The organism is Pseudomonas sp. HMWF032 (assembly GCF_003060885.1).
Lineage (GTDB): Bacteria > Pseudomonadota > Gammaproteobacteria > Pseudomonadales > Pseudomonadaceae > Aquipseudomonas.
The window spans coordinates 1-53,238 of record NZ_QAIG01000006.1; the positions used below are offsets into that span (position 1 = coordinate 1).

Annotated in this window: 46 protein-coding genes and 3 pseudogenes; 35 read left to right on the plus strand and 14 right to left on the minus strand. The window is 58.9% G+C overall.

Annotation, left to right across the window (positions count from 1 at the left end; translation table 11 throughout):
* The first annotated feature begins 36 nt into the window (after nt 1-36).
* The 3 genes from aat to infA all read left to right on the plus strand — a co-directional run bounded on the left by aat (nt 37) and on the right by infA (nt 1,799).
* Entirely contained in the window at nt 37-717 is a 681-nt protein-coding gene (gene aat, locus DBR00_RS09890; protein WP_108538051.1) for a leucyl/phenylalanyl-tRNA--protein transferase, read from the plus strand.
* Between the two features lie 55 nt (nt 718-772).
* Nucleotides 773-1,480 (plus strand): arginyltransferase, encoded by a 708-nt coding sequence (locus tag DBR00_RS09895; RefSeq protein ID WP_108488262.1) that lies wholly within the window; start codon nt 773-775, stop codon nt 1,478-1,480.
* A 100-nt stretch (nt 1,481-1,580) separates the two neighbouring features.
* Nucleotides 1,581-1,799, plus strand: coding sequence for a translation initiation factor IF-1 (gene infA / locus DBR00_RS09900; RefSeq protein ID WP_002553999.1), 219 nt, complete (start codon nt 1,581-1,583; stop codon nt 1,797-1,799).
* Between the two features lie 100 nt (nt 1,800-1,899).
* Here the strand turns inward: infA and clpA are convergent, their stop codons facing one another.
* A complete protein-coding gene (clpA, locus tag DBR00_RS09905) occupies nt 1,900-4,170 on the minus strand; it encodes an ATP-dependent Clp protease ATP-binding subunit ClpA (RefSeq protein ID WP_108488263.1) in 2,271 nt (756 codons plus the stop codon).
* A 29-nt stretch (nt 4,171-4,199) separates the two neighbouring features.
* Nucleotides 4,200-4,562 carry an ATP-dependent Clp protease adapter ClpS gene (gene clpS / locus DBR00_RS09910; RefSeq protein ID WP_108488264.1) on the minus strand — a complete coding sequence of 121 codons (363 nt, stop codon included), beginning with the start codon at nt 4,560-4,562 and terminating at the stop codon, nt 4,200-4,202.
* Nucleotides 4,563-4,788: 226 nt separating this feature from the next.
* Here clpS and cspD point away from each other — a divergent pair, with 226 nt between their 5' ends.
* Entirely contained in the window at nt 4,789-5,052 is a 264-nt protein-coding gene (gene cspD / locus DBR00_RS09915) for a cold shock domain-containing protein CspD (protein WP_108488265.1), read from the plus strand.
* A gap of 76 nt (nt 5,053-5,128) precedes the next feature.
* Here the strand turns inward: cspD and icd are convergent, their stop codons facing one another.
* Nucleotides 5,129-6,385, minus strand: coding sequence for an NADP-dependent isocitrate dehydrogenase (gene icd, locus DBR00_RS09920; RefSeq protein ID WP_090253672.1), 1,257 nt, complete (start codon nt 6,383-6,385; stop codon nt 5,129-5,131).
* A gap of 324 nt (nt 6,386-6,709) precedes the next feature.
* Here icd and DBR00_RS09925 point away from each other — a divergent pair, with 324 nt between their 5' ends.
* The 13 genes from DBR00_RS09925 (at nt 6,710) to DBR00_RS09990 (ending at nt 19,737) form a co-directional block, all read left to right on the plus strand.
* Entirely contained in the window at nt 6,710-7,150 is a 441-nt protein-coding gene (locus DBR00_RS09925) for an NUDIX hydrolase (RefSeq protein WP_108488266.1), read from the plus strand.
* Between the two features lie 62 nt (nt 7,151-7,212).
* Nucleotides 7,213-8,331 (plus strand): tRNA 2-thiouridine(34) synthase MnmA, encoded by a 1,119-nt coding sequence (gene mnmA, locus DBR00_RS09930; RefSeq protein ID WP_108488267.1) that lies wholly within the window; start codon nt 7,213-7,215, stop codon nt 8,329-8,331.
* Nucleotides 8,328-8,948, plus strand: a complete 621-nt coding sequence (gene hflD, locus DBR00_RS09935; RefSeq protein ID WP_108488268.1) for a high frequency lysogenization protein HflD — start codon at nt 8,328-8,330, stop codon at nt 8,946-8,948. Before mnmA ends, hflD begins: the two co-directional genes overlap by 4 nt.
* Nucleotides 8,949-8,952: 4 nt before the next feature.
* On the plus strand, nt 8,953-9,813 hold the full coding sequence (locus DBR00_RS09940) for a DMT family transporter (protein WP_108488269.1): 861 nt from the start codon (nt 8,953-8,955) through the stop codon (nt 9,811-9,813).
* 76 nt (nt 9,814-9,889) lie between these two features.
* Nucleotides 9,890-11,260 (plus strand): adenylosuccinate lyase, encoded by a 1,371-nt coding sequence (gene purB, locus DBR00_RS09945; RefSeq protein WP_108488270.1) that lies wholly within the window; start codon nt 9,890-9,892, stop codon nt 11,258-11,260.
* Nucleotides 11,261-11,338: 78 nt separating this feature from the next.
* Nucleotides 11,339-12,505 (plus strand): cupin domain-containing protein, encoded by a 1,167-nt coding sequence (locus DBR00_RS09950; protein WP_108488271.1) that lies wholly within the window; start codon nt 11,339-11,341, stop codon nt 12,503-12,505.
* A complete protein-coding gene (locus DBR00_RS09955; RefSeq protein WP_090253657.1) occupies nt 12,498-12,923 on the plus strand; it encodes a GNAT family N-acetyltransferase in 426 nt (141 codons plus the stop codon). The genes DBR00_RS09950 and DBR00_RS09955 overlap by 8 nt, the downstream gene beginning before the upstream one ends.
* A gap of 8 nt (nt 12,924-12,931) precedes the next feature.
* Complete coding sequence (locus DBR00_RS09960; protein WP_108488272.1) at nt 12,932-13,573, plus strand: histone acetyltransferase HPA2; 642 nt, start codon at nt 12,932-12,934, stop codon at nt 13,571-13,573.
* A complete protein-coding gene (locus DBR00_RS09965) occupies nt 13,570-14,379 on the plus strand; it encodes a secretin N-terminal domain-containing protein (protein WP_108488273.1) in 810 nt (269 codons plus the stop codon). Before DBR00_RS09960 ends, DBR00_RS09965 begins: the two co-directional genes overlap by 4 nt.
* Nucleotides 14,380-15,009: 630 nt before the next feature.
* Nucleotides 15,010-16,605: an isocitrate lyase gene (locus DBR00_RS09975; protein ID WP_108488274.1), complete on the plus strand. Its 1,596-nt coding sequence runs from the start codon at nt 15,010-15,012 to the stop codon at nt 16,603-16,605.
* Between the two features lie 266 nt (nt 16,606-16,871).
* Entirely contained in the window at nt 16,872-18,872 is a 2,001-nt protein-coding gene (locus DBR00_RS09980) for a PhoX family phosphatase (RefSeq protein WP_108488275.1), read from the plus strand.
* Between the two features lie 91 nt (nt 18,873-18,963).
* Entirely contained in the window at nt 18,964-19,452 is a 489-nt protein-coding gene (locus tag DBR00_RS09985) for a DUF4442 domain-containing protein (RefSeq protein ID WP_108488276.1), read from the plus strand.
* Between the two features lie 69 nt (nt 19,453-19,521).
* A complete protein-coding gene (locus tag DBR00_RS09990; RefSeq protein ID WP_108488363.1) occupies nt 19,522-19,737 on the plus strand; it encodes a hypothetical protein in 216 nt (71 codons plus the stop codon).
* Between the two features lie 49 nt (nt 19,738-19,786).
* Here the strand turns inward: DBR00_RS09990 and mnmH are convergent, their stop codons facing one another.
* Nucleotides 19,787-20,890, minus strand: a complete 1,104-nt coding sequence (mnmH, locus tag DBR00_RS09995) for a tRNA 2-selenouridine(34) synthase MnmH (protein ID WP_108488277.1) — start codon at nt 20,888-20,890, stop codon at nt 19,787-19,789.
* Entirely contained in the window at nt 20,890-21,924 is a 1,035-nt protein-coding gene (gene selD, locus DBR00_RS10000; protein WP_108488278.1) for a selenide, water dikinase SelD, read from the minus strand. Before selD ends, mnmH begins: the two co-directional genes overlap by 1 nt.
* A gap of 220 nt (nt 21,925-22,144) precedes the next feature.
* Between selD and DBR00_RS10005 the strand changes: the two genes are divergently transcribed.
* From DBR00_RS10005 to DBR00_RS21020, 3 genes are all read left to right on the plus strand, one after another.
* Nucleotides 22,145-23,788 (plus strand): VRR-NUC domain-containing protein, encoded by a 1,644-nt coding sequence (locus DBR00_RS10005; protein WP_108488364.1) that lies wholly within the window; start codon nt 22,145-22,147, stop codon nt 23,786-23,788.
* A complete protein-coding gene (locus DBR00_RS10010) occupies nt 23,785-26,058 on the plus strand; it encodes an ATP-dependent DNA helicase (RefSeq protein WP_108488279.1) in 2,274 nt (757 codons plus the stop codon). Before DBR00_RS10005 ends, DBR00_RS10010 begins: the two co-directional genes overlap by 4 nt.
* 107 nt (nt 26,059-26,165) lie before the next feature.
* Nucleotides 26,166-26,492: a hypothetical protein gene (locus tag DBR00_RS21020; RefSeq protein ID WP_108488280.1), complete on the plus strand. Its 327-nt coding sequence runs from the start codon at nt 26,166-26,168 to the stop codon at nt 26,490-26,492.
* Nucleotides 26,493-26,639: 147 nt separating this feature from the next.
* On the opposite strand, the pseudogene DBR00_RS21025 reads toward DBR00_RS21020, so the two are convergent.
* From DBR00_RS21025 to DBR00_RS10030, 3 genes and pseudogenes are all read right to left on the minus strand, one after another.
* Nucleotides 26,640-26,762 (minus strand): annotated as a pseudogene (locus DBR00_RS21025) (ATP-binding cassette domain-containing protein); the annotation flags it as partial.
* Nucleotides 26,763-27,058: 296 nt separating this feature from the next.
* Nucleotides 27,059-30,163: an efflux RND transporter permease subunit gene (locus tag DBR00_RS10025; protein WP_108488282.1), complete on the minus strand. Its 3,105-nt coding sequence runs from the start codon at nt 30,161-30,163 to the stop codon at nt 27,059-27,061.
* Entirely contained in the window at nt 30,160-31,251 is a 1,092-nt protein-coding gene (locus tag DBR00_RS10030; protein ID WP_108488283.1) for an efflux RND transporter periplasmic adaptor subunit, read from the minus strand. Before DBR00_RS10030 ends, DBR00_RS10025 begins: the two co-directional genes overlap by 4 nt.
* Before the next feature lie 192 nt (nt 31,252-31,443).
* On the opposite strand from DBR00_RS10030, the pseudogene DBR00_RS10035 reads away from it, so the two are divergent.
* Together DBR00_RS10035 and DBR00_RS10040 are read left to right on the plus strand one after the other, a co-directional pair.
* A pseudogene (locus DBR00_RS10035) lies at nt 31,444-31,818 on the plus strand (site-specific integrase); the annotation flags it as partial.
* Nucleotides 31,819-31,830: 12 nt separating this feature from the next.
* Nucleotides 31,831-33,417: an ABC-F family ATPase gene (locus DBR00_RS10040; RefSeq protein ID WP_108488285.1), complete on the plus strand. Its 1,587-nt coding sequence runs from the start codon at nt 31,831-31,833 to the stop codon at nt 33,415-33,417.
* Between the two features lie 74 nt (nt 33,418-33,491).
* Here the strand turns inward: DBR00_RS10040 and cysS are convergent, their stop codons facing one another.
* On the minus strand, nt 33,492-34,874 hold the full coding sequence (gene cysS / locus DBR00_RS10045) for a cysteine--tRNA ligase (protein ID WP_108488286.1): 1,383 nt from the start codon (nt 34,872-34,874) through the stop codon (nt 33,492-33,494).
* 62 nt (nt 34,875-34,936) lie between these two features.
* Nucleotides 34,937-36,601 (minus strand): glutamine--tRNA ligase/YqeY domain fusion protein, encoded by a 1,665-nt coding sequence (locus DBR00_RS10050; RefSeq protein ID WP_108488287.1) that lies wholly within the window; start codon nt 36,599-36,601, stop codon nt 34,937-34,939.
* Between the two features lie 306 nt (nt 36,602-36,907).
* Here DBR00_RS10050 and DBR00_RS10055 point away from each other — a divergent pair, with 306 nt between their 5' ends.
* The 3 genes from DBR00_RS10055 to DBR00_RS10065 all read left to right on the plus strand — a co-directional run bounded on the left by DBR00_RS10055 (nt 36,908) and on the right by DBR00_RS10065 (nt 39,561).
* Nucleotides 36,908-37,402 carry a peptidylprolyl isomerase gene (locus DBR00_RS10055; protein ID WP_108488288.1) on the plus strand — a complete coding sequence of 165 codons (495 nt, stop codon included), beginning with the start codon at nt 36,908-36,910 and terminating at the stop codon, nt 37,400-37,402.
* Nucleotides 37,399-38,127 (plus strand): UDP-2,3-diacylglucosamine diphosphatase, encoded by a 729-nt coding sequence (gene lpxH / locus DBR00_RS10060; RefSeq protein WP_108488289.1) that lies wholly within the window; start codon nt 37,399-37,401, stop codon nt 38,125-38,127. The genes DBR00_RS10055 and lpxH overlap by 4 nt, the downstream gene beginning before the upstream one ends.
* Before the next feature lie 99 nt (nt 38,128-38,226).
* Complete coding sequence (locus tag DBR00_RS10065; RefSeq protein ID WP_108488290.1) at nt 38,227-39,561, plus strand: SPFH domain-containing protein; 1,335 nt, start codon at nt 38,227-38,229, stop codon at nt 39,559-39,561.
* 50 nt (nt 39,562-39,611) lie between these two features.
* Here DBR00_RS10065 and DBR00_RS10070 read toward each other — a convergent pair whose 3' ends face one another.
* Entirely contained in the window at nt 39,612-40,217 is a 606-nt protein-coding gene (locus DBR00_RS10070; RefSeq protein WP_108488291.1) for a tRNA-(ms[2]io[6]A)-hydroxylase, read from the minus strand.
* A gap of 243 nt (nt 40,218-40,460) precedes the next feature.
* Between DBR00_RS10070 and DBR00_RS10075 the strand changes: the two genes are divergently transcribed.
* On the plus strand, nt 40,461-41,324 hold the full coding sequence (locus tag DBR00_RS10075; protein WP_108488365.1) for a universal stress protein: 864 nt from the start codon (nt 40,461-40,463) through the stop codon (nt 41,322-41,324).
* 56 nt (nt 41,325-41,380) lie between these two features.
* On the opposite strand, the gene DBR00_RS10080 is transcribed toward DBR00_RS10075, so the two are convergent.
* On the minus strand, nt 41,381-41,857 hold the full coding sequence (locus tag DBR00_RS10080; RefSeq protein ID WP_108488292.1) for a DUF1289 domain-containing protein: 477 nt from the start codon (nt 41,855-41,857) through the stop codon (nt 41,381-41,383).
* A 407-nt stretch (nt 41,858-42,264) separates the two neighbouring features.
* On the opposite strand from DBR00_RS10080, the gene acnB reads away from it, so the two are divergent.
* The 5 genes from acnB (at nt 42,265) to alaC (ending at nt 48,550) form a co-directional block, all read left to right on the plus strand.
* Nucleotides 42,265-44,874: a bifunctional aconitate hydratase 2/2-methylisocitrate dehydratase gene (gene acnB / locus DBR00_RS10085; RefSeq protein WP_108488293.1), complete on the plus strand. Its 2,610-nt coding sequence runs from the start codon at nt 42,265-42,267 to the stop codon at nt 44,872-44,874.
* A 133-nt stretch (nt 44,875-45,007) separates the two neighbouring features.
* Nucleotides 45,008-45,217, plus strand: coding sequence for a YgdI/YgdR family lipoprotein (locus DBR00_RS10090; protein ID WP_108488294.1), 210 nt, complete (start codon nt 45,008-45,010; stop codon nt 45,215-45,217).
* A 192-nt stretch (nt 45,218-45,409) separates the two neighbouring features.
* Nucleotides 45,410-46,606 (plus strand): CmpA/NrtA family ABC transporter substrate-binding protein, encoded by a 1,197-nt coding sequence (locus DBR00_RS10095; protein WP_108488295.1) that lies wholly within the window; start codon nt 45,410-45,412, stop codon nt 46,604-46,606.
* 1 nt (nt 46,607) lies between these two features.
* Nucleotides 46,608-47,186, plus strand: coding sequence for an ANTAR domain-containing response regulator (locus DBR00_RS10100; protein ID WP_108488296.1), 579 nt, complete (start codon nt 46,608-46,610; stop codon nt 47,184-47,186).
* Nucleotides 47,187-47,323: 137 nt separating this feature from the next.
* The gene (gene alaC / locus DBR00_RS10105) at nt 47,324-48,550 is read left to right on the plus strand and encodes an alanine transaminase (RefSeq protein ID WP_108488297.1); all 1,227 of its coding nucleotides are present in this window, start codon (nt 47,324-47,326) and stop codon (nt 48,548-48,550) included.
* Nucleotides 48,551-48,589: 39 nt separating this feature from the next.
* Here the strand turns inward: alaC and DBR00_RS10110 are convergent, their stop codons facing one another.
* Nucleotides 48,590-48,982: a hypothetical protein gene (locus tag DBR00_RS10110; protein ID WP_108488298.1), complete on the minus strand. Its 393-nt coding sequence runs from the start codon at nt 48,980-48,982 to the stop codon at nt 48,590-48,592.
* A gap of 211 nt (nt 48,983-49,193) precedes the next feature.
* Here DBR00_RS10110 and DBR00_RS10115 point away from each other — a divergent pair, with 211 nt between their 5' ends.
* The 4 genes and pseudogenes from DBR00_RS10115 to DBR00_RS10130 all read left to right on the plus strand — a co-directional run bounded on the left by DBR00_RS10115 (nt 49,194) and on the right by DBR00_RS10130 (nt 52,938).
* A complete protein-coding gene (locus tag DBR00_RS10115) occupies nt 49,194-49,511 on the plus strand; it encodes a transcriptional regulator (protein ID WP_108488299.1) in 318 nt (105 codons plus the stop codon).
* A gap of 446 nt (nt 49,512-49,957) precedes the next feature.
* Nucleotides 49,958-51,242: pseudogene (locus DBR00_RS10120) on the plus strand (CmpA/NrtA family ABC transporter substrate-binding protein).
* A gap of 13 nt (nt 51,243-51,255) precedes the next feature.
* Complete coding sequence (ntrB, locus tag DBR00_RS10125; RefSeq protein ID WP_108488300.1) at nt 51,256-52,107, plus strand: nitrate ABC transporter permease; 852 nt, start codon at nt 51,256-51,258, stop codon at nt 52,105-52,107.
* Nucleotides 52,108-52,146: 39 nt separating this feature from the next.
* Nucleotides 52,147-52,938: an ABC transporter ATP-binding protein gene (locus DBR00_RS10130; protein ID WP_108488301.1), complete on the plus strand. Its 792-nt coding sequence runs from the start codon at nt 52,147-52,149 to the stop codon at nt 52,936-52,938.
* On the opposite strand, the gene DBR00_RS20790 is transcribed toward DBR00_RS10130, so the two are convergent.
* Nucleotides 52,935-53,238: hypothetical protein (locus DBR00_RS20790; RefSeq protein ID WP_256582977.1), on the minus strand; the 304-nt coding region annotated here is incomplete at its 5' end. The genes DBR00_RS10130 and DBR00_RS20790 overlap by 4 nt on opposite strands.

Below are 53,238 nucleotides of genomic sequence, written 5' to 3' on the forward strand. Positions count from 1 at the left end.
GCCCTGCCCTCCCCCTGTCCAATTCCGGCCCTGCCCATGCTGACGTGGTTGCAACGCGAGTCACTGGACTTTCCTCCACTCAATAGCGCCCTGCGCGAACCCAATGGGCTGTTGGCGGCGGGTGGCGATTTACATCCCGAACGCCTGATCAAAGCCTATCGCCATGGCTGCTTCCCCTGGTTTCAGGATGGTCAACCAATTCTCTGGTGGTCGCCCGATCCGCGTACGATTCTGCTACCCGATGAGCTGCATATCTCGCGCAGCTTGGCCAAGGTATTACGCCAAGGCCGCTACCAAGTGAGCTTTGATCAGGCGTTCACCGATGTCATTCGCGCCTGCGCAGCGCCACGCACTTATGCGGCAGAAACCTGGATTACCAGCCCAATGCAGGACGCTTACCTGGAACTGCACAGACGCGGCATCGCTCATTCGATCGAGGTCTGGCGTGGTAATGAACTGGTTGGAGGGCTGTACGGCCTGGCCATGGGCCAACTGTTCTTTGGTGAGTCGATGTTCAGCCGTGCGGACAACGCTTCCAAGGTGGGTTTTGTCACGCTGGTTGAACACTTGAAACGCTGGGGCTTTGTGTTGATCGATTGCCAGATGCCGACCGAGCACCTGCTCAGTCTCGGCGCTCAGACGATTTCCCGTGCAGCGTTTACCGGTTACCTGAGTGACCACCTTGACCAACCCAACCAGGCTGACTGGGTTGCCTAGGCGAGTTTGCCAGCCTGGCTTACACTTGGTTGAAGACTGATCCTGAGAGTCGATCATGACCGAGCTGGCCCGCCTGAAGTTTTATGCCACTCAACCACATCCCTGCAGCTATCTGCCCGACGAACAGGCTACTACGCTGTTCCTCGACCCCAGTCAGCCCATGGATGCACAGGTGTATGCCGAACTCTCGGAAATGGGCTTTCGCCGCAGCGGCGACCATCTCTATCGTCCGCACTGCCAACGCTGCACCGCCTGCGTCCCGGCGCGCATTCCCGCAGCTCAGTTCACCCCCAACCGTCAGCAGCGACGGATTTTCAAGCGCAATCAGGATATCCAGGTGCGCCAGGTACGCCCGGCCTTTACCGAAGAGTATTACGCGCTGTACGTGCGCTACATTGAGCAGCGGCACGCCGACGGCGATATGTACCCGCCCAACCGCGAACAATTTTCGACCTTTCTGGTGCGCGATCTGGCTTTTTCGCGCTTCTATGAGTTTCGTCATGACAACCGCCTGCTGGCAATTGCCGTGACCGATGTACTGCCCAATGGGCTGTCCGCGGTTTACACCTTTTATGAGCCAGGCGAGGAAAGGCGCAGCCTCGGGCGCTTTGCCATCCTCTGGCAAATTGCCGAAGCGGCGCGTTTGGGGCTGCATGCGGTTTATCTAGGCTACTGGATCAAGAACTGCCGCAAGATGAGTTACAAGACCCAATATCGGCCGATTGAGCTGTTCGTCAATCAACGGTGGGTCAGCCTTAACTGAAGCCCTTGGCGCAAACCCCAAAATTCGGGCACAATGCACGCCGCTTTTGCCTGGCGCCAGTTGCACCGGGCCATTCATTGGATACCGAGGGCTTTACTGCATGTCGAAAGAAGACAGCTTCGAAATGGAAGGCACTGTCGTCGACACCCTGCCCAACACCATGTTCCGTGTGGAGTTGGAAAATGGGCACGTCGTTACTGCGCACATCTCCGGAAAGATGCGCAAAAATTACATCCGCATTCTGACCGGCGACAAAGTTCGCGTTGAACTTACGCCTTATGACTTAAGCAAAGGCCGGATTACTTACCGCGCCCGTTAACAGATCAGCGAAAACTCAGTTTTCCGGCATCTGTTACACCAAGCTCCTGTAAAAACGCCCGGCGATGCCGGGCGTTTTTGTGCGCGTTAGAAAATGACGCTTAGGCCATTTCTGCCGTGGTTTCGAAATCGAAAGTCAACTCACCGCCTTCAATATCGATATGCACCACACCACCGTGCTCAGCCAGCTCACCAAACAGGATCTCTTCCGCCAATGGCCGCTTGATCTTGTCCTGAATCAGGCGACCCATAGGTCGAGCACCCATCTGTACGTCGTAACCGCTCTCGGCCAACCAGTTACGCGCGGCATCGCTGACTTCCAGCGTGACACGCTTATCCTCAAGCTGTGCCTGCAGTTCGGTGAGGAACTTGTCGACAATGCTTTTGATCACTTCATGGCTTAAGCGGCCGAACTGGATGATGGTATCCAGGCGGTTGCGGAACTCCGGCGTAAAGCTTTTCTTGATCACTTCCATAGCATCAGACGAATGGTCCTGATGGGTGAAGCCAATGGATGCACGCGCCGCGGTTTCAGCACCGGCGTTGGTGGTCATAATCACGATCACGTTACGGAAGTCCGCCTTGCGCCCGTTATTGTCGGTCAGCGTCCCATGATCCATGACCTGCAGCAGTAGGTTGAAGACTTCCGGGTGAGCCTTTTCGATTTCATCGAGCAGCAGTACACAATGTGGCGTTTTAGTAATGGCCTCGGTGAGCAACCCCCCCTGATCAAAACCGACATAGCCAGGTGGAGCGCCGATTAGTCGCGACACGGTATGCCGCTCCATATATTCGGACATATCGAAGCGAATCAGCTCGACCCCTAGCGCTTTGGCCAACTGCCGCGCGGCTTCGGTTTTACCGACACCCGTCGGGCCGGCAAACAGGAAGGAGCCCACCGGTTTGTCCGGTGCTTTGAGACCTGCACGCGACAGTTTGATTGCGGTAGACAGCGAGTCAATCGCAGCATCCTGGCCAAACACCGTGAGCTTGAGATCGCGCTCTAGGTTACGCAGCAATTCTTTATCCGAGCTGCTGACGTGTTTTGGCGGGATACGTGCAATCTTCGCTACGATATCCTCGACCTGCGCCACATCGATGCGAGTCAGGCGCTTGTCTGCCGGCTGCAGGCGCTGGTATGCACCGGCCTCATCGATGACATCAATGGCCTTGTCCGGCATATGCCGGTCATTGATGTAGCGCGACGCCAGTTCGGCCGCTGCGCGTAGGGCCTCATCGCTGTATTCAATACTGTGGTGCTGCTCAAAACGACCTTTCAGGCCGCGCAGAATGCCAATGGTGTCTTCCACCGAGGGCTCAACCACATCGACTTTCTGGAAGCGCCGCGCCAAAGCCCGATCTTTCTCGAAGATGCCGCGAAACTCCTGGAACGTGGTTGAACCGATGCAGCGGATTTCTCCTGAAGACAGCATTGGCTTGAGCAGGTTGGACGCATCCATAACCCCACCAGAGGCGGCACCGGCACCGATAATGGTGTGAATTTCATCGATAAACAGAATCGCATGAGGGCGTTTACGTAGCTCGTTAAGCAGCGCTTTTAGGCGTTTCTCGAAGTCCCCCCGGTATTTGGTGCCTGCCAGCAGTGCACCGAGATCCAGCGAGTAGACCACGCTATCCGCCAGCAAATCGGGCACCTGACCGTCGACAATGCGCTTGGCCAGCCCCTCGGCGATTGCGGTTTTACCCACGCCGGCCTCGCCCACCAGCAAGGGATTGTTCTTACGCCGACGCGCCAGAATCTGCGCAACGCGCTCGACCTCCTGCTCGCGACCAACCAGAGGATCAATTCGTCCCTGGCGCGCTAACTCATTCAGGTTGCTGGCATAGGCATCCAGCGGATTACTGGAGCTGGAAGACTCACCGCCTTCCTCATCCTGCATTTCCTGTTCGGTTTCTGAATGACCACTATGGCCTGGCACCTTGGAGATACCGTGGGCAATAAAATTGACCACATCAATGCGCGCCACGCTCTGCTGTTTAAGCAGGAACACTGCCTGACTTTCCTGCTCGCTGAAAATTGCCACCAGCACATTGGCGCCAGTCACTTCACGCTTGCCGGAACTCTGCACATGGAACACCGCGCGCTGCAAAACTCGCTGGAACCCCAACGTAGGTTGAGTTTCGCGCTCTTCATCGTGCTGCGGAATGAGCGGCGTGGTGGAGTCGATAAACTCCTGCAGATCATGCCGCAACTTGTCCAAGTTGGCCCCGCACGCGCGCAATACGCTGGCGGCAGCCTCGTTATCCAGGAGGGCCAGCAGCAAGTGCTCAACCGTCATAAACTCATGACGCTTGGTACGAGCCTCCTTGAAAGCCAGATTGAGGGTGACTTCGAGCTCTCGATTTAACATAGCTTCACCTCATGCCCAAGTGTCCGGCGTTAACCGTCCTTCTCTATTTCACAGAGTAGCGGATGCTGGCTCTCTCTCGCATATTGATTCACCTGCGTCGCTTTGGTTTCAGCAATATCGCGGGTAAATACTCCACACACTGCCCGCCCCTCTGTATGGACGGTCAGCATGATCTTGGTTGCCAGCTCTCGATTCAGATTGAAAAACACCTCGAGCACCTCGACCACGAAATCCATGGGCGTGTAGTCATCGTTAAATAACACCACTTTATACATGGGGGGGGCCTGCAAGGCGGGCTTGGATTCCTGAACGGCCAGGCCGAAGGAATCGTCCTCATGCTCTGCGGGGCGATCCTGATTGAATGTTAGTCGAATCTGGCTACGTGCATGCATGCTGAATAGCTTCGTTTAATGGGCGAATAGTTTGTGCTAGACAGAGTTTGACCGGCTTCTCAGCCAATTACAGCATTGCCTTGACTATCGGCAAAACGGTGTTACAAACAATGAATACCCAGCGTGGGTATTAGGGGTTTCACACGCGGCCCGTCTTGGAAAACCGGGTGTGGAATTGAAGTGGATGATACTCCAGTGATGGAGTCCTTTGCAGAGGGATATCAGCATGGTTAGCGGTAAGGTCAAGTGGTTCAACAACGCCAAAGGCTATGGATTTATCCTGGCCGATGGTCGAGATGAGGACCTGTTCGCCCACTACTCGGCTATCCAGATGGACGGCTATAAAACGCTGAAGGCTGGCCAGCCGGTAAGCTTCGATATTATTCAAGGTCCAAAAGGACTCCACGCCGTAAACATCAGTGCGGCTAATGCCGTCAGTGAAGTGCCCGCCGCAGTCAAGCAACATCAGGGCTCAACGGTTGAAGTCTGAATAGAGTCACTCGGGCAGTTAATCGCCCATAAAAAAGGCCGGTCACTTGACCGGCCTTTCTTTATTGCTGCTTTGCTTACATGTGCGAAATCAGCGCATCACCGAATGCCGAGCAGGACAGCAGCTTGGCACCGTCCATCAGGCGTTCGAAGTCATAGGTCACAGTCTTGGCACCAATGGCGCCATTGGTGCCCTTGATAATCAGATCGGCCGCTTCTGTCCAGCCCATGTGGCGCAACATCATTTCAGCGGAGAGAATCAGCGAACCTGGGTTCACCTGGTCCTTGCCAGCGTACTTCGGTGCAGTACCGTGGGTGGCTTCAAACATCGCGACGGTGTCGGACAGGTTAGCGCCCGGAGCGATACCAATACCGCCTACTTCAGCCGCCAGAGCGTCCGACAGGTAGTCGCCATTGAGGTTCAGGGTGGCGATTACATCGTACTCAGCCGGGCGCAGGAGAATCTGCTGCAGCATGGCATCAGCGATGGCGTCTTTGACGATGACATTCTTGCCGGTTTTCGGGTTCTTGAACTGCATCCAAGGACCACCATCAAGAAGGGTCGCGCCGAACTCTTCGGCTGCAATTTCGTAGGCCCACTCTTTGAAGGCACCTTCGGTGAACTTCATGATGTTGCCTTTGTGCACGATGGTCAGCGAGTCGCGGTCGTTATCGACCACGTACTGCAGGGCTTTACGCGCCAGACGCTTGGTGCCTTCTTTGGAAACCGGCTTAACGCCGATACCGCAGTCCTGGTCGAAGCGAATCTTGGTAACACCCATTTCCTCTTTTAGGAACTTGATGACTTTGGTTGCTTCCGGCGAGCCGGCTTTCCACTCGATACCGGCATAGATGTCTTCCGAGTTCTCGCGGAAGATGGTCATGTCGACATCGCCTGGCTTTTTCACCGGGCTTGGCACGCCTTCGAACCAGCGCACTGGACGCAGGCAAACGTACAGGTCGAGCTGCTGACGCAGGGCTACGTTCAGAGAGCGGATGCCGCCACCGACAGGAGTGGTCAGTGGGCCCTTGATGGAAACAACATAATCTTTGACCGCATCCAGGGTTTCCTGAGGCAGCCAAGTATCCTGATCATAAACCTGAGTGGCTTTCTCGCCAGCGTAAACTTCCATCCAGGAGATCTTGCGCTCACCGCCGTAGGCTTTCTGTACGGCAGCATCAACGACTTTGATCATGACCGGGCTGATATCGACACCGATGCCATCACCCTCGATAAAGGGGATGATTGGATTGTTCGGTACGTTCAGGGATGTATCGGCATTGACGGTGATTTTGTCACCGGTGGCAGGCACCTGGATCTTTTGGTATCCCATGCTGGACTCCGTTGTTTTCGTGGTCTGGCATTCAGTCACGCAGATGACGCGCTGAATAGATCTTTTTGGGTCTCGGAAAGGCAAGTTATTTTTGTAGTTTTTCTACAGAAAGTCACGCACTTTATCCATTGAAAACATTGCACATGCGCGTTCTTGCGGGCATCAGGCTAATCAGCAAAACGGCTTTGTAGTCAAACTACAAGCACGCTACACAGCGTTTGCGCCAAGACGTTTTTATCCTAGCAGCTCATTGCCCAATTGCTTCGATCATCACCACGTGCGGTGACTGCGGCTATGATCACGCGCCCGCTCAAGGAGTTCCCTATGCGCTTTACCCCACACGTTACAGTCGCCACCGTAGTTGAAGATCAGGGACAATTTCTGCTGGTTGAGGAGATGGCCGATAACCGTGCCGTATTTAATCAGCCTGCCGGCCACTTGGAAGCCGACGAAAGTCTGATACAGGCAGCGCTGCGCGAAACCCTCGAAGAAACCGGCTGGGATATCGAGTTGACAGGTGTGGTGGGCATTTACCTGTACACCGCCCCCAGCAATGGCATCACCTATCAGCGCGTGTGTTTTGCCGGTAAAGCACTGCACCAACGGCCTCACCATCCTTTGGATGACGGCATCATCGGCCCACGCTGGCTCAGTCGTGATGAGTTGGCGGCGCAACCAGAACGCTGGCGCAGCGAGCTAGTGTTGCGCTGCATCGATGATTACCTCAGCGGCCAGCACTTTGCCCTGAGCCTGATTCGCGATTAACGGCCAGGCCGCGCGGCCTGATAGAATCGCCACCTTTATTCAAGCCCGTGCCCAGTATTCTCATGTCAGATCCAACTTCCCAGCGCGTTATTGTCGGCATGTCCGGCGGTGTAGATTCGTCCGTTTCCGCCCTTTTGCTGCTTGAGCAGGGCTATCAGGTCGAAGGCCTGTTCATGAAGAACTGGGACGAAGACGATGGCACAGAATATTGCACCGCCATGGACGATTTGGCCGATGCCCAGGCCGTGTGCGACAAGATTGGCATCAAGCTGCACACCGCCAATTTTGCCGCCGAATACTGGGACAACGTGTTCGAGCACTTCCTCGCCGAATACAAGGCTGGACGCACACCGAACCCAGACATCCTGTGTAACCGCGAAATCAAGTTCAAAGCCTTCCTCGACTACGCACTTATGCTCGGTGCTGACCTGATTGCCACCGGTCACTACGTGCGCCGCCGGGACATCGACGGGCGCACCGAACTGCTTAAGGGCCTTGACCCCAACAAGGACCAGAGTTACTTCCTGCATGCGGTGGGCGGTGAGCAGATCGCCAAGACCCTGTTCCCAGTCGGCGAGCTGGAAAAACCAGCGGTACGCGCGATTGCCGAGAAGTACCAGTTGGCCACGGCAAAAAAGAAGGATTCCACTGGTATCTGCTTTATTGGCGAACGGCGTTTCAGCGATTTCCTCAAGCAGTACCTACCAGCCCAGCCCGGCAATATCGAAACCACTGAAGGCGAAATCATCGGCCGCCATCACGGCCTGATGTACCACACCATTGGTCAGCGCCAGGGGTTAGGCATCGGCGGACTGAAAGACGCCAGTGATGAACCTTGGTACGTCCTGCACAAAGACCTGACTCGCAATGTGCTGGTGGTTGGCCAGGGCAATGAACACCCCTGGCTGTTCAGCCGCGCCCTGCTCGCCTCGGAAATTTACTGGGTCAACCCAATTGACCTGAGCACACCACGCGAGCTGACGGCCAAAGTGCGCTATCGCCAGAGCGATCAGGCCTGCAGGCTGGAGAAAACGGCCAATGGCTACTGCGCCGTGTTCAATGAACCGCAGCGCGCCGTGACCCCGGGGCAATCCGTGGTGTTTTACGACGGTGAAATCTGTCTCGGTGGCGGTGTGATTGAAACCGCCGCCCCCTGGACTACGCGGGAGCAGCAGGCGTGAATCCGATTCAAGAACAATTGATCGCCCTCGGCGCGGTATTCGAATCGGCCGTATTGGTCGACAAGTTGGCGCGTACCGGCCAGGTCGGCGAGCCCGCCGTAGCCTGCATGATCAACAGCCTGTTGGTGCGCGATCCGAAGAACACGCTGGACGTTTACGGCGGCGATGACCTCAATCTGCGCGACGGCTACCGTGCGCTGGTCAGCGCCCTGGAACGCGATCCGGCCAGTTTGCAGCGTGATCCGCTGCGTTATGCCCTGGCGTTGTTGGCCCTGGAGCGCCAACTGGATAAGCGTGGCGATATGCTGCAAGTCATGGGCAGCCGCCTCGACCAGGTGCAGCAGCAAGTCGAGCACTTCGGGCCGACCCATGAAAACGTGATATCCAACTGCGCCAGCCTGTATCAGGACACCATCAGCACCTTCCGTCAGCGCATTCAGGTGCAAGGCGATATGCGCCACCTGCAGCAGACCAACAATGCCGCGAAGATCCGTGCACTGCTGCTCGCCGGCATTCGTTCTGCGCGCCTGTGGCGCCAACTGGGGGGGCATCGCTGGCAGATGGTGTTCAGCCGCAGCAAGCTGCTCAAGGAACTCTACCCGCTGCTGCGGTCCTGAGCGCATGAGCACGCGCGCGGTTAAGCCGTTGCAGGGCGCAGCCTTGCTGGCACTTTCCGCCTTACTGTTTTCCCTGATGGGCGTTGGCATTCGCGAGGTATCGGTCAGCGTCAACAACGAATCGGTGGTGTTCTTTCGCAACCTGATCGGTGTGCTGTTCTTTATACCCCTGGTCTTGCTCAAGGGAGTTGGCCCGTTCAAGACCACACGCCTGAAGTCTCATCTGTGGCGCACCACCTATGGCCTGGCGGCGATGTACTGCTTCTTCTACGCCATTGCCCACCTGCCACTGGCCGACGCGATGCTGTTCACCTACTCGGCACCGGTGTTCACCCCGCTGATCGCCTGGTGGTGGCTTAAGGAGCCGCTCAGTAAGCGCATGCTGCTGACCACTGGCATCGGTCTGGTTGGCGTACTGCTGGTGGCTAAACCCTCGGCTGCCCTGCTCGACAGCCAGGCCCTGATCGGCCTCGCGGCCAGTGTGCTGGCCGCGTTCGCCTTTGTCTCGATCCGCGAAATGAGCGATACCGAACCGGCCTTCCGCATCGTCTTCTACTTTTCCCTGTTCAGCGCCCTGATTTCAGCCATCCCGTTGACCTGGGCCTGGCAACCCATGACTCAGCATGAGCTAGGCCTGTTGCTGGTGATCGGCCTGCTCGCCACCGCCAGTCAGATCATCATGTCCAAGGCTTACAGCCTGGCGCCGCCCGGACTGATCGGCCCCTTTGCCTACCTGGCGATTGTGTTCGCCGGACTGATTGCCTGGCTGCGCTGGGGTGAAATGCCCGATCTGACCTCGTTACTGGGCGCCGCACTGATTTTCAGTGCCAGCCTGCTGTCGATCAGCCGTCGCAAAGGCCGCTGAAGCAATCGCGGCCAAGCGTTGATTTCATGTATGATACGCGCCCTTTTCAATGCCCGATTGTCCGAGAACGCCTCCCATGCAGCTTTCCTCGCTCACCGCGGTTTCCCCCGTTGATGGCCGCTACGCCGGCAAAACCAGCGCACTGCGCCCGATTTTCAGCGAATACGGCCTGATCCGTTTCCGCGTTCTGGTTGAGGTGCGCTGGCTGCAGCGCCTGGCCGCCCACGAAGGCGTCGCCGAAGTGGCGCCCTTCTCCGCCGACGCCAATGCCGTGCTCAATGAGCTGGCGGACAACTTCGCCGTCGAGCATGCCGAGCGTGTGAAAGAAATCGAGCGCACCACCAACCACGACGTGAAAGCCGTGGAATACCTGCTCAAAGAACAAGCGGCCAAGCTGCCTGAGCTGGACAAGGTCAGCGAGTTCATCCACTTCGCCTGCACCAGTGAGGACATCAACAACCTGTCCCACGCCCTGATGCTGCGCGCCGGCCGTGACGACGTGCTGCTGCCACTGATGCGTCAGACTGCTGAAGCGATTCGCGAACTGGCAATCAAATTCGCCGAGGTGCCAATGCTCTCGCGCACCCACGGTCAGCCGGCATCACCGACCACCCTGGGCAAGGAATTGGCCAACGTGGTCTACCGTCTGGAGCGCCAGATCGCTCAGGTTGCTGCGGTGCCCCTGCTGGGCAAAATCAACGGCGCGGTGGGGAACTACAACGCCCACCTGTCGGCCTACCCGCAGATCGACTGGGAAGCCAATGCGCGGCAATTCATCGAAGGTGACCTGGGCCTGCAGTTCAACCCCTACACCACGCAGATCGAGCCGCACGACTACATTGCCGAGCTGTTCGACGCCATTGCCCGCTTCAACACCATCCTGATTGACTTCGATCGCGATATCTGGGGCTACATCTCCCTGGGTTATTTCAAACAGCGCACCATTGCTGGCGAAATCGGCTCCTCCACCATGCCGCACAAGGTCAACCCGATCGACTTCGAAAACTCCGAAGGCAACCTGGGGATTGCCAACGCACTGTTCCAGCACCTGGCCAGCAAGTTGCCAATTTCGCGCTGGCAGCGCGACCTGACCGACTCCACCGTGCTGCGCAACCTCGGCGTCGGCTTCGCTCACAGCGTCATCGCTTACGAAGCCAGTCTCAAGGGAATCAGCAAGTTGGAGCTCAATGCTCAACGTATTGCTGAAGATCTGGATGCCTGCTGGGAAGTGCTTGCCGAGCCAATCCAGACCGTAATGCGCCGTTACGCCATCGAGAACCCGTACGAGAAGCTCAAGGAGCTGACCCGCGGCAAGGGCATCAGCCCGGAAGCACTACTGAGCTTTATCGATGGCCTGGACATGCCAGACGCCGCCAAGGCTGAACTCAAGCGCCTGACCCCAGCCAGCTACATCGGCAACGCGGTTGCCCAGGCCAAGCGTATCTAACCGGCAACAGCCTCCCAGACGCCCGGCTGCGCCGGGCGTTTTTATTTATGGGTATTTACTGACTTCAAGGGCTTAGCGATGAATCCTGATACTCCGCTGCAACTGTTGGGTGGCCTTACTGCTCGCGAGTTCATGCGTGACTACTGGCAGAAGAAACCGCTGCTGGTGCGCCAGGCAATTCCTGGTTTCGAAAGCCCAATTTCCCCCGACGAGCTCGCCGGTCTGGCGCTGGAAGAAGAAATCGAATCGCGCCTGGTCATCGAGCACGGCGAGCACCCGTGGGAGTTGCGCCGCGGCCCGTTTGCCGAAGACGCCTTTGCCGACCTGCCTGAGCGCGACTGGACCCTGCTGGTTCAGGCGGTCGATCAGTTTGTTCCGGAAGTGGCTGAGTTGCTGGAAGCGTTCAAGTTCCTGCCCAAATGGCGCATCGATGACGTAATGATCAGTTTCGCCGTGCCAGGTGGCGGCGTGGGCCCACATTACGACAATTACGACGTTTTTCTCCTGCAGGGCTATGGCAAACGCCGCTGGCAGATCGGCCAGCAGTGCAATACCGATAGCCCAATGCTGCAACACGCGGATCTGAGGATCCTTGCCGAATTCGTTAAAACTGAAGAATGGGTTCTGGAGCCCGGCGACATGCTTTATCTGCCGCCACTTCTGGCCCACTGTGGTACCGCTGAGGATGACTGTATGACGTATTCCGTAGGCTTCCGTGCGCCAAGCGCCGCTGAAGTCCTGACCCATTTCACCGACTTTCTCGGCCAGTTCCTGCCTGACGAAGAGCGCTACAGCGATGCTGATGCGCAACCTACCGATGACCCGACACAGATACAGCGCGACGCCCTTGATCGCCTCAAGGCATTGCTCAATGAACACATGAGTGATGAGCGCCTACTGATGACCTGGTTCGGCCAGTTCATGACCGAGCCCAAATACCCGGAGCTGATTGCCGGTATCGAGATCGACGAAGAAACCTTCCTCGCTGGCCTCGAAGATGGCGCCATTCTGATCCGCAATCCCAGTGCGCGCATGGCCTGGTCGGAAGTCGGTGAAGACCTGGTGCTGTTCGCCAGCGGCCAGAGCCGCCTGCTGCCTGCCAACCTCCGTGAACTCCTGAAGCTGGTCTGTTCCGCCGACGCCCTGCACATCGAAAACCTCGGCGCATGGCTTGCCGATGACGAAGGGCGTAACCTGCTGGTTGAACTGGTCAAACAAGGCAGCCTGGAGTTTGCTGATGAGTGAGATACAGGTTCGCCTGGCCGACTGGCAGAAGGACAATGCTGACCTGCGGCGTATTCGCGAAACCGTGTTTATCGCAGAACAAGCTGTACCGCCGGAACTGGAATGGGATGCGGAGGATGCCGATGCTGTGCATTTTCTCGCCTTGGAAGGTGATTACCCGATCGGTACCGCTCGCCTACTGCCCGACGGCCATATCGGCCGGGTTTCCGTGCTCAAGGACTGGCGCGGCCTGAACGTGGGTGTTGCGCTGATTCAGGCGGTGATCGCGGAAGCGGAAAAACGTGGCCTGACGCAGCAAATGCTCAGTGCCCAGGTGCACGCCACCGCCTTCTATGAAAAGCTCGGGTTTGCCATCGTCAGTGGTGAATACCTCGACGCCGGCATTCCTCACGTAGACATGGTGCGACATAGCGCCTAGAGGCCAGGATGAACGACGAAAACGCCCCGAATGACCTGCCCGAGCAACCGAAGCCCATTGAGCTTCCCGTCATCGAGTTCGAGTCACCGGGGCGTTTTGCTGTGCACAACCCGCAAAGCCTGACACCCGACAGTCCGCAGGCTGAACCGGCACCGTTTGTCCTGGGTGCCCATGCCGCACTGGAACGCTTCAGTCAACCGGAACAGGCCCGCGCCCATGCATTAGCACTGTTGCAACAGGCCCAGCGCAGCCTATGCATCTACAGCCACGACCTGGAACCCTGGCTTTATCATCACAGCAGCGTTCAGGACGCCTGCACCCGTTTTCTGCTGGCCAATCCCCGTAACCAGCTGCGTATCCTGCTGCGCGACCCCAGCCGTGCAGTCAAGGAAGGCCACCGCCTGCTCGGTTTGTCGCGCCGTCTGTCGAGCAATATGCAGATTCGCAAGCTGCACCCGGACTACCCTAATGAAGAGCTGGCGTTTCTGCTGGCCGATGACCGTGGCTTGCTGTTGCTGCCCGAGCTTGGCCAAGCCAGTGGTTATGCCCTGTACCAGGCCCCCGGCCGCAACCGCCAGCGCCGCGCACAATTCGACCAGGCCTGGGATACCAGCATCACGGATGCTGACTTACGGAGTTTTCTGCTATGAAGGTTCGCGCCCTGTTCGCTGCCGCCCTGTTTAGCTGCAGCCTGTCGCTCAGCGCAGCCACTGAGGTGATCCCCCTCAATTACCGCACTGCGGATGAGGTGTTGTCGGTGGTGCAATCAGTACTGGGTCATGAGGGCCGCGTGAATGCCTATGGCAATCAGCTGATCGTCAATGCTGATCCGGCCAAAATCCAGGAAGTACGCACTCTGCTGCAACAGCTGGACACCGTGCCACGCCGCCTGCTGATCAGCGTCGACACCAACGAGGCGGGCTATCAGACCGATCGGGGCTATCGCGCCGATGGCAGCATCAGCGCAGGCAATGGTGAAATCCAGATCGGCCAGGGCGAGATTAATGGGCGCGATCAGGTGCGGATCATCCGTCGCAGCACCGATAGCCGCAGCGGCGGCACCCAGCAAGTACAGGCCACCGAAGGCTATCCGGCATTGATTCAAGTGGGCCAGAGCGTACCGCTGACCACCCGTGGCCGGGATGCCTACGGGCAGCCCTACAGCAACACCCAGTACCGCAATGTCACGCGCGGGTTTTATGTCACCGCCAGCCTCAGCGGTGAAATGGTGCACATCAACATCAGCAGCAACCGCGACCGCCTCAGCCAGACCCAACCTGGCGCTATTGACGTGCAGAGTACCGACACCCGGGTCAGCGGCCGGGTTGGTGAATGGATCAGCATCGGTGGCATCAGCGAGCAAAGCCAGGGCGAGCAAGGCGACTTTCTGCAACACCGCTCGACCCAGGGCCGCGAAGACATGAGCATGCGCGTCAAAGTCGACGTGGTGAACTAAACCCTGCTGCCCCTCTTGCACTGGGCCACCCCAGCCCAGTGCCGATAACCGCTCATCGGCTGCTCTTCGCCGCCGCCACAAAGCAAATACCTCGCAACCATTGCCCAACCCCGCAGACCGCCGAATAGAGCGGCAAAAGCTGACTTGTCAGTCGCCTCTGAATTTATGTAGTAGTAATGGAAAAAGCACTACAAAATAATTGACGAACACTTTTGGCAAAGGCATGATGACCCCGCTCCCGCTAATCAGAGGTGCTGAAAGGCCCTCCGAATCGCGCTCCAACTTACCGTCCGAGCCGATTTGCGTTGTAAAGCCCACAAGGCCGTTCGATGAGATTGCGACTGGAACGAAGTTGTCCTGAGGGACGGGGAAGCGTTTAGCAACAGCGCGCATAGAGCACAGCAAGTTGAGTCGTACAACGGCATCTTTGATCCGGTGAACGCCAAATGACCCCGTCATTTGCAGCAGCTGAAGCCCGCGAACTGTTTAGCTCGTCACCCTCCTACCGGATCAATTCCGTCTCAAGTCGATGTCTCGGCGTTCTGCAGTTGGCTACAACAACCTCCAGCAACACAGGTGTTCAGTGGGGAAGTCGGTGCTCAACCAAACACATACTTTGAAGGATTGACCATGTCAGCTTATCAAAACGACATCAAAGCCGTTGCCGCCCTTAAAGCCGCCGCAGGCAGCAGCTGGAGCGCTATCGACCCTGAGTCCGTGGCCCGTATGCGCGCCCAGAACCGCTTCAAAACCGGTCTGGAAATCGCTCAGTACACTGCCGACATCATGCGCAAAGACATGGCTGAGTACGATGCTGACTCCTCCGTCTACACCCAATCCCTGGGTTGCTGGCATGGTTTCATCGGTCAGCAGAAGCTGATTTCGATCAAGAAGCACCTGAAGACCACTAACAAGCGTTACCTCTACCTGTCGGGCTGGATGGTTGCTGCGCTGCGTTCGGACTTCGGCCCGCTGCCAGATCAGTCCATGCACGAGAAAACCTCGGTTTCCGGCCTGATCGAAGAGCTGTACACCTTCCTGCGCCAGGCTGATGCCCGTGAGCTGGACCTGCTGTTCACCGCGCTGGACGCTGCTCGCGCTGCTGGCGACAAAGTCAAAGCAGACGAAATCCAAGCTCAGATCGACGGTTACGAAACTCACGTCGTACCGATCATCGCCGACATCGACGCTGGCTTCGGTAACCCGGAAGCCACCTACCTGTTGGCCAAAAAGATGATCGAAGCGGGTGCTTGCTGCATCCAGATCGAAAACCAGGTTTCCGACGAGAAGCAGTGCGGCCACCAGGACGGCAAAGTAACCGTTCCTCACGCCGACTTCCTGGCCAAGATCAACGCCGTTCGCTACGCATTCCTCGAGCTGGGCATCGACAACGGCGTGATCGTTGCGCGTACCGACTCCCTGGGTGCTGGCCTGACCAAGCAGATCGCTGTGACCAGCCAGCCGGGCGACCTGGGCGACCAGTACAACTCCTTCCTGGATTGCGAAGAAGTCTCCCCTGCTGACCTGAAGAACGGCGACGTCGTTCTGAACCGTGAAGGCAAGCTGCTGCGTCCGAAGCGTCTGCCGTCCAACCTGTTCCAATTCCGCGCTGGCACCGGTGAAGCACGCTGCGTACTGGACAGCATCACTTCGCTGCAGAACGGCGCTGACATGCTGTGGATCGAAACCGAGAAGCCACACGTCGGTCAGATCAAGGGCATGGTTGATGAAATCCGTAAGGTCATCCCGAACGCTAAGCTGGTTTACAACAACAGCCCATCGTTCAACTGGACCCTGAACTTCCGTCAACAGGCTTACGATGCATTCGTTGCTGAAGGCAAAGACGTTTCTGCTTACGACCGCGCCAAACTGATGAGCGTTGAGTACGACGAAACCGAACTGGCTCAAGTGGCCGACGAGCGTATCCGTACCTTCCAGCGTGATGGTTCGGCCCAGGCCGGTATCTTCCACCACCTGATCACCCTGCCGACTTACCACACCGCCGCGCTGTCCACCGACAACCTGGCCAAAGGTTACTTCGCAGACCAAGGCATGCTGGCTTACGTGAAAGGTGTTCAGCGTCAGGAGATCCGTCAAGGCATCGCCTGCGTTAAGCACCAGAACATGTCCGGTTCCGACATCGGCGATGCTCACAAAGAGTACTTCGCAGGTGAAGCAGCCCTGAAAGCCGGCGGTAAAGACAACACCATGAACCAGTTCAGCTAAGAACCGGTTCACTCAACCGAGGCCACGATCAAGGTTGAGGGTGTGACGAAAATCCCAGCAGAAATGCTGGGATTTTTTATGGCCGGCCCTCCATGACAACCGCCCTTTTGGCCGTCATCGTGCGACGTTAAAAATGCGTCGCCCTCTCTTCTCTGCCTGAAAATCAGCCTTTTCTGGTTTTGTGCGCTTTCGCACAGCTGCTGTCATGTTTACGTCAATTTCCTTGGATAGCGTCAGACACCCGTCGATTAATCCAAGGAGCCTGCATGAACCACGATAATGAAAACTCAGTGCTGTTCGGCAATGGCGATGAATTGCCCAGCAATGCGTCCGCTAACCCACATATCAGCCAGCTGATCGACGACGTCGGCCGTAGGCAGGTACTGGCCGCCGGTGCAGCGTTCGGCACGCTGGCGTTTCTCGGCAGTGTTATGCCAGGCGCCGCAGTTGCGGCAGAGCCAGCCGCCAAAGGCGTGGAAAACCTGCACTTTAGAGCGCGCAGCAAGCTGCCCTTTACGGCTATCGCGACCAACCGGTTGGATAGCATCAGCGTACCGGCGGGTTACCGGGCCACCACCTTTATCCCTTGGGGTACGCCGATCACTGGCAATTACCCGGCTTACCTGAGCGATGGCAGCAACAGCGCCCAGGATCAGGCCGAGCAACTGGGCATGCACCATGACGGCATGCATTTCTTCCCGATTGATGCACAACGCGGCGGCAAGAAAAGCGACCACGGCCTGCTGGTGCTCAATCACGAATACATCGATGCCCCTCTGCTGCACCGCAATGGCCCGACACTGGTCGCCGGCAAACGCAGCAGCGCCGAAGAAGTGCGCAAGGAAATCAATGCCCACGGCGTTTCCGTGGTGGAAGTACGTCGTGGCCTGAATGGCGAGTGGGCCGTGTTGCCAAGCGCCAGAAACCGCCGAATCACCGGCGCCACGCCTATGCGGATCAGTGGCCCGGCGCGCGGTCATGTACTCCTGAAAACCCGCTACAGCCCCAAAGGCACATCAACGCGCGGCACCTTGAACAACTGCTCCCATGGCTTCACACCATGGGGTACTTACCTGACCTGCGAAGAAAACTGGGCGGGCTATTTTGCCACCCGCGATACCGACCTCCCCCGCGAACTGAGCCGCTATGGCCTGCGTAGCAGCAGTCGCTATGGCTGGGATCATCTGGCTGGCGATGAATTCGAGCGTTTCGATGCCACTCGCAAAACCACAACTGCCAGTGCGGATTATCGCAACGAGCCCAATCACTTCGGCTGGATTGTGGAAATCGATCCGTTCGCACCGGAATCGGTGCCGGTCAAACGCACAGCCCTTGGTCGTTTCGCCCATGAAGGCTTGGTATTTGCGCCCGTGAAGTCCGGACGTCCAGTGGTGTGCTATTCCGGCGACGACTCGCAAAACGAATACATCTACAAGTACGTGAGCCGCGACAAATATCGCCCAGGACGAAGTAATGGTTGCCTGCTGGATGAAGGCACGCTTTATGTTGCGCGTTTCGATGACAGCGGCAAGGGGGAATGGCTCGCACTGGATATCAACGACAAGAAGTTCCAGCAAGCCTGCAAAACCGCCGGTGTGAGTTTTGCCGACCAGGGTGAAGTGTTGATCAATACCCGTCTGGCAGCTGACGTGGTTGGCGCCACCAAGATGGATCGCCCGGAATGGGGCGCGGTCAACCCGGACAACGGCGAGGTGTATTTCACCCTCACCAATAACAGTGCGCGAACCACTCCAGATGCGGCAAATCCAAGGCCTGCCAATGCATACGGTCATATCATTCGCTGGCGTGAACTGAGTAAGGATTACGCCGGCCGGCAATTTGCCTGGAGTCTGTTCATGCTCGCGGGGCCGGAAGCCGACAGCATCGGCCCGAACGGCAAACCGCTGACTGCTGATAATCGCCTGGCCAGCCCTGATGGGCTGTGGTTCGACGAGGAAGGCCGGCTGTGGATTCAAACGGATATGAGCGGTAGCCAACTGAACAGTGGCCCGTTCGGCAACAACCAGATGCTGGTGGCCGAACCACGCACCGGTGAGCTGAAACGTTTTCTGGTCGGGCCTGTGGGCGCCGAGGTGACCGGTATTACCGCGACTCCGGACTTCCGCACCCTGTTCGTCAATATCCAGCATCCGGGCGAAGGTTCAACTGCAACCAATCTGCTCAGCACCTGGCCTGATGGCCCGGGTCAGCGGCCGCGCTCGGCCACTGTGATCATCACCCGCGAAGACGGTCGCAGACTGCTCTGATCGACTAACAGAGATGTGACCGGTCAGCCCTGGCCGGTCACATTTCACTGTGACAGACTCATGCCCTTTCCTTTGCGCAAAGAGCATCAGCATGTCCAGCAACCGCTTGAGCCGTATCGTCGATAGAGTTCACCGCTTACCCATTACGCTACAAGGCCCAGCGCTGTCGCTGTTGTTTGGTTCCCAGGTGAAGTTCGCCGGCACCGCCAAGGTACGCGTGCATACGCTGACCCAACAACAGGCCGTGATGAGCATCGCCAACAAGCGCAAGGTGCAGAATCACATCAAAGGCGTACATGCCGCTGCCATGGCACTGCTGGCGGAGTCCGCTACGGGCTTCCTGGTCGGCATGAATGTGCCCGATGACAAACTGCCATTGATCAAAAGCCTCAAGGTCGACTACCTCAAGCGCGCAACCGGTAGCCTAATCGCAGATGCACGACTGACACCTGAACAAGTTCATGCGATTCAGACCCAGGACAAAGGTGAAGTACTGGTGGCCGTCACGGTGACCGATGAAGCCGGCATCCAGCCCATCCAGTGTGAAATGCTCTGGGCCTGGGTCAGCAAGAAGCGCTGAGATCGGCCTGAAATTAAATCGAAACATCAACACCTTATGGTGCACGCTCACATTTCGGAGGCATCGCTTGTGAGCCGCACAACCCGGGAAATCTGTAAAACCCTCGATCAGGTAGCCTCACACAATGAGGCCGCGGCAGTGGCCGTAATGCGAGTGGCTGAAAGGATCGGTGATGAGATGCTCAGGCAGCAGCTACTCAATGTGATCCATCGCATGAACCTGGACGCCGCCCAACTACGCTTCACCCGTGAAAACCTTGCAGGTCAAAGCCTGAAACGCGCGTAAGGGGGTCTACCAGCCCCCCCGCATTGTGCACCGAGAGGTCCAAGTAGGACTATCCACGCGTACTCGTGCGGTCTTTCAGGTAACCGAGAACTTCGTCCTGGTCTCCAACAAACTCGATCCGCGCAGCTTTGTTCTCTCGCTGGTAGGCATACATCGGATCGTAGTACTCACGTAACAACCCCTCGATCCAGGCCCGTTGTAACGCCACAGTGCCCGTGCGCTGCTGTTCATCCAGCGCCGCTTGCATGATGGCCAGCAGGCGCTGGTAGCGCTCGCCGCCCAGGCGCTTCTGGATATTGCTCAGGCTTTGCAACAGGCGCTCGGCATAGCGCTGAAAGCCCTCTTCCTCACCGTGCAGGGCGATAAATTCGGCGCACAGGTTGACCACATAATCACGCAGGATGCGCTCGACACGGTCCTCGAAGGCATCTTCCAGCCACACCAGCGGGTACTGCTGCATGCCCTGGTACAGCGCCAGCGGCACGGTGCAGCTGCCGACCATGCGCCCTTCGTCTTCCAGCACAAACTGTTCGGTGCCACGGGCGCGCTGCTTGAGCAGATCAATGGCCAGGCGGTTTTCGAAGTCGATCTGCGCCGGCTGGCCGCTGGCGCGTTTTCCGAAACTGGAGCCACGGTGATTGGCATGGCCTTCCAGATCCAGGCTGTTATTGAGCTGCACCAGCACGTCGGTTTTACCGGTGCCGGTAAGCCCGCCGAGGATGACGAAATCGCACTCGGCCACCGCCTGCTGGGTGGTTTCCAGCAGGAAGCTGCGCATCGCCTTGTAGCCACCGATTATCCGCGGGTAATCGATACCGACTTCAGCGAGCCACTGCTGAGTGATCTGTGAGCGCAGACCACCGCGAAAGCAGTACAGATAGCCTTGGGGATTGGCCTTTGCAAACGCCGCCCAGGCCGCAACCCGCTCGGCCTTGACCTGACCGCTGACCAGTTGATGGCCGAGCGCGATGGCCGCGTCCTGGCCATGCTGCTTGTAGCAGGTGCCGACACGCTGACGCTCGCTGTCATCCATCAGCGGCAGGTTGAGCACACCGGGAAAGGCACCCTTGCTGAACTCGACTGGGGCACGGGCATCCATCATCGGCACATCATTGAGGAAGATGTCGCGGTAGTTGCTGCTGTTGTCGCGCATCACAGCACCTCGACCGCGTAGCGCTGTCGTTCAACCAGACGACCGATAGACGCCAGATTCAGGCCAAGCTCAGCAGCTACGGCGAGAAACTCTGCTTCGCCTTCAGGCGTCACCGCAATCAACAGACCACCGCTGGTCTGCGGATCGCACAGCAGATTCTGCTGCGCCTGGCTAATCGGTGCGATCTTCTCACCGTAGCTGTCGAAGTTGCGCAGGGTGCCGCCCGGCACGCAGCCCTCGGCCAGGTAGTAGTCGACCCCTGACAGGCGTGGCACAGCGGCGTAGTCGAGTTGGGCGGTGAGTTTGGCACCCTCGGCCATTTCTACCAGATGGCCGAGCAAACCAAAGCCCGTCACATCCGTCATCGCAGTGACCCCGGCCAGCTTGCCAAAACGCGAACCGGGCTTGTTCAGGGTACACATCCAGTCACGCGCCAGGCCGACATCCTCGGAACGCAGCTTGGCCTTCTTCTCGGCGGTGGTCAGGATGCCGATACCCAGTGGTTTGGAGAGGTACAGCTGGCAACCGGCCGTGGCGGTGTCGTTGCGTTTCATGTGCTTTTTCTCGACCACACCGGTCACTGCCAGACCAAAGATCGGCTCCGGCGCGTCGATGGAATGCCCACCGGCCAGCGGAATGCCCGCCTCATCACACACCGCGCGGCCGCCGCGAATCACTTCGCGGGCCACTTCCGGCGGCAGCAGATTGACCGGCCAGCCAAGGATGGCGATGGCCATCAGCGGATCGCCGCCCATGGCGTAGATGTCGCTGATCGCATTGGTGGCGGCGATGCGGCCGAAGTCGTACGGGTCATCAACGATCGGCATAAAGAAGTCGGTGGTCGACACCACACCGCGCTCGTCATCCAGGGCATACACCGCCGCATCGTCACGCGAGGCGTTGCCGACCCACAGCTTGGGATCAAGGTTCTGCGCGCCGCTGCCGGCGAGAATCACCTCCAGGACTTTCGGCGAAATCTTGCAGCCGCAACCGGCCCCGTGGCTGTACTGGGTCAAACGGATCGGATCGCTCATTGGCCAGGCTCTCAGCAAATCGGAAACAGGCGCGGATTCTAGCAGGCAGTCAGAAAATGCAGGCAAGACAAGCCGCCAGGCCTGTAAGCGGCGGTGCTGATATGTCCTTTGCATCAGTCGTATTGGTTCGCGCGTGATTTAAGCCGTGAGACGCCCCTTGCTGTTGATCAATCCGAGCTTAGCGCCGACAATCCTGTACAAGAATACAGTGATCATTGTTATGCAAGCCGCCCCCCTCCCCACAGAACTCTACTACCTCAGTAATTTTCGAGCCGCGCTAGCCTGGATCGAAGCACGCTATGCCGACCTGCTAACGGCCGAAGAGTACGGGTTTATCCGGAATTTTCAGGCCATGGCCTGGCCTTCCCAGGCATTACTGGTGCGCATGATCATGCGCAAAGGCTGCCACTTTCGGCTGAGCAAACTCGACTACCCGGAAATTGGTGACAGCCATAGAGCCTCTGGCGAATTGCTGGATTCTGGCTGGATTACCGAACAAGCGCTCTTGAGCCGCCATGAGATTGTCGAGTTGCTGCGCAAGGATGAAGTGCTGACTCACCTGCCGCTCACAGACCGGCGTGCAACCCAGAAAAAATCGGCCTTGCTCGAACAACTCAACGACCAGAACCAGCCCGCGAAAAAGTTCAGCGATTGGTGCCCAGCATTGGCTGATCGGCTGTTAAGCCTGACCGTGGGCGAGCTGTGCGACCGCCTGCGCCTGATGTTTTTCGGCAATCTGGCACAAGACTGGTCTGAATACGTGCTCGCGGATCTAGGAATCTATCGCTACGAGACGGTGGACATCAGCCCGGACTCACGGGGCTTTCAACATCGTCAGGATCTAGAGGACTACCTCTACCTGCGAACGCTGCGTACGGCTGTGGAAGAAGGTGCGGACCTTGAAACGGTCTGGCCTCCGCTGCTGGCCTTCAGCTCAGCGAATGCTCACTTGTGTGCGCGTCAGTCGCGCTTGCTGTTCCAGGTTGCCCAGATGCTGGAAAAAAATGGCGAACTGCAGCAAGCCCTGGCTTTATATCAACGCAGTATTCACGCCGAAGCGCGCTGGCGTCAGGTCCGCGTACTGGAGCACCTGGGCAGAGACAATGAAGCCTATGAGCATGCCCTGGCTTTCAGCGCTGCGCCTGGCAGTGATGAGGAGCGTCAGCGCCTTGAGCGTGCGCTCTCGCGGCTACGTCGAAAACTCGACCTGCCGCCGCAAATAGCGGCAGTAAGCGTTGCTGAAACACGTATTAATCTGCAGCTACCTAGACCGTTACATGGCAGCGTGGAAATCGCCGTGCGCGACCATTTCCATTGCGCGAACGCCCCGGTTCATTATCTGGAAAATACCCTGATCTGCAGCCTATTCGGCCTGCTGTGCTGGGATGCAATTTTTGCCCCGTTACCGGGCGCTTTTTTCCATCCGTTTCACAGCGGCCCGGTGGATCTGTACAGCCCAGATTTTTATACCCGCCGTCAGCAACTGTTTGAGCAGTGTCTACTGCATCTTGAACAGCCGGACTACATGCCGCATTTCAGGTCGCGGTATCAGGATAAATTCGGCCTGCAATCGCCCTTTGTGTTCTGGGACATGCTCACAGAAGAGCGTCTTGAATTGGCCTTGCTGTGTATTCCGGCGGCGCACCTGAGTGCCTGCTTCCGCCGCTTGTTACGTGATCTGAAGGCCAACCGGGCCGGTATGCCTGATCTGATTCAGTTCTACCCGGATGCGCGTCGCTATCGCATGATCGAAGTAAAAGGCCCTGGTGATCGCTTGCAGGATAATCAGAAGCGCTGGCTCAGCTTTGCGGCTGAACAGGGCATTCCCGTTGAGGTGTGTTACGTGAGTTGGCTGAGCACGTGAACTATCGCATTGCAGTCAGAGCGCTGTGTGAGTTCACAGCCAAGGTGGGTGATCTCGATCTGCGTTTCACCCCATCTCCCACGGCACAGGAGGGTATGGCTGGGCATCAGACCGTCGTCAGCCGGCGTGGTGAGGGCTACATCGCCGAATTGCCCTTGAGCGGCGTTTATCCGGGTTTGCAGGTGACCGGCCGTGCCGATGGCTATGACCCTGAGCAGCAGCGGCTCGAAGAGATCAAGACACACCGCGGTGATATCAGCCGTATCCCGACCAACCATCGTCAATTGCACTGGGCGCAGGTGAAAATTTATGGCTGGCTGCTGTGTCAGCAGCTTGAGCTGACAGAGCTTGAGCTGGCCGTGATCTATTTCGATGTTATGAGCCACGCCGAACACGCCTTCAGCGAACGGGTCCAGGCCAGCGAATTACAGGCCTTTTTTGCCCAGCAATGCCAACAGTTTTTGCGCTGGGCAGAGCGCGAGCAGGCCCATCGTCACGAGCGCGACATTTACCTGGAAAACCTGCAGTTTCCCTACCCGAGCTTTCGTCATGGCCAGCGGCAACTGGCTGAGGCGGTGTACCGCTCTGCGCGTGATGGTCACACGCTGATGGTTCAGGCCACCACCGGCATCGGCAAAACCCTGGGCACGCTATTCCCGCAATTGAAGTCAATCCCTGGCCAGCATCTGGACAGGCTGTTCTTTCTGACGGCCAAAACACCCGGCCGCCGCCTGGCGCTCGATGCGCTACAAAGCCTGCGCGAGCCGGCTGAGTGCATTCCGCTACGCGTCCTGGAACATGTTGCTCGTGATAAGTCCTGCGAGCACCCGGACAAAAGCTGCCATGGCCAATCCTGCCCGCTGGCGAAGGGTTTTTATGATCGTTTGCCCGCTGCGCGTCTTGCTGCATTAGCACAGGCCTGGCTGCCCCAAGCTCACGTACGCCGCATCGCGCTCGAACATCAGGTCTGTCCGTACTACCTGAGTCAGGAGCTTTGCCGCTGGGCTGATGTGGTCGTGTGCGACTACAACTATTACTTCGACATGAACGCTTTGCTTTACGGCCTGACGCTGCTCAATGAGTGGCGTATCGCGGTGCTGGTGGATGAGGCGCACAACCTGGTGGATCGCGCTCGCAGTATGTACAGCGCCGAGCTGCAACAAACCCAGCTGCACCAGCTGAGTCATTCGGCACCAGGGAGTATTCGCAGTGCCTTGCAACGTGTGGGCCGACACTGGGAACAACTCAACCGCGTACAGCAACAGGACTACCAAATCTATCCGGCCGTGCCAGATCTGTTCGTGGCCGCGCTGCAGAAAGCCGTTATGGCCATCACCGATCACCTCAGTGAGCAGCCCGACGGGCATCAACGCGAACTGCTTGAGTTCTATCTGGATGCCATGTTGTTCTGCCGCTTGAGCGAGGCGTATGGACCCCATTCACTGTTTGATATCACCCGCCAGCACGACAATGCACTCAGCCTCGACACCACGCTCTGCCTGCGTAACGTAGTACCTGCGCCATTTCTGGGTAGTCGTTTCGCTGATGCACACACCACCACACTGTTTTCCGCCACCCTGCGCCCTGCCAATTATTACCGCGACCTGCTGGGGCTGCCCGAAGAAGCCCAATGGCTTGATGTGGCCTCCCCCTTTGCCGCCGAACAGCTGCAAGTCCGTATCGTGCGCAACCTGTCCACTCGCTATCAGCATCGCGACTCGAGCCTCGCGCCGATCACCCGCATCATGGCGGAACAGTACCGCCGAGAACCCGGCAACTACCTGGCGTTTTTCAGCAGCTATGCCTACCTGGAGCAAGTGCGCCAGCACTTCATGGCCATGCATCCCGCCATTCCGGTCAGCGTGCAGACGCGCAGCATGAATGAAAGCCAGCGCCAGGCTTTTCTCGATAATTTCACGCTGCACTCAGAAGGAATCGGCTTTGTCGTGTTGGGCGGTGCCTTTGGTGAGGGTATCGATTTACCTGGTAAGCGCCTGATCGGAGCCTTCATTGCCACGCTGGGGCTACCGCAGGTCAACGAGGTGAACGAAGAAATCAAGGATCGCATGCAACAGATGTTCGGCACGGATCATGGCTACGACTACGCCTACCTCTACCCGGGTATGCAAAAAGTCATTCAGGCTGCTGGTCGGGTGATCCGCACAACGGCCGACCGAGGCGTGGTCTACCTGATGGATGACCGCTTTGCGCAAAGCAAACTCAAAGACTTGTTGCCGGCATGGTGGCAAGTCGAGCCTTACCGCGTATGAAGCCCGAGCCATATCGATCGATATCTATAATCGTATTTAAATTCAATCACTTACATATCGCCCAATACGTGTAGAATCCCGCGCCCGAAAATCCAGGAGACAACACATTGGCAATCCATTACTCCGTTTCCCAGGGCAATGTTGCATGCGGGCGCACAGGACTGAATCTGGACATGACCCAAGATGCCAAGCAGGCCTCCTGCAAACTGTGCCTGCGTACCCTTGAGAAGGAAGCGAGCGAGCCCGTGCGTAAGACCCCTACACTGGCGGAACTCCGAGCAGCGGCCAAGGCCGCGAAACAAGCTGTCGCAGCAAGTGCTTCCGCCACTCCATCCGCAACCTTGTCGCCTCGCGCCGAATGGCAGCAGCGCCTCACACAACTACCGGGCAAGCATCGCATGCCGCGCGGCCTGGCCCGTCAGGTTTTCGTATAGCCTGTCCTTTCCAGCGGGTTAGCGTGATTGCCCGCTGGCCCTAGCAGCCAACACATGCCGCAAGCGTAACGGCAACGCCTTTCAGGGCGATACTTGATCTGGTTCAGCCCAGGCAATACCCATGCAGCAAGCGCGCAGTGCTGAAGCGACGTTACGCGCGCGCACATCGCGGCTGGAGAAATCTTCGTCGTGGAACTCGATGCTGCCGCTGTCCGGTTTTGCCAGGCTGGCGATGATGCGCAGCAAAGTGGTCTTGCCACCGCCGGTTGGCGAACGCCTGGTGCGGCTGTTTGCCCACTGCGTGCCCGGTATCCAGGAGCGCGACCCCGGCGGACGTCCCCGCGCTCAGACCGTCACTCGAGCAATCGGCAGACCTGGAACCGCCTCGCGTGCTCGACGAATCGGCTCGCAAACGCCAGGCAATGGCGGCGTCAGCATGCCGGCAAGCACGGAAGCGGCCGCTCATGAACGCCCCCGCCGGGATGGATACTAGGACCTTTGTTGGCTCGGGGCCTGGCATAAACCTCTCGATCACTTCTGGACGCCAGGCCCAGGTTGATACCCAATTATGAATGTTGCAAGGGCTCGGGCTCTGACCGACTGCGCCGCCCCGTATCCCATTGCAGCAGGAGGGAAATGGCGCAAGGGAGCACAGTGAGAGTCACCACTGTCGCAATGAAGAGCCCGCCGATCACCGCGAAGGCCATGGGCCCCCAGAATATCTGCGACGCGATGGGAATCATGCCAAGGATCGCTGCGCAGGCCGTTAGCACGATAGGCCGTGCCCGGTGCGTCGCGGCCTGTACGATGGCCTCGCGCGGCGACTGGCCCGCGCCGACATTGATGTCTACTTCCTCAATGAGGATGATGGCGTTGCGGACGATCATGCCGACCAGGGCGATGACCCCGAGCTGCGCCACAAAACCCATGGGCGTTCCGGTCGGCAGCATGGCCAGGACCACTCCGATCAGGCCGAACGGTGCCATCGCCAGGGCGAGGAACATCCGCAAGAAACTGCGGAGCTGCAGCATCAGCAGCACGCACATCACGAGGGCGGTCAACGGCAGTACGGCGGCCAGCGAAGCGCTTCCCTTCGCGGCTTCTTCGACGGCACCGCCGGTTTCGACCTTGTAGCCCTTGGGCAGGCCGGCGGCGAAATGCGCGACGGCGGGCTCGAGCGCCTGTACGACGGTCGCCGCCTCGACGCCCTCACGAACGTCGCCCTGAACGGTGACCAGCGGGAGACGCTGCCTCCGCCAAATGATCGGATCCTCGACGCCGTAGCTGAGCCTGGCGATCTGCGACAGAGGGACGGCAACCCCATGGGCCGAGCGAATCTGCAGGTTAGCCAGAGTCGCGAGGTTGGTGCGCTCACCGATCTGCGCGCGGACGACCACGTCAACGAGACGATCCTGGTCGCGCACAGTGGTTACGGTCATGCCAGAGAAGATCAACGCCATGGCACTGGCGATCTCCTCGGAGGAAAGCCCCAGCGCCCGTGCCTGCGTCTGATCGATGGCGACGATGATGCTCCGTTGCGGTTCACCCGACAGCAGATGCACCTCGCGGGTATCCGTGTTTGTCGAGAGCAGGTTGGCAAGCTCTCCGGCCAGGTCACGCACCTTGCTCTGGTCGGGTCCCGTGACGCGGTACTTGAGGGGCCAGCCGACCGGCGGGCCGAGCTCGAGTGGCGTCGCCCGCGCGATGAGTCCCGGGAATTCCGTCTTGAACAGCCCGGCGAGCTTGGCCTGCAGTGCGTCACGTTCCTCAATGCCCTTGGTCACCACCACCGCCTGGGTCACATTGTCGTTCTGCAGCAGCACCTCCATAGGGAGGTAGAAGCGTATGGCACCGGAACCGACATAGGTCGAGAACAGCTCGACACCGGCGTCCTCCTTGAGCAGTTTCTCGAGTTTCAGTGCCTCCCGCTCCGTCGCCTCCAGCGACGCGTTCTGCGGCAGCATCAGGCTGACCAGGAGCTCCGGCCGGTCGGAGGGCGGGAAGAACTGCTGTTCGAGCTGGCCCGAGGCGACAAGCGACAGCGCGAAGGCCACGCCAGCCGAGGCAAGCGTGATCGCGCGATGCTCCAGAGCCCATGACAAGGCGCGCCGGTAGAGCCCCATGATCCGGCCATGGCCATGGCCATGATTCGGTAGGGATTTCGGCAGAAGCAAGGTGCCGAGCAAGGGCGAGAAAAGGACTGCGACCACCCAGGATGCGGATAGCGAAATCAATACCACCATAAACATCGAATAACAGTATTCACCCGCGCTCGAAGCGGCGAATCCGACCGGGATGAAGCCAGCGATCATCACCAGCGTGCCCGTCAACATTGGGAAGGCAGTCGAGTCGTAGGCGAAGCTCGCCGCTCGCTTGAGGCTCCAGCCCTCCTCCAGTTTTCCAATCATCGCCTCGACAGTGATCATCGCGTCGTCGACGAGCAGACCAAGGGCGATGATCAACGCACCTAGCGAGATGCGCTGCAGGCCAATGCCGGTGAGTTCCATACCGATGAAGGTCAATGCCAGGACAAACGGGATCGAGATGCTGACGACGAGGCCAGCGCGGACGCCGAGCGAAAGGAACGAGACGGCGAGCACGATCGCAATCGCTTCGGCCAGCATCTTCAGGAAACCGCTCACGGCCTGCTTAACAACGGTCGATTGGTCTGCAACCAGACGCATCTCGATGCCGTGGGGCAACGCCAGCCCTACCTCGTCCATGCGCTCTCGCACCGCTTCCCCGAATTCAAGCAGGTTGCCGTCGGAAGCCATGGAGATGGCGACGCCGAGGGCCTTCTCGCCGTTGACGCGGAACTGCGGCGATGGCGGGTCGGCCGGGATACGTCGGATAGTGGCCAGCTCAGTCAGCGGCACGAACCGGTCGTTCGCCCGTAGCGTCATGGCCCGCAGACTCTCCTCGGATTCGAAGCTACCGCTGACGCGCAGGGCGATCTTGTCGTCTGCCAGGCGCATCGTTCCAGCGGGGCTGACAGCGTTCTGAGCACTCAGAGCCCTCAGCACCGCCTGCTCGTCCAGGCCGTAGGCCGCCAGTAGACTGATGGAGAATTCGACGGCAATTTGTTCCTCCTGCACGCCCAGGAGCTGCACCTTGCCGATGTTCGGGATGCGCAGCAATTCCGCACGCACGCCCTCGAGGTAGTCGCGCAACTCCCGATCCGAGAATCCCTCGGCCGTGAACCCATAGATTTGGCCATAGGTGTCGCCGAATTCGTCGTCGAAGAACGGACCCTGGACCCCGCTGGGGAGGGTCACGGCGATATCGGCCATCTTCTTGCGCACCTGGTACCAGGCGTCGGGAACAATGTCTGCCGGCGCATCGTCGCGCAGGTTCACCATGATCACCGTCTCGCCCGGGCGCGTGTAGCTGTCGAGCCGGTCGAGCCAGGGGGTCTCTTCGAGCTTTTTCTCCAGGCGATCGGTCAGCAGCTTCGTCGTGTCATCGATGTTCGCGCCGGGCCAGCGTGCGGCCACCACCATGGTCTTGATGGTGAAGGCAGGGTCTTCGTTGCGGCTCAGTTTCGAATAACTCATCGCGCCGCCGAGCAGCGTGATCAGCATGAGGAAGAAGATCAGCGGCTTTTGAGCGATCGCCCAGGCCGAGAGATTGAAGCCGCTCTGCCCTTGCGGACCTGTCTTGCTCGAACTCATTTGGCCACCTCGCGGGCATCATAGGTGACTTTCTGGCCATGCCTGAGCTTGCTCACACCTGCGGTGACCACGGCATCGCCTTCGCTGAGCCCGGACTCGACCAACGCTTGCGTTGCCGTGTAGCGCGCCACCACCACCGGTTTACGGACAAGCTCCTGGCGAGCGGGATGGACCACGAACACCGCAGGATTGCCAGCCTCGCTCGTCAAGGCCGAGGACGGCAGGATGATGAGCGACTTACCGGGCAGGATCAGACGCCCTGTTACCGTGGCGCCCAGCGCCATGGTATCGGGTGCATCGGGCAGCGCGATACGGACGCGATAAGTGCGGGTCGCCGGGTCCGCAGTCGGACTGGCATCGCGGAGCCGGCCGATCACCTTGACTGAGGGATCGGATAGGAGCGCCACTTCGACTTGCACGTCGGAGGGCACGCTGGTGTAGATCCGCTCGGACACGTTGAAGACGGCATCGCGTTCATGGGTGGAAGACAGCTTGATCGCCGGCTGACCGACATCGACGACCTGACCGGCATTGACCAGGACCGCGCTGACGATGGCGTCGTCGGGCGCACGGAGCTCGGTGTAGGTCAGCTTGTTGCGGGCGGTCTGCAGTCCCGTTCTGGCGACATTGAGCTTGGCGTTGGAGGCACGCCAGTTGGCCTCGGCTTCCTCGACCCGCGCCCGCGCGACGAACTGCTTGGCGAAGAGGGTGCGCTGTCGATCAAGCTCCGACTTCGCTAATCCTTCCACTGCCTCGGCACTCTTCACCTCGGCCTCGGCGGTCAGCACTTCGTTCTGAACGTCGCTCGGATCGAGTGTCGCCAGAACCTGCCCCTTGACGACACTCATGCCGATCTCCGCGATACGGGTCGCGACGCGGCCGTCGATGCGGAAGCCGAGGTTAGTTTCGACATTCGCCTGGATTTCGCCCGTTTGGGCGACCTCATCGCCGATGGAGACAGCCTTCGCAATGACCGCGCGCACGGGACGCGGCGCCTCCGTCGTTTGTATTTCCTCCTGACACCCCGTCACTACCATGACCAGGCTGCAGGCATAACCGCAGAACAGGAATGTCTTAATTAGCTTCATCTCGGGTTTCCTTACTCAAGCACGAGCAAAAATGAGCGACGCACACACTCCCGGAGTTCTGTGCGTGCGGCGCTGAAAATCGGTAGAGCCTTTCATAGCACGAACCTATGAAGCATGCATTGCTGTGCTGATGCTCTGAGCAGTGAAATAAAGTGGACAGATTTATTTGTCTCTGAATCGCCCCTAGGCGATGCCGAGGAATACGCAGAGCGCCGGAGAAAAAGTGCGGGAAAAGCCACCGGTACTCCGTTTATCTTCCCGCCATCAAAGAACAACGAGCTCGCAAAGCAGACGTCTGATTTGCATCACCAGTGGCGTCCAGCCCTGAAAGCGTTGGGTATCGGCTACAGGCCGCCATACAACTGCCGTCACACCTATGCGACAATGTGCCTAATGTCCGGAATGAACCCCGCCTTTATCGCTCAGCAACTTGGCCATAGCGTCCAGATGCTGCTGCCTACGTATGCGCGCTGGCTTAACTCTCGGAACGATTGGGACGAGCTGAATAAGCTTAAAACTGCCCCAAGCGTGGCCCAAGGACAAAATCAGCCGCCGCTAAGCCCTTGATAGGTAAGTATTTTGATTTCAACCGCAAATATCACCATGCAATTCGGCGCCAAGCCGCTCTTTGAAAACGTGTCTGTGAAGTTCAATAACGGCAACCGCTATGGCCTGATCGGTGCCAACGGCTGCGGTAAATCGACCTTCATGAAAATTCTCGGTGGTGATCTGGAACCCTCCGCAGGTCAGGTGATGCTGGAGCCGAATGTGCGCCTGGGAAAATTGCGCCAGGACCAGTTCGCTTACGAAGAATTCAACGTAATCGACACCGTGATCATGGGCCATGCCGAGCTGTGGAAGGTCAAGGCCGAGCGTGACCGCATCTATTCGCTGACTGAAATGAGCGAAGAAGACGGTATGAAAGTCGGTGAACTCGAAGGCGAGTTCGCCGAAATGGACGGCTACACCGCCGAGTCACGGGCTGGCGAGTTGCTGCTGGGCCTGGGTATTCCGCTGGAACAGCATTTCGGCCCGATGAGCGAAGTGGCCCCTGGTTGGAAACTGCGCGTATTGCTGGCCCAAGCGCTGTTTTCCGACCCGGATGTGCTGCTACTCGACGAGCCAACCAACCACCTGGACATCAACACCATCCGCTGGCTGGAAAACATCCTCACGGCGCGCAACAGCACCATGATCATCATTTCCCACGACCGCCACTTCCTTAACTCGGTCTGCACCCACATGGCCGACCTGGATTACGGCGAGCTGCGCCTGTTCCCAGGCAACTATGACGAGTACATGACCGCTGCGACCCAATCGCGCGAGCAACTGCTGGCCGACAATGCCAAAAAGAAGGCACAGATCGCCGAGCTGCAGACCTTCGTCAGCCGCTTCTCGGCAAACGCCTCGAAAGCCAAGCAGGCCACCAGCCGCGCCAAGCAGATCGACAAGATCCAGCTGGCCGAGGTCAAACCATCCAGCCGCGTCAGCCCGTTTATCCGCTTCGATCAGAATAAGAAACTGCATCGCCAGGCGGTAACCCTCGACAAGCTGTCGAAGGCATTCGACGACAAGGTGTTGTTCAAGAATTTCAGCTTCACCATCGAAGCCGGCGAGCGCGTGGCGATCATCGGCCCTAACGGCATCGGTAAGACCACCCTGCTGCGCACCCTGGTCGGTGAAATGACCCCGGACGCCGGCACGGTGAAATGGACCGACAGTGCCGAACTGGGCTACTACGCCCAGGACCACGCCCACGATTTCGAAGCCGATGACACCCTCTTTGAGTGGATGGGCCAGTGGACCCAGGGCGAGCAGAACATTCGCGCTGCACTGGGCCGCATGCTGTTCTCCTCCGATGAAATCCAGAAGTCGGTCAAGGTGTTGTCCGGTGGTGAGCAAGGCCGCATGCTGTTCGGCAAACTGGCCTGCCAGAAGCCCAACGTGCTGCTGATGGACGAACCGACCAACCACCTCGACATGGAATCCATCGAGGCGCTCAACCTGGCACTGGAAAACTACCCGGGCACGCTGATCTTCGTCAGTCACGACCGCGAGTTCGTCAGCTCCCTGGCCACGCGCATCATCGAGCTGTCGGACAACGGCGTGACCGACTTCAGCGGCAGCTATGACGACTACCTGCGCAGCCAGGGTGTGATCGTCTGACCCTTGCGCTATCGGCAAACAAAAAGCCCGCTCATTGAGCGGGCTTTTTGTTTGCCTCAGGAAGGCTCAGCGACTCAATCAGCCAGGCGCCAGGTAGTACCGCCCTTGCCGTCTTCCAGTACTACGCCCATGGCGGTGAGCTGATCGCGAATACGATCGGACTCGCCCCAGTTCTTCTCGGTGCGGGCCTGCAGACGCGCAGCGATCAATGCCTCCACCTCGGCCGCATCGACCTTACCGGCAGCACCGGCCTGCAGAAAGGCTTCAGGCTCCAGCTGTAACACACCCAGCACTCCAGCCAGCTCCTTCAAGCGCGCGGCCAGACCAGCAGCAGCCTGCACATCGCTTTCACGCAGACGGTTGATCTCGCGGGCCAGCTCGAACAACACCGCGCAGGCTTCCGGCGAGTTGAAGTCATCATCCATCGCTGCCGCAAAGCGCTCGACAAAAGCTTCGCCACCCACCGGTGTAGCATCAGGCAGGCCCTTGAGTGCGTTATAGAAGCGCTCCAGCGCCCCTTTGGCTTCGCGCAGGCTGTCTTCAGAGTAGTTGATCGGGCTGCGGTAGTGGCTGGACACCAGCAGGTAGCGCACCACTTCCGGGTGATACTTCTCCAGCACCTCACGAATGGTGAAGAAGTTGCCCAGGCTCTTGGACATCTTCTCGCCGTCCACGCGCACCGCGCCGGCATGCATCCAGGCATTGGCGTAGAGCTTGCCAGTAGCCGCCTCGCTCTGAGCGATCTCGTTTTCGTGGTGCGGGAATACCAGATCCGGTCCGCCACCGTGAATATCGAAAGTCTCGCCCAGGCAGCAGGTCGACATCACCGAGCACTCGATATGCCAGCCCGGACGGCCGGCACCCCAAGGCGATTCCCAGCTTGGTTCGCCGGGTTTGACGCCTTTCCACAGGACGAAATCCAGCGGGTCCTGCTTGGCTTCGTCGACTTCAATGCGCGCACCGATCTTCAGGTCTTCAATCTTCTTGCGCGACAGCTTGCCGTATCCGACAAACTTGCCCACCCGGTAGTACACATCACCATTGCCAGGCGCATAGGCATACCCCTTGTCGATCAGCGTCTGAATCATTGCGTGCATGCCGGCGATATGCCCGGTGGCACGCGGCTCCTGATCGGGACGCAACACATTCAGCCGCGCCTCGTCTTCGTGCATGGCCGCGATCATACGTTCAACCAGCGCTTCAAACGGTTCGCCGTTCTCATTGGCGCGCTTGATGATCTTGTCGTCAATGTCGGTGATATTGCGCACGTAGGTCACTTCATAGCCACGGTGGCGCAGCCAGCGAGTCACCACATCAAACGCCACCATCACCCGCGCGTGACCGATATGACAGAAGTCGTAAACCGTCATGCCGCACACATACATGCGCACCTGGTTACCCACCAGCGGTTTAAAGACGTCTTTGCTTTTGGTCAGCGTGTTGTAGATCGAGAGCATCGGGGTTCCTTGGAAAACCACGGGCCAGTGCGCTGGCCCGGTCTATGACGCGTCCGGCTTGATTAAGCCCAGGAATCGCGCAGCGTTACGGTACGGTTGAAGACGGGTGCACCTGGCTTGCTGTCCTTAATGTCGGCACAGAAGTAGCCTTCGCGCTCAAACTGGAAGCGCTCTTCCGGTGCAGCCTCAGCCAGGGATGGCTCGGCACGACAACCCTTGAGCACCACCAGTGAATCCGGGTTGATGTTGTCGAGGAAGCTGCCGCCCTCTTCGTCCTTCTCCGGGTTGGCGGAGCGGAACAGGCGGTCGTACAGGCGCACTTCGCACTCAACGCTTTCAGCCGCTGGCACCCAGTGAATCACGCCTTTGACCTTGCGGCCTTCCGGGTTTTTGCCCAGGGTGTTTTCGTCGTAGCTGCAGCGCAGTTCGACAATATTGCCGTCGGCATCCTTGATCGCCTCATCGGCGCGAATCACGTAGCTGCCGCGCAGTCGCACTTCGCCGCCCGGAATCAGGCGTTTGAAGCCGGCCGGCGGGACTTCTTCGAAGTCGCTGGCATCGATATAGATTTCGCGGCTGAACGGCAATACACGCACGCCCATGTCCTGCTTGGGGTGGCGCGCCAGCTCTAAGTTCTCGACCTGGCCTTCCGGGTAGTTGGTGATGACTACTTTTAGCGGTTTCAGCACGCACATGGCGCGTGCGGCATTGGCGTCCAGGTCATCACGAATGGCGAACTCCAGCATGCCAATATCGACCACGCCGCCAGCGCGGTTGACACCAATCATGTCGCAGAAGGCGCGGATCGACGCCGGGGTGTAGCCGCGACGGCGGAAGCCCGACAGGGTCGACATGCGCGGGTCGTCCCAACCATTGACGTGCTTCTCGTCAACCAACTGCTTGAGCTTGCGCTTGCTGGTGATGGTGTAATTGAGGTTCAAGCGCGCAAATTCGTACTGACGCGGCTGCGCCGGCACCGGCAATTGCGCCAGGAACCACTCATACAGCGGACGGTGATCCTCAAACTCCAGGGTGCAGATCGAGTGAGTGATGCCTTCGATGGCGTCCGATTGACCGTGGGTGAAGTCATAGCTCGGGTAGATGCACCATTGGTCACCGGTCTGGTGGTGGTGAGCATGACGAATGCGATAGAGGATCGGGTCACGCAGGTTGATGTTCGGCGAGGCCATGTCGATTTTCGCGCGCAGCGAACGAGCGCCATCGGCGAACTCGCCCGCTTTCATACGGGCGAACAGATCAAGGTTTTCCTCGACGCTGCGCTCTCGGAACGGGCTGTTCTTGCCCGGCTCGGTGAGGTTACCGCGGTAAGCGCGCATTTCTTCTGCGTTCAGGTCGCAGACAAAGGCCTTACCCGCCTTGATCAGTTGGATGGCCCAGGCATGCAGCTGGTCGAAATAGTTGGAGGCATAACGCTCCTCGCCCGCCCACTGAAAGCCCAGCCACTGCACGTCGCTCTTGATCGCGTCGATGTATTCCTGGTCTTCCTTGGCCGGGTTGGTGTCGTCAAAGCGCAGGTTGCACTCGCCACCAAACTCTTTGGCCAGGCCGAAGTTCAGGCAGATCGACTTGGCGTGACCAATATGCAGGTAGCCATTGGGCTCCGGCGGAAAACGGGTGATGATTTTCGCGTGTTTGCCGGAATCCAGGTCGGCCTGGACGATGGGGCGAAGGAAATTAGCGGCGGCGACGGTTTCTGGCTTGCTCATGGGGTCCTTGGCGAGTGCGGGGCACGATTCAGAGCCTGTTCACAACCTTGCGAGCTAGAGCTAAACGGTGGCGAAAATAGCCGAGGAAGCGGAGTTTACGACTGTAAATGAGCATTCCGAGGCGGCTTTCAACGCCATTTAGCCAACGCGCAGTAGGTTGTGGACAGGCTCTCAGGGTAGGCCGGCTTATACAAAGCGCTTATCATAGCCGAAGCTGTCAACCCCCTGACAGGCCCAAGAGCCGCCGCAATGCCCTTTGCTGGAAATTCGGCGTCTCACGGATTTATCGACAGAGCGATTACCTCCATGATCAAGCTGCACACCAACCACGGCGTTATCACCCTCAACCTGTTCGAAGACAAAGCCCCGGAAACCGTGGCCAACTTCAAGCAATACGTTAAAGAAGGTCACTACGACAACACCGTTTTCCACCGCGTGATCAGCAACTTCATGATCCAAGGCGGCGGTTTTGAGCCGGGCATGAAGCAGAAAACCACCCGTGCCCCGATCAAGAACGAAGCCAACAACGGCGTCGCCAACAAGATCGGCACCGTGGCCATGGCCCGTACCATGGAGCCGCATTCGGCCTCCGCGCAGTTCTTTATCAACGTTTCCGACAACAGCTTCCTCAATCACAGCGCGCCGACCGTTCAGGGCTGGGGCTATGCGGTGTTCGGTGAAGTGGTGGAAGGCATGGACGTGGTCAACGCCATCAAGGCTGTTGCCACCACCAGCAAATCCGGTCACCAGGATGTACCGGTTGATGATGTAGTCATCGAGCGTGCCGAGATCGTTGAGTGATTCTACTGATCTCCGATCTGCATCTTGAACAGGAGCGCCCGGATATCAGCCGGGCGTTTCTGCATTTTCTTGAAACCCGCGCGATCCAGGCTCAGGCGCTGTACATCCTGGGTGACTTCTTTGAAGTGTGGATTGGCGACGATGCCATCACCCCTTTCCAGCGCACGATTGCCCAGGCCTTGCGCCAACTCAGCGAGTGCGGCACACGCATCTACCTGATGCATGGCAATCGCGACTTCATGATCGGCAAAGCGTTCTGCCGCGAAGCAGGCTGCACTCTGCTACCCGACCCCAGTGTGATCGAACTGAATGGCCAGCGCGTGATGCTGATGCACGGCGACAGCCTGTGCACCCAGGACGTGGGCTACATGAAGCTGCGCCGTTGGCTGCGCAACCCGCTCTCGCTGTTTATTCTGCGCAATCTGCCCCTGCGCACCCGACAGAAGCTGGCGCGTAAACTGCGCAATGAAAGCCGCACCCAGACGCGTATGAAAGCCAGCGAAATTGTCGACGTCACCCCGAACGAAGTACCGCGCATCATGGCCGAGCACGGTGTGCGCACACTGATTCACGGCCACACCCATCGCCCGGCCACCCATGACCTGCAGGTGAACGGCCAGGCGGCGCAACGCATTGTGCTTGGCGACTGGGACAAGCAGGGGTGGGCACTGCAGGTCGACAGCCAAGGCTTGCGGCAAAGCGCCTTCGATCTTGAACCTGCGTGAAACTTTGACGGTGCGCACAAAGCGCTGAGCGCCCCCTCTTGACGGACGATTCGCCGATCATCAGCATCGACGCCCTCAAAACGCCATCAGGGACCGATCATGTTGATCAGCAAGGAACACATCCTCAAATATGCCATTGCCCCCGCCGCGCTGGTTGCCGTGGGCTTTGTCAGCTTCAACAGCGTGTTCTTCTATAACGAAGCCGGTTTCGCCACCCACGTACGCACCATTTTTGGTGAGGAAAAGGTCGTCGATGATGTGGGCTACGCGACCAAATGGTTCGGCCGTGCCACCGCCTGGAAAAAAGCCCTCAGCGTGCAATCGGTACTGACCGAAGCCCTGGCCATCGACGACAGCAGTGACAACGACTCGCTCGGCGCGACCATTGAAGCCTTCCCTATCGTGTTTCTCGGCAACGTTGACGCCAAAGTCGAGTCTTCTGCGCGCTTCCGCCTGCCTGCGGGTGAGCAATTCCTGAAAATCGCCCAGGAATATCGCAACCCGGAGAACTTCATCAAAACAGCCCTGGTTCCGGCCATTAAAGAAACACTGCAGGCCACAGCGTCGCTGATGAGCGCTGACGACTTCTATGCCGGCGCACGCAGCGAGTTCGCCGCTGAGTTTGAAAACCAGCTGAATGACGGCCTGTACCTGATCAAACGCAAGGAAGTGCGTGGTCCGCGTGGCCACCAGCCTACTCAAACCGCAATCCTGCAGGCCGGTACCGAACAGGGCGTGTTCGGCGACAACAACGCCAGTCAGTTCGTCACCGAGAAGGTCATGGACAGCAAAGGCATCCCAGTCCGCAAGCAGCAGCAGTTCCGCAAATACGGTGTGGAAGTGGTGGAGGCGCGCATCACCAACGTTGACCCCAACCCGCAGTACAAGCAGCGCATGGTAAAGGTGCAGCAAGCCCTGGCTGAGCTGGCCGTGGCGCGGCAGAACCGCCTGAAGGAAGAAGAAGAGAAGCTGCTGGTAACTGCCCGCGGTGAAAAGGAAGTGGAAGCGCGCCGCCAGGAAACCCTGCGCGACCAGATTGAACGCACCACCCAGGCAGAAACCGAGAAGCAACTGGCGATCATCAACGCCGAGCGGGAAAAAGGCCGCGCCGAAATCGAGAAACAAACCGCCGAACTGCTGCGCGACAAGGCCGCCATCACCGCCGACGCCACCAAGATCACCGCCGACGCTGAAGCCCATGCCCGCGAAGCGGTGATCAAGGCGGACGGCGCGCTGCAACCCAAACTGGATGCATTGATCGCGATCAACAAGGTCTGGGCCGAAGCGGCTGCTCAAGCACCGGTACCGAGCGTGATGATGGGCGGCGGTAGCGATGGCGCCAGCAGCCGCCAGGATGAAATCAGCCAGCTGATGGGAGTGCTGGCGACCAAGGCCGCGCGCGACCTGTCGCTGGATCTGAAAGTACAGCAGTAAACAACACACCCTCGCCCACCCAAAAAGCGCCCGATTGGGCGCTTTTTGCTTTAGCGCGGCGGCACACCGCTGTGAAAGCGAAACTCGGTGTCCGGCGACTCGATCAGTTCACGCTCCACCGCCCTCACCCGTTCAATCGCCTGATCAACATCACGGGCATCGCCGTATTGGTAAGCCAGCTTCAGATAATTTTGAAAATGCCGCGCTTCGCTTTTCAGCAAACCGAAGTAGAACTTACCCAACTCTTCATCCAGATGCGGCACCAGAGCCTCGAAACGCTCGCAGCTACGCGCCTCGATAAACGCACCGACCACCAGGGTATCCACCAGCTTATGCGGCTCGTGGGTGCGCACCACTTTGCGCAGCCCCGAGGCGTAACGGGCCGCCGACACCGGACGCAGGCCGATCTTGCGGCGCTTCATGATGCGCAACACCTGCTCGTGATGCACCAGCTCCTCACGGGCCAGGCGCGACATGGCGTTGAGCAGGTCAGCATAGGTGCTGTACTTGGCCATTAAACTCAACGCCGTGCTGGCGGCCTTGAACTCGCAGTTCTTGTGGTCAATCAGCAGCGTCTGCTGATCAGCCAAGGCGGCGGTGATCCAGGCATCCGGCGTGCGGCAACCGAGAAATTCGTGAATCTCCGGTAAGTTCATGACGGGACACCCACTACCGGACAAAGCGCGGCCTGAAGTGCAAAACAGCGTAGCAATTCGTCGATTTCGGCTAACAGATACATAAATTCACAAAAATGGGCGGGCTTGAGTGGTGCGGCTAATAGGCGAGCATTATACGAATGAGCGCGCCAACAGCCACTGGATTGACATTGGTCAAGCACAGGGCAACTGACGGCGATCTATAGTGATAAGCAGTTCAACTGATTGCACATGGAGATGATCATGCAAGCTATACGCAGCATCCTGGTGGTAATGGAGCCCAATCACGCCGAAGACTTGGCGCTCAAACGCGCCAAGCTAATTGCCGGGGTGACGCAGTCGCACCTGCACTTACTGGTGTGCGACAAGAAGAGTGATCACAGCGGCTACCTGCGCGATCTCACTGGTCTGCTCAATAGCGAAGGGTTCAGCGCCTCCGGTCAACAGGCCTGGCATGAAAACCCGCACCAGACCATCGTCAACGTGCAGCAAGCTGAGGGCTGCGGCCTGGTGATCAAGCAGCACTTCCCCGACAACCCGCTGAAAAAGGCCCTACTGACGCCGGATGACTGGAAACTGCTGCGATACTGCCCAGCCCCGGTGCTGATGGTGAAAACCGATAAACCCTGGGCCGGTAGCGTGATTCTGGCGGCGGTCGATGTTGGCAATGCCGATGGCGAACACCGCACCTTGCACACCAGCATTGTCAGCCATGGTTTCGACATCGCTGCCCTGGCCAAAGCCGAACTGCATGTGATCAGCGCACACCCGGCGCCCATGCTCTCGGCAGCCGACCCGACCTTCCAGCTGCGGGAGACCATCGAAGCGCGCTACCGCGAGCAATGCAAGGCCTTCCAGGCCGAATACGAGATCAGCGATGAGCGCCTGCATGTCGCCGAAGGCCCGGCCGATGTACTGATCCCGCACACCGCTCGCGAACTCAATGCGGGGGTCACCGTGATTGGCACCGTGGCACGAACCGGGCTGTCCGGTGCACTGATCGGCAACACGGCCGAGGTGATTCTCGATTCACTGGAGAGTGACATCCTGGTGCTCAAGCCAGACGACATCATTGCTCATCTGGAAGACCTGGTCGCCCAACGCTAAGGCCGCCCAGCAACGGAAAAGCCGCCCATCGGCGGCTTTTCCGTATTACCAGCGGTTCATATCCGGGCTTGCAGGCCCTCACTGAGAAAACGCGGCGCGATGTAGCGCTCGTAATGCGCCTCGGAAAGCAGAAAGAATTCGCGGTCAATGGCATCACGCAACTCTGGTAAGGCCCAGTCACGAAACTCAGGTAGCAACACCATGCCGTAGGCTTCCAGCTGACTGATCACCCGTGCGCCGCGGGCAATCAACTGATAGGCCCAGCAATAAGGCGATTGTTGCGCTACAAAGCGAATCTGCCGCTGCTCCAACTGAGCGCGCAAGCACAGCGGGTCAAAAACCTCGACTTTGGCGGTCATAACCTGCACCAGCAACACTTCCAAACGCATCCAGACTGCGTGCTTTTCTTCGTCGTTATAACCGTTCCAGTGCGTTACCTCATGGTGAAAGCGCTTGCAGCCACGGCAGACCAGATCACCGTACACAGTGGAACACAGGCCTACACAAGGGGTTTTGATACGCTGATTGGACATAACGGCAGGTACGGTGGCTGGCAAAACAGGCTGGCATCTTAGCCCTTTGTCTAAAGCAGATCACCCCCAGATAAGCGGGGGCTTTGGCTTAACTTTATGAAAGCTTTCCAGTAGAATCGGCCGGCCTTTTAGAGGCAGCAACGTCCGTTGGAAGCTGTTTTCAAAGCGTCACGAGCACAGTCAATCCTGCAGGTTCGATGTTGGTGCCGACCCTTGAGCCACCCTTCAAGCGTCTGCACCAGCCCTCATCAAGCCCGTCCTGCCGGCGTAAAACTTTGAAAACAGCTTCTGCAAGAAAACAGCGCAACCTCGGCTGAGCGGCCCATAAAGCCACAAAGCGCCTGGTTCGATGTTTTCTGGATCGCGTCCCGGACAACCCTTTGGGACCACTGATGAGGGTAATAACTGTGCTTGAAGCCTATCGCAAACATGTAGCAGAGCGTGCCGCTCAGGGTATCGTGCCCCAGCCGCTGAACGCCGAACAAACCGCAGGCCTGATCGAGCTGCTGAAAAACCCGCCGACTGGCGAAGAAGCCTTTCTGCTCGACCTGATCACCAACCGCGTGCCGCCAGGCGTCGACGAAGCCGCCTACGTCAAGGCCGGTTTCCTCTCTGCCATTGCCAAAGGCGAAGCCACTTCCCCACTGATCAGCAAGCAACACGCTGTTGAATTGCTGGGCACCATGCAAGGCGGTTACAACATCGCCACATTGGTCAGCCTGCTGGATGACAGCGAACTGGCTGCCGTGACTGCCGAACAACTTAAGCACACCCTGCTGATGTTCGACGCCTTCCACGACGTTGCGGAAAAAGCCAAGAACGGCAACGTTCACGCCAAAGGCGTTCTGCAATCCTGGGCTGACGGCGAGTGGTTCAAGAACCGCCCGACCCTGGCCGACAAGATCAGCCTGCGCGTGTTCAAGGTTACTGGCGAAACCAACACCGACGACCTGTCGCCTGCTCCAGACGCCTGGTCGCGTCCGGACATCCCGCTGCACGCCCTGGCCATGCTGAAAATGGCTCGTGACGGCATCGTGCCTGATGCACAAGGCGCCATCGGTCCGATGAAACAGATCGAAGAAATGCGCGGCCAAGGCTTCCCGATCGCCTACGTCGGTGACGTGGTCGGTACCGGTTCCTCGCGTAAATCCGCCACCAACTCGGTGCTGTGGTTCTTCGGCGACGACATCCCCTACGTGCCAAACAAGCGCGCGGGCGGTTTCTGCTTCGGCAGCAAGATCGCGCCGATCTTCTACAACACCATGGAAGACGCCGGCGCTCTGCCAATCGAGTTTGACGTTTCCAATATGCACATGGGCGACGTCATCGACCTCTATCCACATGCGGGCAAAGTCTGCAAACACGGCACCGACGAAGTACTGACCACCTTCGAAATGAAGACCCCAGTACTGCTCGACGAAGTCCGCGCTGGCGGCCGTATTCCGCTGATCATCGGTCGCGGTCTGACCGAGAAAGCCCGTGCCGAGCTGGGCCTGGGCCCAACCGACCTGTTCAAGCTGCCTGAGCCACCGGCTGCCAGCACCAAGGGTTTCACCCTGGCGCAGAAGATGGTCGGCAAGGCCTGCGGTCTGCCGGAAGGCAAAGGCGTACGTCCGGGCACCTACTGCGAACCGAAGATGACCACCGTCGGCTCCCAGGACACCACTGGCCCGATGACCCGCGACGAGCTGAAAGACCTGGCCTGCCTGGGCTTCTCCGCTGACCTGGTGATGCAGTCCTTCTGCCACACTGCGGCCTATCCGAAGCCAATCGACGTGACCACCCACCACACCCTGCCGGATTTCATCCGCACCCGTGGCGGCGTGTCCCTGCGTCCTGGCGACGGCATCATCCACAGCTGGCTGAACCGCATGCTGCTGCCGGATACCGTCGGTACCGGTGGTGACTCGCACACCCGTTTCCCGATCGGCATCTCCTTCCCGGCCGGTTCCGGTCTGGTTGCCTTCGCCGCAGCTACTGGCGTAATGCCGCTGGACATGCCGGAGTCGGTACTGGTGCGTTTCAAGGGCAAACTGCAACCGGGCATCACCCTGCGTGACCTGGTGCATGCCATCCCTTACGTGGCCATCCAGAAAGGCCTGCTGACCGTCGAGAAGAAAGGCAAGAAGAACATCTTCTCCGGCCGCATCCTCGAGATCGAAGGCCTGGACGAGCTGACCGTTGAGCAAGCGTTCGAGCTGTCCGACGCCTCTGCCGAACGTTCCGCTGCCGGTTGCACCATCAAACTGCCGGAAAAGGCGATTGCCGAGTACCTGCGTTCGAACATCACCCTGCTGCGCTGGATGATCAGCGAAGGCTACGGCGATGCGCGCACCATGGAACGTCGCGCCCAAGCGATGGAAGCCTGGTTGGCCGATCCGAAGCTGATGGAAGCCGACAAGGACGCCGAGTACGCCGAAGTCATCGAAATCGACCTGGCCGACATCAACGAGCCCGTGCTCTGCGCACCGAACGACCCGGATGACGCCCGCCTGCTCTCGACCGTTCAGGGCGAGAAGATCGACGAAGTGTTTATCGGTTCGTGCATGACCAACATCGGTCACTTCCGCGCTGCCGGCAAGCTGCTGGATCAGGTCAAAGGGCAGCTGCCAACGCGTCTGTGGCTGTCGCCGCCGACCAAAATGGACGCTCATCAGTTAACCGAGGAAGGCTACTACGGCATTTACGGCAAGGCTGGCGCGCGCATGGAAATGCCGGGCTGCTCGCTGTGCATGGGTAACCAGGCACGCGTTGAGCCGAACTCGACCGTCGTCTCGACCTCGACCCGTAACTTCCCGAACCGCCTGGGTGACGGCGCCAACGTGTACCTGGCTTCTGCCGAACTGGCAGCAGTCGCATCGATTCTCGGCAAACTGCCGACGGTCGAGGAGTACATGGCGTACGCGAAGAACATCGACAGCATGGCTGCCGACGTTTACCGCTACCTGAGCTTCGATCAGATCGCTGAGTTCCGCGAAGCAGCGGCAAACGCCAAGATCCCTGCTGTTCAGGTCTAAGCGTTAGCTGAAATGAAAAAGCCCCGCCTTGTGCGGGGCTTTTTCTTTATGCCTGCCTTGCGCAACAAAAGCCAGCAGCTACTTTCTGACATGGGGGGTGTAATAACGCACCACAGACCATAAGGAGTTATTTATGAAGCACTGGATCATTGTTGCACTCTGCATGTCCTGTCTTGCCGGCTGCAGCAGCGAATACATCATCAGCACCACCGACGGCCAGATGCTCACCAGTGACGGTAAACCGCGCCTGGATAAAGGGACCGGGATGCTCGAGTTTACTGACAGTGAAGGCCGCAAACAGCAGATTCCGCAAAGCTCGGTCAAGCAGATGCTGGAACGCTGAGTTACTTCGCATACAACAAACCCCGCCACGGCGGGGTTTGTTGTATCTAGGGCTAAGTGGCATATGCATTGCTAAGCATCAACCAGCCTTTCCAACGGCGGAAACGCTTCAACAAGACAACGGTGTCGTATCACTCGTAAGCGAGGGCCGCGAGTGGCACGGCACCTTTCTGTGTGGGCCCAGGAAAGCACCATGAATGAGCACCTGATCAGCTGCAGCGATACACCGGAAAAGCCCGTGTTGAATATTGGCTTCATGGCCCTGAGCGATTCGGCATCGGTGATTGTCGCCGCAACGCAGGGCTTTGCCGAAAAATATGGCCTGACCCTAAACCTGAAGCGGCAGCGTTCATGGGCAGGCTTGCGCGATAAACTGCTGAGCGGTGAACTGGACGCTGCCCACAGTCTCTACGGCTTGATCTATGGCGTACAACTGGGTCTGGGCGGCGCCCCTGCCACCGACATGGCTGTACTCATGGGGCTGAACCAGAACGGCCAGAGCATCAACCTGTCGCAGCCCCTGCAGGCCACCGGCGTGACCAGCGGTGAGGCACTGAACCAGTATGTGCACCAGCATGCCGCACGCCTGACCTTCGCCCAGACCTTCCCTACCGGCACCCATGCTATGTGGCTGTATTTCTGGCTCGCCAGCCAGGGCATTCATCCATTGCGCGATGTCGACAGCGTGGTCGTGCCGCCGCCGCAGATGATCGAACACCTCAAGGCCCAACGCATCGACGGTTTCTGTGTTGGCGAACCCTGGACTGCCAAAGCAGTGGAAGAAAACCTCGGCTGCACCCTGACCACTATCCAGGCGATCTGGCCCAATCACCCGGAGAAAGTGCTGGGCTGTACCCGTGCCTTTGTCCGCCAGCACCCCAACAGCGCCCGCGCCCTGATCATGGCCGTGCTGGAAGCCAGTCGGTTTATCGATGAGAGCGAGGAAAACCAGTGCAGCACCGCCCAGTTACTCAGCGGTCAGGATTATGTAGACGCACCGCTGTCGGCCATTCAACCGCGTTTTCTCGGCCACTATCAGGACGGTCTCGGCCATGCCTGGTTGGACGCTCATCCACTGCGCTTCCATGGTCAGGGCGCGGTGAACATGCCTTATCTATCAGACGCCATGTGGTTTATGACCCAGTTCCGCCGCTGGGGTCTGCTGCGTAATGACCCGGACTACCTGGCTATCGCCCGTCAGGTGCAACAACTCGATCTCTACCAGCAGGCCGCCAGCACCCTCGGCATCGCCGTACCGGCGTCCATGCGCAGCAGCCAGTTGCTGGATGGCCCGATCTGGGACGGCACTGACCCGGTCGGCTATGCCCGCAGCTTTGCACTGCATGCACGGGTTGATGTGCCCACTGACGCGCTGCAGGAGAGCTGCTGAGATGCTGCGTATCATGCTGATTAACGACACGGCGAAGAAAGTTGGCCGTCTGAAAACAGCATTGACCGAAGCAGGCTTCGAGGTCATCGATGAATCTGGTCTGACCATCGATCTGCCGGAGCGGGTCGAGGCAGCACGCCCTGACGTGATCCTGATCGATACCGAATCACCGAGCCGCGATGTCATGGAGCAGGTGGTGCTGGTCAGCCGCGACCAGCCGCGCACCATTGTCATGTTCACCGACGAGCATGACCCCGGCGTGATGCGCCAGGCGATTCAGAGCGGCGTCAGCGCCTATATCGTCGAGGGCATCCATGCCCAGCGCCTGCAGCCGATTCTCGACGTGGCCATGGCCCGTTTCGAGAGCGACCAGGCGTTGCGTGCACAACTGCAGGCACGCGATGCCCAGCTGGCCGAACGCAAGCGCATTGAAGTGGCCAAGGGCCTGTTGATGAAGATGAAAAGCTGCGACGAGGAACAGGCCTACACACTGATGCGTCGCCAGGCCATGAGCCGCCAGCAGAAGCTGGTGCAGGTGGCTGAACAGATCATCGCCATGCACGACATGCTCGGCAGCTGAGTTCGACCACTGTTATGCCGTGCTGACGCCTGGCTGTGCTGGACATAAAAGCAGCGCGGCGCTTATCTTCGCGCCTGGCCAGCACACTGGCCAACGTCGCTCGGACGGTTCCGGGCGCTTACGTCTCCGAGGAAAGCATGGCTGACCAAGCTTCGCGCCGCTTTGCGCGCATTGATCGACTCCCCCCCTACGTGTTCAATATCACCGCTGAACTGAAGATGGCCGCGCGCCGCCGTGGCGAAGACATCATCGACTTCAGCATGGGTAACCCGGACGGTGCCACGCCGCCGCATATCGTCGAAAAACTGGTGCAGGTCGCCCAGCGTGAAGACACCCACGGCTACTCCACCTCACGCGGCATTCCGCGCCTGCGCCGCGCCATCTCGCGCTGGTACAAGGATCGCTACGACGTGGAGATCGACCCTGAAAGCGAGGCCATCGTTACCATTGGCTCCAAGGAAGGCCTGGCGCACCTGATGCTGGCGACCCTGGACCATGGCGACACCGTTCTGGTGCCCAACCCCAGCTACCCGATTCATATCTACGGCGCGGTCATCGCCGGTGCCCAGGTGCGTTCAGTGCCACTGATTCCCGGCGTGGATTTCTTCGCCGAGCTGGAGCGGGCAATTCGCGAGTCGATTCCCAAGCCGAAGATGATGATCCTCGGCTTCCCGTCCAATCCCACTGCACAGTGTGTGGAGCTGGATTTCTTCGAGCGTGTGGTGGCCCTGGCCAAGCAATATGACGTGCTGGTGATTCACGATCTGGCCTACGCCGATATCGTCTACGACGGCTGGAAAGCCCCGTCGATCATGCAGGTGCCGGGTGCCAAGGACATTGCTGTGGAGTTCTTCACCTTGTCGAAGAGCTACAACATGGCCGGCTGGCGCATCGGCTTTATGGTCGGTAACCAGGAGCTGGTCAGCGCCCTGGCGCGGATTAAGAGCTACCACGACTACGGCACCTTCACCCCGCTGCAGGTGGCGGCGATTGCCGCGCTGGAAGGTGATCAGCAATGCGTGCGCGATATCGCCGAGCAATACCGCCAGCGCCGCAACCTGCTGGTCAAAGGCTTGCACGAGCTGGGCTGGATGGTCGAAAACCCGAAAGCCTCGATGTATGTCTGGGCGAAAATTCCTGAGCAGTACGCCCAGCTCGGTTCACTGGAATTCGCCAAGAAGCTGCTGCTGGAGGCCAAGGTCTGCGTCTCCCCGGGCATCGGCTTTGGCGATTACGGCGATGACCATGTGCGCTTTGCCTTGATCGAAAATCAGGACCGCATCCGTCAGGCGATTCGCGGGATCAAGGCGATGTTCCGCGCCGATGGCCTGATACCCGGCAAGAAGGCCAAGGCCGACGAGTAAGCAGAAGATAGAGGGCACCTTAGGGGGCCCTCTTTCGTTTCAACCGGAGTAATCCAGCACCGTCCAAACCTTGCTCAGACCCCTGGTAATTACACAGCCGCTCTGCCCCAGTTGATTGTTGCTGTGCAGCGACATCAGATTGGTCATGCCATCTGCCGCATCCGAGCGTTCGCTCAGCCACTGCACGCGGCCGCAATTGGCCGTTTCGATCACATAACTGGCCGCCACGGCAGAGTCCTCGCTCGGCAGCCTGATCACATCCACCACCGTGCCCTGCTCTTCTACACGCTTGCCGTCGGATACCAGCACCGCCCAGGCCTGGCCATTCTCAATCACCAGGTAGGTGCCATTGGCCCTCGGTTGATCAAGCTGCGGTTGCGCACAACCGGCCAAAAGACCCAACAGCACAATTGTCATCAGCATCTGTTGCATTGTTAGTGACTCCTCTGCAGTGCCTGTGGCCATTGGCTTTGCGGGCAGATGGCGCGAGTGATCGAGTAGGTGCCGGTTATGGCCTTGGGCTTACTATTATCGAATACTGTTTATTTGTACAGTGTTTTTCGATTACCCTTGGTCATGCCATCCAGCCAACCATGCCGCCCGGCAGATCGGGCCCATACAAGGCGTTAACAGGAGTACCCAGATGCTCGACGTACTGCAGCTGAAACACAGCGTAAACCGCATGCCCTTGGAAAAAGTCCGGGCCACCGTCAATGAATTGCAGCTTGAAGGCATCGTCACCGAGGGCAAAACGCCGTTTTCCCGGGTGCACTTCAACACCTGTTTTGCCGAGATCGAAGCCTTGCTGCAGCGTGCCGGCTATCACCGTCAGCTGGATGTGGTCGGCTACCAGGGCCTGACCTACGCCATGTTCGACCCCTCGCGCTGGGAGGCGGTGGAAGTGCTGCGCTGGCTCAAGGAGTTTGTCGAGGAAACTCAGGGCAAATCGCTGTCCCGCTAAGGCTGTGGCGCGTGATCCACACCTAGGCTGGCGGCACCAAGGCGAAGCAAAAGCGCTTGGCAGCGGCTTAGCCATGCACAACATTGGCTCAATAAGATGACTAAAAGCGCTGCTGGTCTGCGGCATGGCACGGTATTACGGCAAGAAAACTTTTTTCTAACCAACATTTAATACTGTGCTTAACCCTATGATTTATAGCGTTTAAGCCTACCAACCTAAGGCTCGTTCGAGCCCGCTTCAGAGGGTTCTGGCGGTTGTCAGCCGCCGTACCCCAGTAAAGCTGGCAAGCCCTTTGCTATCGTCCTCACAAGATTCCTGCGCAGCCCACCAACGGCGGTGAGCCGCGGATCACGGACAACGGCGTCCGTCAGGTCACCTCATTAGAGGTGGCCTGGCGGACGCCGTTTTTTGTTTCAGCCGTTTTATCGGCCAGAGAGGACAGACCTATGACTGATCGTGATTCGAAGGCCCTAAGCCTGCACAGCCGCCGTAACTTTCTGAGAACCTCGATAGCTGTCGCCGGCACCTTAGGTGGTGTCGCCGCCCTTGGCCTGAGCGCACCCGCTTCGCTGCGCAGCGTGGCCTGGGCCGCCGGCTCCGATGCGCCAGAAAAGGCGGTGCTGAAAGTCGGCTTTATTCCACTGACTGATTGCGCCTCAGTAGTGGTTGCCGCCACTCAGGGCTTTGGCGAGAAATACGGCCTGACTATCACCCCGAGCAAGGAAGCCTCCTGGGCCGGTGTGCGCGACAAACTCAATACCGGCGAGCTGGATGCCGCCCACGTGCTGTACGGCATGATGTACGGCGCGCAGCTGGGCATCGCTGGGCCGCAGAAGGATATGGCGGTACTGATGGGCCTGAATCAGAACGGCCAGGCCATCACCCTCTCCAAACAGCTCAAAGAGGCCGGCGTCACCAACGGTGCACAACTGGCCGAGCATGTGAAAAAAGGCGGAAACCCGCTGACTTTCGCCCAGACTTTCCCCACCGGTACCCACGCCATGTGGCTGTATTACTGGCTGGCGAGCCTGGGCATCAACCCGATGAGCGATGTGAAAACCATCGTCGTGCCACCACCGCAGATGGTCGCCAATATGCGCGTCGGCAATATGGACGGCTTCTGCGTCGGTGAGCCCTGGGGCGCGCGGGCGATTGCCGACAAGATTGGTTTCACCGCCGTCACGACTCAGCAGATCTGGCCGGATCACCCGGAAAAGGTCCTCGGTGCCACCCGCACCTTTATCGAGCAATACCGCCAACGCGGCCCGCGCGCTGATCATGGCGGTGCTGGACGCCAGCCAGTTTATCGAAGCCAGCGAGGAAAACCGTAAGAGCACGGCCAAGTTGATTTCCGGCAAGGCCTACGTCAATGCACCGGTCAAGGTGATCGAGCCGCGCTTCCTCAGCCAGTATGAGGACGGCCTGGGCAACAGCTGGAAAGACGATCACGCCATGGCCTTCTGCAAGAACGGCACGGTGAACTTCCCGTATCACTCTGACGGCATGTGGTTTATGACCCAATTCAAGCGTTGGGGCCTGATCAAGGAAGACCCGAATTACCCCGTCGTCGCCGCCGGAGTCAACCAGGTTGCGCTGTACAAAGAAGCCGCCAGTGCGTTGAACATCCCTGTGCCGGCCAGCTCGCTGCGTAGCAGCACGCTGATCGACGGCAACGTATGGAATGGCTCCGAGCCAGCTGCCTATGCCAACTCTTTTGCGATTAAAGCCTGATTGGAGGTTCGTGATGAACGCACCACTGAAAACCCCATTGCCCTTGCCTGCGCCAACAAGCAAAGCGTCACGCCTGGTGCTGCCAGGCGTGACGGCGCTGAGCAGCCTGCTCAAGGCGGTTGTGCCGCCATTACTCGGCATCGCACTGTTTATTGGCGTGTGGGCGCTGATTGCGAGCAAAAGCGAGGGTCTGCCAGGCCCAGTCAGTACCTGGGCGGCGGCACTGAAGCTGTTTGCCAACCCCTTCTATGACAACGGCCCGAATGACATGGGCATCGGCTGGAATATCCTGCATTCGCTGGGCCGCGTCGGTATCGGCTTTGGTTTGGCGGCGTTGGTGGGCATTCCGCTGGGCTTTGCCATCGGCCGCTTTGCTTTCTTGGCCAGCATGCTCTCGCCGATCATCAGCCTGCTGCGTCCGGTTTCGCCGCTGGCTTGGCTACCGATTGGTCTGCTGGTGTTCGAAGCGGCTGGCCCGGCGTCGATCTGGGTAATTTTCATCAGCTCAATCTGGCCGATCATCCTCAACACCGCCGCCGGTGTGGCCAGCGTGCCGCAGGATTATCTGAACGTGGCGCGGGTGCTCAAGCTCTCGGAGTTCAAGGTACTCACACGCATCCTGTTTCCCGCCGTGTTGCCACACCTGATGACCGGCATTCGCCTGGCCATTGGCGTGGCCTGGCTGGTAATCGTCGCTGCCGAGATGCTCACCGGCGGCACGGGCCTGGGTTTCTGGGTGTGGGATGAGTGGAACAACCTCAACGTCGAACACATCCTGATCGCCATCATCATCGTCGGCCTGGTCGGCCTGGCTTTGGAGCAACTGCTGTTGCTGCTGGCCAAACGTTTCGACTACGCCAGCTAAAGCAGGCCAGTTTGAGCAGACACGCTAAGGAGCCGCAACATGGATAAATTCGTAGAGCTGACTCAGGTCGGCAAGCATTTCGACACCAAGAAAGGCCGCTTCCAGGCCCTCACCGACGTCAACCTGAGCATTGCCAAGGGTGAGTTCGTCACCCTGATCGGCCATTCGGGTTGCGGTAAATCCACCGTGCTCAACCTGATCGCCGGCCTGCTCGAGGCCAGCGAAGGCGGTCTGATCTGCAACGGCCGCGAGATCGACGGTCCTGGCCCGGAGCGTGGCGTGGTGTTCCAGAACCACAGCCTGCTGCCCTGGATGACCTGCTACGGCAACGTCTACCTGGCGGTGGAAAAGGTCTTCGCCGGCAAGGAGAGCAAGGCCCAGCTCAAGGAGCGCACCGAAGCGGCGCTGGCCATGGTGGGCCTGAGCCACGCCACCTACAAGCACCCGAATGAAATCTCTGGCGGCATGAAGCAGCGTGTTGGCATCGCCCGCGCCCTGGCCATGCAGCCCAAGGTGCTGTTGATGGACGAACCCTTCGGCGCGCTGGACGCCCTGACCCGCGCGCACCTGCAGGACGAACTGCTGCGCATCGTCGGCGAAACCCACAGCACGGTGGTGATGGTCACCCACGATGTCGATGAGGCGGTGCTGCTCTCCGATCGCATCGTGATGATGACCAACGGCCCGGCTGCGACCGTGGGCGATATCGTCAAGGTCGAGCTGGCGCGCCCGCGCGATCGTTTGGCCCTGGCCAATGACCCGCACTACCATGCCTACCGCACCGCCGTGCTGGAGTTTCTCTACCAGCGTCAGCAGCGCCCGGCAGCCTAGGGCGTGGGTCCCGCCCCGATGCGCTGGAGGAAGGTTTCCACCGCATCGGTGTAGGCCCCCGGCACGCCTAATTGCGCATTGATCTCGCCGTGCGACAACGCCAGTGGCAATACCGTGACCTGCATACCCAACTCACTGCCTCGCTTGGCAAAGCCCTGCGCCTGACGGCATGCTTCTTCGCGTTTGCTGGAGCACACCGCCAGCATCGGCGCGCCGGCCTGCTGCAGCCGCCATAAGGGGGAGGCGGCTCGCCAGTAGGCGAGATCCTGTCCAAACGCCTTGTCATACAGGCGGTAATGC

Coding starts and splice junctions, on each gene's coding strand:
- DBR00_RS10100 (WP_108488296.1), top strand. CDS start 46,608: ATGCTGCGTATCATGCTGATTAACGACACGGCGAAGAAAGTTGGCCGT.
- ntrB (WP_108488300.1), top strand. CDS start 51,256: ATGAACGCACCACTGAAAACCCCATTGCCCTTGCCTGCGCCAACAAGC.
- DBR00_RS09965 (WP_108488273.1), top strand. CDS start 13,570: ATGAAGGTTCGCGCCCTGTTCGCTGCCGCCCTGTTTAGCTGCAGCCTG.
- selD (WP_108488278.1), bottom strand. CDS start 21,924: ATGAGCGATCCGATCCGTTTGACCCAGTACAGCCACGGGGCCGGTTGC.
- DBR00_RS10080 (WP_108488292.1), bottom strand. CDS start 41,857: ATGTCCAATCAGCGTATCAAAACCCCTTGTGTAGGCCTGTGTTCCACT.
- cspD (WP_108488265.1), top strand. CDS start 4,789: ATGGTTAGCGGTAAGGTCAAGTGGTTCAACAACGCCAAAGGCTATGGA.
- DBR00_RS10130 (WP_108488301.1), top strand. CDS start 52,147: ATGGATAAATTCGTAGAGCTGACTCAGGTCGGCAAGCATTTCGACACC.
- DBR00_RS10025 (WP_108488282.1), bottom strand. CDS start 30,163: ATGAGTTCGAGCAAGACAGGTCCGCAAGGGCAGAGCGGCTTCAATCTC.
- mnmA (WP_108488267.1), top strand. CDS start 7,213: ATGTCAGATCCAACTTCCCAGCGCGTTATTGTCGGCATGTCCGGCGGT.
- DBR00_RS10075 (WP_108488365.1), top strand. CDS start 40,461: ATGCAAGCTATACGCAGCATCCTGGTGGTAATGGAGCCCAATCACGCC.
- DBR00_RS10065 (WP_108488290.1), top strand. CDS start 38,227: ATGTTGATCAGCAAGGAACACATCCTCAAATATGCCATTGCCCCCGCC.
- aat (WP_108538051.1), top strand. CDS start 37: ATGCTGACGTGGTTGCAACGCGAGTCACTGGACTTTCCTCCACTCAAT.
- mnmH (WP_108488277.1), bottom strand. CDS start 20,890: ATGCGCGACAACAGCAGCAACTACCGCGACATCTTCCTCAATGATGTG.
- DBR00_RS10090 (WP_108488294.1), top strand. CDS start 45,008: ATGAAGCACTGGATCATTGTTGCACTCTGCATGTCCTGTCTTGCCGGC.
- infA (WP_002553999.1), top strand. CDS start 1,581: ATGTCGAAAGAAGACAGCTTCGAAATGGAAGGCACTGTCGTCGACACC.
- DBR00_RS10095 (WP_108488295.1), top strand. CDS start 45,410: ATGAATGAGCACCTGATCAGCTGCAGCGATACACCGGAAAAGCCCGTG.
- clpA (WP_108488263.1), bottom strand. CDS start 4,170: ATGTTAAATCGAGAGCTCGAAGTCACCCTCAATCTGGCTTTCAAGGAG.
- purB (WP_108488270.1), top strand. CDS start 9,890: ATGCAGCTTTCCTCGCTCACCGCGGTTTCCCCCGTTGATGGCCGCTAC.
- DBR00_RS10050 (WP_108488287.1), bottom strand. CDS start 36,601: ATGAGCAAGCCAGAAACCGTCGCCGCCGCTAATTTCCTTCGCCCCATC.
- DBR00_RS09955 (WP_090253657.1), top strand. CDS start 12,498: ATGAGTGAGATACAGGTTCGCCTGGCCGACTGGCAGAAGGACAATGCT.
- DBR00_RS10030 (WP_108488283.1), bottom strand. CDS start 31,251: ATGAAGCTAATTAAGACATTCCTGTTCTGCGGTTATGCCTGCAGCCTG.
- clpS (WP_108488264.1), bottom strand. CDS start 4,562: ATGCATGCACGTAGCCAGATTCGACTAACATTCAATCAGGATCGCCCC.
- DBR00_RS09985 (WP_108488276.1), top strand. CDS start 18,964: ATGTCCAGCAACCGCTTGAGCCGTATCGTCGATAGAGTTCACCGCTTA.
- DBR00_RS10110 (WP_108488298.1), bottom strand. CDS start 48,982: ATGCAACAGATGCTGATGACAATTGTGCTGTTGGGTCTTTTGGCCGGT.
- DBR00_RS09925 (WP_108488266.1), top strand. CDS start 6,710: ATGCGCTTTACCCCACACGTTACAGTCGCCACCGTAGTTGAAGATCAG.
- alaC (WP_108488297.1), top strand. CDS start 47,324: ATGGCTGACCAAGCTTCGCGCCGCTTTGCGCGCATTGATCGACTCCCC.
- DBR00_RS09950 (WP_108488271.1), top strand. CDS start 11,339: ATGAATCCTGATACTCCGCTGCAACTGTTGGGTGGCCTTACTGCTCGC.
- DBR00_RS10115 (WP_108488299.1), top strand. CDS start 49,194: ATGCTCGACGTACTGCAGCTGAAACACAGCGTAAACCGCATGCCCTTG.
- DBR00_RS09960 (WP_108488272.1), top strand. CDS start 12,932: ATGAACGACGAAAACGCCCCGAATGACCTGCCCGAGCAACCGAAGCCC.
- DBR00_RS09940 (WP_108488269.1), top strand. CDS start 8,953: ATGAGCACGCGCGCGGTTAAGCCGTTGCAGGGCGCAGCCTTGCTGGCA.
- DBR00_RS09975 (WP_108488274.1), top strand. CDS start 15,010: ATGTCAGCTTATCAAAACGACATCAAAGCCGTTGCCGCCCTTAAAGCC.
- DBR00_RS09895 (WP_108488262.1), top strand. CDS start 773: ATGACCGAGCTGGCCCGCCTGAAGTTTTATGCCACTCAACCACATCCC.
- icd (WP_090253672.1), bottom strand. CDS start 6,385: ATGGGATACCAAAAGATCCAGGTGCCTGCCACCGGTGACAAAATCACC.
- DBR00_RS10005 (WP_108488364.1), top strand. CDS start 22,145: ATGCAAGCCGCCCCCCTCCCCACAGAACTCTACTACCTCAGTAATTTT.
- DBR00_RS10055 (WP_108488288.1), top strand. CDS start 36,908: ATGATCAAGCTGCACACCAACCACGGCGTTATCACCCTCAACCTGTTC.
- DBR00_RS09980 (WP_108488275.1), top strand. CDS start 16,872: ATGAACCACGATAATGAAAACTCAGTGCTGTTCGGCAATGGCGATGAA.
- cysS (WP_108488286.1), bottom strand. CDS start 34,874: ATGCTCTCGATCTACAACACGCTGACCAAAAGCAAAGACGTCTTTAAA.
- DBR00_RS10070 (WP_108488291.1), bottom strand. CDS start 40,217: ATGAACTTACCGGAGATTCACGAATTTCTCGGTTGCCGCACGCCGGAT.